This is a genomic window from Haladaptatus cibarius D43 (assembly GCF_000710615.1).
Taxonomy (GTDB): domain Archaea; phylum Halobacteriota; class Halobacteria; order Halobacteriales; family Haladaptataceae; genus Haladaptatus; species Haladaptatus cibarius.
Map to the genome: position 1 here is coordinate 57,672 of NZ_JDTH01000010.1, position 56,179 is coordinate 113,850.

Annotated in this window: 51 protein-coding genes, 3 pseudogenes and 1 CRISPR repeat array (1 of these 55 running past the window's edge); of the genes and pseudogenes, 31 read left to right on the forward strand and 23 right to left on the reverse strand. The window is 48.7% G+C overall.

What is annotated here, in order from left to right:
* Positions 1 to 161: the end of an SDR family oxidoreductase gene (locus HL45_RS17985; protein WP_049972598.1), read on the forward strand. The gene continues 631 nt to the left of window position 1, outside the view; only the last 161 of its 792 coding nucleotides appear in the window; its start codon lies beyond the left edge, outside the window; the stop codon is at positions 159 to 161.
* 120 nt (positions 162 to 281) lie between these two features.
* Positions 282 to 629: a cupin domain-containing protein gene (locus HL45_RS21845; protein ID WP_049972599.1), complete on the forward strand. Its 348-nt coding sequence runs from the start codon at positions 282 to 284 to the stop codon at positions 627 to 629.
* Positions 630 to 666: 37 nt separating this feature from the next.
* On the opposite strand, the gene HL45_RS17995 is transcribed toward HL45_RS21845, so the two are convergent.
* From HL45_RS17995 to HL45_RS18005, 3 genes are all read right to left on the reverse strand, one after another.
* Entirely contained in the window at positions 667 to 1,614 is a 948-nt protein-coding gene (locus HL45_RS17995; RefSeq protein WP_049972600.1) for an electron transfer flavoprotein subunit alpha/FixB family protein, read from the reverse strand.
* Positions 1,614 to 2,399 carry an electron transfer flavoprotein subunit beta/FixA family protein gene (locus HL45_RS18000; protein ID WP_049972601.1) on the reverse strand — a complete coding sequence of 262 codons (786 nt, stop codon included), beginning with the start codon at positions 2,397 to 2,399 and terminating at the stop codon, positions 1,614 to 1,616. Before HL45_RS18000 ends, HL45_RS17995 begins: the two co-directional genes overlap by 1 nt.
* 128 nt (positions 2,400 to 2,527) lie before the next feature.
* Positions 2,528 to 3,745 (reverse strand): M24 family metallopeptidase, encoded by a 1,218-nt coding sequence (locus tag HL45_RS18005; RefSeq protein ID WP_049972602.1) that lies wholly within the window; start codon positions 3,743 to 3,745, stop codon positions 2,528 to 2,530.
* Between the two features lie 108 nt (positions 3,746 to 3,853).
* Here HL45_RS18005 and HL45_RS18010 point away from each other — a divergent pair, with 108 nt between their 5' ends.
* Together HL45_RS18010 and HL45_RS18015 are read left to right on the forward strand one after the other, a co-directional pair.
* A complete protein-coding gene (locus HL45_RS18010) occupies positions 3,854 to 5,527 on the forward strand; it encodes an ABC transporter substrate-binding protein (RefSeq protein WP_049972603.1) in 1,674 nt (557 codons plus the stop codon).
* 11 nt (positions 5,528 to 5,538) lie between these two features.
* Positions 5,539 to 6,480, forward strand: a complete 942-nt coding sequence (locus HL45_RS18015) for an ABC transporter permease (protein ID WP_049972604.1) — start codon at positions 5,539 to 5,541, stop codon at positions 6,478 to 6,480.
* Positions 6,481 to 6,520: 40 nt separating this feature from the next.
* Here HL45_RS18015 and HL45_RS18020 read toward each other — a convergent pair whose 3' ends face one another.
* Positions 6,521 to 7,303, reverse strand: a complete 783-nt coding sequence (locus HL45_RS18020) for a 2-amino-3,7-dideoxy-D-threo-hept-6-ulosonate synthase (RefSeq protein WP_049972643.1) — start codon at positions 7,301 to 7,303, stop codon at positions 6,521 to 6,523.
* A 137-nt stretch (positions 7,304 to 7,440) separates the two neighbouring features.
* Here HL45_RS18020 and HL45_RS18025 point away from each other — a divergent pair, with 137 nt between their 5' ends.
* The 16 genes from HL45_RS18025 (at position 7,441) to gcvPB (ending at position 27,512) form a co-directional block, all read left to right on the forward strand.
* Positions 7,441 to 8,340, forward strand: a complete 900-nt coding sequence (locus HL45_RS18025) for an ABC transporter permease (RefSeq protein ID WP_049972605.1) — start codon at positions 7,441 to 7,443, stop codon at positions 8,338 to 8,340.
* 1 nt (position 8,341) lies between these two features.
* Entirely contained in the window at positions 8,342 to 9,412 is a 1,071-nt protein-coding gene (locus HL45_RS18030) for an ABC transporter ATP-binding protein (protein ID WP_049972606.1), read from the forward strand.
* A complete protein-coding gene (locus HL45_RS18035; RefSeq protein ID WP_084157123.1) occupies positions 9,409 to 10,485 on the forward strand; it encodes an ABC transporter ATP-binding protein in 1,077 nt (358 codons plus the stop codon). The genes HL45_RS18030 and HL45_RS18035 overlap by 4 nt, the downstream gene beginning before the upstream one ends.
* A gap of 75 nt (positions 10,486 to 10,560) precedes the next feature.
* The gene (locus HL45_RS18040; protein WP_049972607.1) at positions 10,561 to 11,397 is read left to right on the forward strand and encodes a proline dehydrogenase family protein; all 837 of its coding nucleotides are present in this window, start codon (positions 10,561 to 10,563) and stop codon (positions 11,395 to 11,397) included.
* A gap of 271 nt (positions 11,398 to 11,668) precedes the next feature.
* Positions 11,669 to 12,823 carry a M24 family metallopeptidase gene (locus HL45_RS20085; RefSeq protein WP_084157125.1) on the forward strand — a complete coding sequence of 385 codons (1,155 nt, stop codon included), beginning with the start codon at positions 11,669 to 11,671 and terminating at the stop codon, positions 12,821 to 12,823.
* A gap of 1,215 nt (positions 12,824 to 14,038) precedes the next feature.
* Positions 14,039 to 15,865 (forward strand): ABC transporter substrate-binding protein, encoded by a 1,827-nt coding sequence (locus HL45_RS18045; protein WP_158413726.1) that lies wholly within the window; start codon positions 14,039 to 14,041, stop codon positions 15,863 to 15,865.
* Between the two features lie 18 nt (positions 15,866 to 15,883).
* Entirely contained in the window at positions 15,884 to 16,891 is a 1,008-nt protein-coding gene (locus HL45_RS18050) for an ABC transporter permease (RefSeq protein WP_049972609.1), read from the forward strand.
* Complete coding sequence (locus tag HL45_RS18055; RefSeq protein ID WP_049972610.1) at positions 16,888 to 18,048, forward strand: ABC transporter permease; 1,161 nt, start codon at positions 16,888 to 16,890, stop codon at positions 18,046 to 18,048. The genes HL45_RS18050 and HL45_RS18055 overlap by 4 nt, the downstream gene beginning before the upstream one ends.
* A 2-nt stretch (positions 18,049 to 18,050) precedes the next feature.
* Positions 18,051 to 19,094: an ABC transporter ATP-binding protein gene (locus HL45_RS18060; protein WP_084157127.1), complete on the forward strand. Its 1,044-nt coding sequence runs from the start codon at positions 18,051 to 18,053 to the stop codon at positions 19,092 to 19,094.
* Positions 19,094 to 20,458 (forward strand): ABC transporter ATP-binding protein, encoded by a 1,365-nt coding sequence (locus HL45_RS18065; RefSeq protein WP_084157129.1) that lies wholly within the window; start codon positions 19,094 to 19,096, stop codon positions 20,456 to 20,458. The genes HL45_RS18060 and HL45_RS18065 overlap by 1 nt, the downstream gene beginning before the upstream one ends.
* A gap of 163 nt (positions 20,459 to 20,621) precedes the next feature.
* Positions 20,622 to 21,749: a S8 family peptidase gene (locus HL45_RS18070; RefSeq protein WP_049972645.1), complete on the forward strand. Its 1,128-nt coding sequence runs from the start codon at positions 20,622 to 20,624 to the stop codon at positions 21,747 to 21,749.
* A gap of 174 nt (positions 21,750 to 21,923) precedes the next feature.
* Positions 21,924 to 23,141: a threonine ammonia-lyase gene (gene ilvA, locus HL45_RS18075; protein ID WP_084157141.1), complete on the forward strand. Its 1,218-nt coding sequence runs from the start codon at positions 21,924 to 21,926 to the stop codon at positions 23,139 to 23,141.
* Positions 23,142 to 23,220: 79 nt separating this feature from the next.
* Positions 23,221 to 24,321, forward strand: coding sequence for a glycine cleavage system aminomethyltransferase GcvT (gene gcvT, locus HL45_RS18080; RefSeq protein ID WP_049972612.1), 1,101 nt, complete (start codon positions 23,221 to 23,223; stop codon positions 24,319 to 24,321).
* A 15-nt stretch (positions 24,322 to 24,336) separates the two neighbouring features.
* The gene (gcvH, locus tag HL45_RS18085; protein ID WP_049972613.1) at positions 24,337 to 24,705 is read left to right on the forward strand and encodes a glycine cleavage system protein GcvH; all 369 of its coding nucleotides are present in this window, start codon (positions 24,337 to 24,339) and stop codon (positions 24,703 to 24,705) included.
* Between the two features lie 12 nt (positions 24,706 to 24,717).
* The gene (gcvPA, locus tag HL45_RS18090; protein ID WP_049972614.1) at positions 24,718 to 26,085 is read left to right on the forward strand and encodes an aminomethyl-transferring glycine dehydrogenase subunit GcvPA; all 1,368 of its coding nucleotides are present in this window, start codon (positions 24,718 to 24,720) and stop codon (positions 26,083 to 26,085) included.
* Positions 26,085 to 27,512: an aminomethyl-transferring glycine dehydrogenase subunit GcvPB gene (gene gcvPB / locus HL45_RS18095; protein ID WP_049972615.1), complete on the forward strand. Its 1,428-nt coding sequence runs from the start codon at positions 26,085 to 26,087 to the stop codon at positions 27,510 to 27,512. The genes gcvPA and gcvPB overlap by 1 nt, the downstream gene beginning before the upstream one ends.
* A gap of 121 nt (positions 27,513 to 27,633) precedes the next feature.
* Here gcvPB and HL45_RS18100 read toward each other — a convergent pair whose 3' ends face one another.
* From HL45_RS18100 to HL45_RS18115, 4 genes and pseudogenes are all read right to left on the reverse strand, one after another.
* On the reverse strand, positions 27,634 to 28,290 hold the full coding sequence (locus HL45_RS18100; RefSeq protein WP_049972616.1) for a trimeric intracellular cation channel family protein: 657 nt from the start codon (positions 28,288 to 28,290) through the stop codon (positions 27,634 to 27,636).
* Positions 28,287 to 28,547 (reverse strand): helix-turn-helix domain-containing protein, encoded by a 261-nt coding sequence (locus HL45_RS18105; protein WP_049972617.1) that lies wholly within the window; start codon positions 28,545 to 28,547, stop codon positions 28,287 to 28,289. Before HL45_RS18105 ends, HL45_RS18100 begins: the two co-directional genes overlap by 4 nt.
* A 599-nt stretch (positions 28,548 to 29,146) precedes the next feature.
* Positions 29,147 to 29,890 (reverse strand): annotated as a pseudogene (locus HL45_RS18110) (archaea-specific SMC-related protein); the annotation flags it as partial.
* Positions 29,891 to 29,944: 54 nt separating this feature from the next.
* On the reverse strand, positions 29,945 to 31,354 hold the full coding sequence (locus HL45_RS18115) for a sodium:solute symporter family protein (RefSeq protein WP_049972618.1): 1,410 nt from the start codon (positions 31,352 to 31,354) through the stop codon (positions 29,945 to 29,947).
* 137 nt (positions 31,355 to 31,491) lie between these two features.
* Between HL45_RS18115 and HL45_RS18120 the strand changes: the two genes are divergently transcribed.
* The 4 genes from HL45_RS18120 to HL45_RS18135 all read left to right on the forward strand — a co-directional run bounded on the left by HL45_RS18120 (position 31,492) and on the right by HL45_RS18135 (position 36,099).
* Entirely contained in the window at positions 31,492 to 32,664 is a 1,173-nt protein-coding gene (locus HL45_RS18120; RefSeq protein ID WP_049972619.1) for a M24 family metallopeptidase, read from the forward strand.
* 232 nt (positions 32,665 to 32,896) lie between these two features.
* Positions 32,897 to 35,044, forward strand: coding sequence for a S9 family peptidase (locus tag HL45_RS18125; protein ID WP_158413727.1), 2,148 nt, complete (start codon positions 32,897 to 32,899; stop codon positions 35,042 to 35,044).
* A 342-nt stretch (positions 35,045 to 35,386) separates the two neighbouring features.
* A complete protein-coding gene (locus HL45_RS20580) occupies positions 35,387 to 35,860 on the forward strand; it encodes a transposase (RefSeq protein WP_144240129.1) in 474 nt (157 codons plus the stop codon).
* Positions 35,861 to 35,865: 5 nt separating this feature from the next.
* Entirely contained in the window at positions 35,866 to 36,099 is a 234-nt protein-coding gene (locus HL45_RS18135) for a hypothetical protein (RefSeq protein ID WP_049972622.1), read from the forward strand.
* A gap of 44 nt (positions 36,100 to 36,143) precedes the next feature.
* Here the strand turns inward: HL45_RS18135 and HL45_RS21710 are convergent.
* A pseudogene (locus HL45_RS21710) lies at positions 36,144 to 36,239 on the reverse strand (PadR family transcriptional regulator); the annotation flags it as partial.
* A 100-nt stretch (positions 36,240 to 36,339) separates the two neighbouring features.
* On the opposite strand from HL45_RS21710, the gene HL45_RS20585 reads away from it, so the two are divergent.
* Positions 36,340 to 37,791 carry a hypothetical protein gene (locus HL45_RS20585; RefSeq protein WP_144240130.1) on the forward strand — a complete coding sequence of 484 codons (1,452 nt, stop codon included), beginning with the start codon at positions 36,340 to 36,342 and terminating at the stop codon, positions 37,789 to 37,791.
* 2 nt (positions 37,792 to 37,793) lie between these two features.
* Here the strand turns inward: HL45_RS20585 and HL45_RS18145 are convergent, their stop codons facing one another.
* Positions 37,794 to 39,041, reverse strand: coding sequence for an outer membrane protein assembly factor BamB family protein (locus tag HL45_RS18145; RefSeq protein WP_084157131.1), 1,248 nt, complete (start codon positions 39,039 to 39,041; stop codon positions 37,794 to 37,796).
* 202 nt (positions 39,042 to 39,243) lie between these two features.
* On the opposite strand from HL45_RS18145, the pseudogene HL45_RS21980 reads away from it, so the two are divergent.
* A pseudogene (locus HL45_RS21980) lies at positions 39,244 to 40,813 on the forward strand (transposase).
* A 759-nt stretch (positions 40,814 to 41,572) separates the two neighbouring features.
* Here the strand turns inward: HL45_RS21980 and HL45_RS20095 are convergent.
* The 4 genes from HL45_RS20095 to HL45_RS18160 form a co-directional block, all read right to left on the reverse strand.
* Positions 41,573 to 42,844, reverse strand: coding sequence for a PQQ-binding-like beta-propeller repeat protein (locus tag HL45_RS20095; protein WP_084157133.1), 1,272 nt, complete (start codon positions 42,842 to 42,844; stop codon positions 41,573 to 41,575).
* Positions 42,845 to 42,901: 57 nt separating this feature from the next.
* Positions 42,902 to 43,360, reverse strand: a complete 459-nt coding sequence (locus HL45_RS20590; protein ID WP_144240131.1) for a hypothetical protein — start codon at positions 43,358 to 43,360, stop codon at positions 42,902 to 42,904.
* A 2-nt stretch (positions 43,361 to 43,362) separates the two neighbouring features.
* Positions 43,363 to 44,121 carry a hypothetical protein gene (locus tag HL45_RS20595; RefSeq protein WP_144240132.1) on the reverse strand — a complete coding sequence of 253 codons (759 nt, stop codon included), beginning with the start codon at positions 44,119 to 44,121 and terminating at the stop codon, positions 43,363 to 43,365.
* A gap of 431 nt (positions 44,122 to 44,552) precedes the next feature.
* Entirely contained in the window at positions 44,553 to 44,744 is a 192-nt protein-coding gene (locus HL45_RS18160) for a hypothetical protein (protein ID WP_049972626.1), read from the reverse strand.
* A 282-nt stretch (positions 44,745 to 45,026) separates the two neighbouring features.
* On the opposite strand from HL45_RS18160, the gene HL45_RS18165 reads away from it, so the two are divergent.
* The gene (locus tag HL45_RS18165; RefSeq protein ID WP_049972627.1) at positions 45,027 to 45,740 is read left to right on the forward strand and encodes a phosphoglycerol geranylgeranyltransferase; all 714 of its coding nucleotides are present in this window, start codon (positions 45,027 to 45,029) and stop codon (positions 45,738 to 45,740) included.
* Between the two features lie 452 nt (positions 45,741 to 46,192).
* On the opposite strand, the gene HL45_RS18175 is transcribed toward HL45_RS18165, so the two are convergent.
* The 8 genes from HL45_RS18175 to HL45_RS18205 form a co-directional block, all read right to left on the reverse strand.
* Positions 46,193 to 46,438, reverse strand: a complete 246-nt coding sequence (locus tag HL45_RS18175; RefSeq protein WP_049972629.1) for a winged helix-turn-helix transcriptional regulator — start codon at positions 46,436 to 46,438, stop codon at positions 46,193 to 46,195.
* 304 nt (positions 46,439 to 46,742) lie between these two features.
* Positions 46,743 to 47,078, reverse strand: a complete 336-nt coding sequence (locus HL45_RS18180) for a hypothetical protein (RefSeq protein ID WP_049972630.1) — start codon at positions 47,076 to 47,078, stop codon at positions 46,743 to 46,745.
* 1,067 nt (positions 47,079 to 48,145) lie between these two features.
* Positions 48,146 to 48,673 (reverse strand): hypothetical protein, encoded by a 528-nt coding sequence (locus HL45_RS18185; RefSeq protein ID WP_049972631.1) that lies wholly within the window; start codon positions 48,671 to 48,673, stop codon positions 48,146 to 48,148.
* Positions 48,670 to 49,203: a DUF7437 domain-containing protein gene (locus HL45_RS18190; protein WP_049972632.1), complete on the reverse strand. Its 534-nt coding sequence runs from the start codon at positions 49,201 to 49,203 to the stop codon at positions 48,670 to 48,672. The genes HL45_RS18185 and HL45_RS18190 overlap by 4 nt, the downstream gene beginning before the upstream one ends.
* 215 nt (positions 49,204 to 49,418) lie before the next feature.
* Entirely contained in the window at positions 49,419 to 49,811 is a 393-nt protein-coding gene (locus HL45_RS21715; RefSeq protein WP_368085953.1) for a SprT-like domain-containing protein, read from the reverse strand.
* Between the two features lie 200 nt (positions 49,812 to 50,011).
* Positions 50,012 to 50,170 (reverse strand): hypothetical protein, encoded by a 159-nt coding sequence (locus tag HL45_RS21320; protein ID WP_162833896.1) that lies wholly within the window; start codon positions 50,168 to 50,170, stop codon positions 50,012 to 50,014.
* Between the two features lie 62 nt (positions 50,171 to 50,232).
* The gene (locus HL45_RS18200) at positions 50,233 to 50,511 is read right to left on the reverse strand and encodes a hypothetical protein (protein WP_211250899.1); all 279 of its coding nucleotides are present in this window, start codon (positions 50,509 to 50,511) and stop codon (positions 50,233 to 50,235) included.
* Entirely contained in the window at positions 50,505 to 50,936 is a 432-nt protein-coding gene (locus tag HL45_RS18205; RefSeq protein WP_049972646.1) for an MOSC domain-containing protein, read from the reverse strand. The genes HL45_RS18200 and HL45_RS18205 overlap by 7 nt, the downstream gene beginning before the upstream one ends.
* Positions 50,937 to 51,354: 418 nt before the next feature.
* On the opposite strand from HL45_RS18205, the gene HL45_RS18210 reads away from it, so the two are divergent.
* Both HL45_RS18210 and HL45_RS18215 read left to right on the forward strand, forming a co-directional pair.
* Complete coding sequence (locus tag HL45_RS18210; RefSeq protein ID WP_049972634.1) at positions 51,355 to 51,606, forward strand: AbrB/MazE/SpoVT family DNA-binding domain-containing protein; 252 nt, start codon at positions 51,355 to 51,357, stop codon at positions 51,604 to 51,606.
* The gene (locus HL45_RS18215; RefSeq protein ID WP_049972635.1) at positions 51,603 to 51,944 is read left to right on the forward strand and encodes a type II toxin-antitoxin system PemK/MazF family toxin; all 342 of its coding nucleotides are present in this window, start codon (positions 51,603 to 51,605) and stop codon (positions 51,942 to 51,944) included. Before HL45_RS18210 ends, HL45_RS18215 begins: the two co-directional genes overlap by 4 nt.
* 64 nt (positions 51,945 to 52,008) lie before the next feature.
* Here HL45_RS18215 and HL45_RS21475 read toward each other — a convergent pair whose 3' ends face one another.
* A complete protein-coding gene (locus HL45_RS21475) occupies positions 52,009 to 52,401 on the reverse strand; it encodes an SWIM zinc finger family protein (protein WP_049972636.1) in 393 nt (130 codons plus the stop codon).
* Positions 52,402 to 52,577: 176 nt separating this feature from the next.
* Here HL45_RS21475 and HL45_RS18225 point away from each other — a divergent pair, with 176 nt between their 5' ends.
* On the forward strand, positions 52,578 to 52,823 hold the full coding sequence (locus HL45_RS18225; protein WP_049972637.1) for a hypothetical protein: 246 nt from the start codon (positions 52,578 to 52,580) through the stop codon (positions 52,821 to 52,823).
* Positions 52,824 to 53,101: 278 nt separating this feature from the next.
* Positions 53,102 to 53,869, forward strand: a complete 768-nt coding sequence (locus tag HL45_RS18230; RefSeq protein ID WP_144240135.1) for a superoxide dismutase — start codon at positions 53,102 to 53,104, stop codon at positions 53,867 to 53,869.
* Positions 53,870 to 54,248: 379 nt separating this feature from the next.
* A CRISPR array of direct repeats spans positions 54,249 to 55,344; the repeat unit is 30 nt; unit sequence GCTTCAACCCTAGTACGGTTCTGCTGTAAC.
* Positions 55,345 to 56,179 lie beyond the last annotated feature (835 nt).

Here is a 56,179-nt window from a genome sequence, read left to right on the forward strand (position 1 = left end):
AAGATGGACTGCAGGCACGTGGTGAAAGTATCCCACTCGGACGGATTGGTGATCCGAACGAACTCGGAGAAGTCGTTGCATTCCTTTCTTCTCCCCGCTCGAGTTATTTAAATGGAGTCGCTATTCCGATTGATGGCGGAGCAGGTGCTGCAAACCTCTAACCTACTTTCCTGCCGTCTGTTGTAATGCGATTAGATGGAAGTAGAGTATACTCCTTAGTGGAAGACACGGCTCCTCCACAATATTAAAATAGCATGTACCCTATCTAATAGACGGAACAGATGAAGTCTGTAAGCTTTAGTAACGCGGATACGTACGAACCTGACGACGGATGGCAGCGTGTGTCACTTGCCGGTAGTGACCAATTCACGTTCGAGTGGTTTGAGAAACCTCCAGGTCATTCGTCCCCAATGCACGACCATGAGAATGAGCAGGTTTGTATCGTTCTCCAGGGTGAACTCACTATTCACACAGAAGATGACAAAACCACCCTCGAGCGGTTCGACTCTGCCTGGCTAGATGCGTGGGAATCTCACCGTGTCGAAAATACCGGGGACGATCGCGCCGTCGCAATTGATGTCTTTGCACCCGGCCGAGGCTTCGAATTCTGGACCGACCGAGAAGACTAGTAGCGCATGATCTACTTAGAAAAATACATCACTGTTATTATTCGAACTGGCTGATTAGCGACGGCACGACTTCGAAAAGGTCGTCAACGATACCATAATCTGCAATATCGAAGATAGGGGCATTTGGATCAGTATTGATTGCAACGATGGTGTCTGAACCCTTCATGCCTGCGACGTGCTGGACTGCTCCGGAAATTCCGATGGCAAGATAAACGTCCGGGGTTACAACCTTGCCCGACTGTCCAACTTGTCTGCTATCTGGCAGCCATCCATTATCAACTATCGGTCGTGATGCTGATAGGGTTGCGTCCATCACTTCTGCAAGTTCCTGAATAAGAGTGAGATTATCTTCTTCCTCAATACCTCGTCCGATGCTAATGAGTATGTCTGCTTGTGAGATGTCGACATCTCCATCCATGACATCAACGAATTTTTCGACAGCTACTGTGGATCTCTCGATATCGACAGGAAACTCACGCACAGTGGCAGAGCCTGACGAATTTGCTTTTACCCACTCAGTACTTCGAATGGTTGCAACCGGGACACCATCTGTAACTACAATATCTGTTTCAACCTTCGATCCATGTCGCTCGCGTGTTAGCACGATTTTATCATTGGTTTCGATGCCAGTGACGTCTGTAACGATCGGTGTATCGAGTGTGCTTGCAACGGCGGGTGCATAGTCTAGGCCATTGACACTGTGCGGCATCACGACGCCAACCAAATTTCGCTCGCTGGCAAGCGAAACAATGCTTTGATGATAGATATCGTGGTTGAACTTCTCCCCTTCAGGAACCCAGTAAACCGTATCTACACCACTACGATTCAATTCACTCGCAAATTTCTTTGAATTCTCTCCAATGACTACGACCGCGAGAGAGGCATCGAGACCGCTGGCAAGCTCCTTACCTGCGGTTATTGCTTCAAAGCTTACATCACGAAGCTCTCCACCACGGTGTTCTGCGACTACCAGAACTTCACTCATTATGCATCCACCCTCCTTTCTCGGAGGAGCTCGGCAAGTTCGGACGCTACTTCGTCTGCTTCTCCCTCAAAACGAACCATGTCGCTTTCACTCTCCGGTTTAACAAGGGATCGTCGCTCTAACTGTTGTGTAAAGTGATCCGAGTCAAGATCTAAATCCGCAAGGTCTATTTCCTCAATTTCCTTCCTCTTTGCCTGTCGAATGCCTCGAAGGCTTGCGTATCGGGGATCGTTTATTCCAGTTTGGATGGTAAGAACAGCTGGAAGCGGGACGGACGCTACCTCCTCAACGCCACCTTCAAGCTCCCGCCGAACACGAGCAGTGTCCTCGGTGAGCTGAAGATGATTAACCACGGCAGCCCAATGGAATCCGATGCGCTCTGCAAGCATAACACCGGTTACGCCGAAACCGTCGTCGTCTGCCTGAACGCCAGTTAGAATCAGATCTGGCTTCTCGCGATCGACGATGGCTTCAAGTACGGTTGCACGTACACGCGCGTCAACGATATCTTGGCTGAAAATATCATCCCAGAACCGAATGGCTCGGTCCACATCTTTTGCTAACGCGAGACGGATTGTTTCCTCACATGTTTCTGGGCCGATGGTGGCGCTAACAATTTCGACTTCTTCTGAACGTTCCTCACTAATTTGGACAGCCGTCTCGATTGCATACTCGTCCCACTCATTCAGCACATGCTCTTTGTACCGCTCCTTGATCACTAAGTCGCTGATTTCGAAATCTTCAGCTAGCTCTGCAACCTCTTTGACCAATACTAACACCTTCATCTGTGGTCTTACTAAAGACAGCACTATAAGCACAAAAATATATTGTTAGCGCCAGAACTGGCTTCAATATCTGGGATCTATTGATGGTGACTAAATGATATGATTAGGGATGAGCTAGTTTATTCTGCTCAATATGAGATGATGTTACTCTCCAAATCTCTTGGGTAGTAGGTTATCGACTCGACACCGGATTCTGTAACAATGATAGTGTCTGAGTGCCGATAGCCGGCGACATCTGGAACGAACAGGGCGGGTTCAATCGTGTAGGCATGTCCGGGTTGGATAACCTCGTCGCTTCCTCTGTCGAGGAACCCGCGTTCGTGGACACCAAGGCCGATATTGTGCCCTGTATGATGCTGAGTGTATTCGAGGAGACCGTGCTCCTCGCAGTAATCATGAACGGCTTGGTCAACGTCGGCGACAGGAACACCGGGATCACACGCCTCGATCGCGAGTGTCTGCATCTCAAGCATATGCTCGAAGTAATGTCGATGTTCGTCACTCACTTCTCCGATGAACATCGTTCGTTCGAGTTCGCTAATGTAGCCATCAACGTTTGCAGTCGCACCTGTGATAATAACGTCTCCATGTTCTAACCGGCGGTTTTCTGTTAACCCGTGGGGAAGGGCAGTGTTTGGCCCAGAGAGAAAACCACATGACGCCGGGAAACCGCCTCGAAGTCGTGATTGGTATCGCTCTCCAAGGGTGTCGAGCATTGCCATTGACGCATCGAGGCTCGCCTTCTTTGCCACCCAGAGTTCATGTTTCCCTGGCTCGGCATAATCCTCAAGTTTTCGGTGAGCGAGATTCCCCCATTTTGCAGATTCCCGCATCAGACTCTGCTCGGTGGGTGACTTAGCTTTCCGATACTCTTTGATCCATTCCACCGTTTCAACAGTGACATCGGCGAACTCGTCAAGTGTTGGGCCAGAGTATCCCCAGTACCCAGGTGCACCGTTCATATCTGCGACAACGTGCTCGACATTGAGGTCAGAAAGCATCTCTGCAATGATTTCTTCCGGGGTTGCAGATGGATGTTCATAGTAAGTCGCATCTGTCCCAGATCCCCCTGGATAATCGTAGTACCAATAGATTTCATCGAGAAGCGGGAATTCATCGCCATCGGTTCGATCTAGCTCCAATCGTGGAACTGTGAGACTTACCTGGTCTTGTGTGACGGCGAGACAAACTGGTCGCTCTGTCTGCAAGTGATGGAACCCACTCAACCAACCGATATCCACTGACGAAAAGAGGCAAAGGGCGTCGGCATTATTAGCCGCGAGATCGTCGCGAACGCGCGAGATGTGACTGTGGTACTCCGCTGTTGGAACTCTCGTTGGAGCCATACAGAAAGGCTATCAGGTAATATAATAAATGTTGGCCACTTTATTTCGACTCTAAATATCTACTATTACACATAAAGGTTATATCTACTGAGTTTGTCATCGCCTATCATGGCTAGTAAGCCACCGCATAACAAGCGGATAGACCGACGGGCATACCTATCAGCTCTTGGGATGGTTGGTGCAGGAGTTGCTACGGCAGGTTGCAGTTCGAACAACGGATCGGAGGATGATACGAACGGATCAAACGGAAACACGCTCATTGTCGGTCAGAATACGAAGATGTCCGGCGATGAACCACTCGACCCGCACCGTGCCACACGCATTGGTACACAGGAAGTGTTGTTTGCTATCAACGAGCCGCTCTTTCGTGTCAATCCGGATCTGAAACCAGTTCCTCACTTGGCAAAGAAATACTCGATGAACGACGATGCGACCGAATATACTCTTATCCTCGAGGAAGGTATCAAGTTCCATAATGGTGAAAAACTAACTGCAGAGGTCGCAAAATGGAATCTCGATAGGTTCGTCAGTGAATCTCCGATGGGATATCTCGCAGGAAACGTCTCCAAAACAGAGGTCACGGGGGATTACGAAATCACCGTCAAGTACGATAGCCCATTCCCCTTGCTCCCGAGAGGCCTTTCAGCATGGAATTCTGCTCTCGTCTCAAAGAAGGCAGTTGAGAAAGCGGGCAAAAAATATGGCCAGAATGTTATCGTGGGAACCGGCCCCTATAAGTTCAAAAACTGGTCTCGTGGTGCTTTCATCGAGACGGAACGGTTTGATGAATATGACTGGGGACCAGATTGGGTTCAGAATACGGGTCCCGGAAAGGTGAAGAAATTCCGATTCGAATCCCATCCCGAACCGACGACCCTTCTCAATGAACTTACTGATGGCGATGTCCATCTTTCGAAGTCCGTGCTTCTTTCTGACGCTAAAAAAGTGGAGCAGGATTCTAATACGGGGCTCAAGCGCAAAAAATTCACCCGGCAGGCATATCTCTGTCCGAATACTCAGAAGGAGCCAATGAATGACGTGCGCGTTCGGAAAGCAGTTACACACGCGATAAAGAAAGATGCAGTTACTGAAGCAGCACTTGGTGGTGAAGGATACGATATTTGGGCGCTCATGCCACCAATGGCGAAAAATGCGTTGGATAAAGATCGTGCAAAGAGGACTGGACAACAGTTCAACCCTGGGAAAGCCCGCAGCCTTCTTGAACAAGCCGGATGGACGAACTCGAAACAGGGTCAAGTCAGATCGAAAGGTGGGAAGAAACTTCAAATTGACTTTCTCACATTTACGATCTCTCGGGAGAAGAAAATCGGAACAACGATACAGCCGATGTTAGAGAAGGTAGGTTTCAAAACGAATCTAAAGATTCTCGAAGCGGGGACACTCTACAAGAAACTTGAAGCTGGTGAACATGATTTGGTCGTGATGGGGTATGGCGGTCAGTATGCTCTTGAGACGCTTTCAGCGACTCTCACAAGCGCTCAAAGTGCTAAGAAGGGCGGAACGAACTACTCACTCTGGGAAAACAAGGAGTTCGACAATCTGCTTCAAAAAGCGCAGACGTCCACGAGCGATGAGAAGCGTAATCAAGCAATCGTTGATGCTCAACTCGTCGTACAAGAACAGGCCCCTGTCGTACCAGTTTTGGCTTATAACAAGATTCTCGGCTACAAAAATTCGGTTAGCGGTATCGATACGATGACGAACGATCATCCATGGTGGCCGGTCAAAGAGTACCTTCGCCATCTCGAACTCGGACTCTGAAAAATTCGACAATGTATAAGTACATCGTTAGACGACTCCTCGTGACTATCCCCGTCATCATCGGCGTCACGATCGTTATTTCATCGATTGTGTACATGGCACCAGGCAATCCGGCGCGAATTGCACTCGGTACGAACGCAGACGCGGAGGCAGTTGCAGATCTCGAACAAGAAATGGGATTGAATGAACCTCCTCACATTCGCTATCTTGACTGGATGTGGGGTGTCGTGCAAGGTGACTTTGGCGAGTCAATCCGTGGCGGTCGTGAAGTAACCGATATGATATCTGAGCGATTAGTTCCGACATTAGAGTTAGCCCTCGTTGCAATGGTGATCACCTTCATTATCGCACTTCCGCTTGGCGTCATCAGTGCAGTCAAACAGTACAGTTGGGCCGATAATTTGTCGATGCTCTTCGCCATCTTCTGGATATCAATGCCGTCATTCTGGCTTGGGTTACTACTTATCTTGGTCTTCTCAGTCAGACTGGATCTGTTCCCAATTTCCGGTCGAACCGGAGCGATATTCACACTAACTTGGTTGTCTTCCCTCGCACTGCCCGCTATCGCGACGGGAACCCGTCGTGCTGGCCTCCTCACACGAATGACCCGGTCGTCAATGTTGGAGGTTCTCAATGAGGATTACATCAGAACTGCTCGTGGGAAAGGAATCGGTGAAAAAAGCGTCATTTATACGCATGCTATGAAAAACGCGATGATTCCGATTATCACCCTTATTGGGCTCCAAATTCCACTAATTTTCTCCGGTACCGTCATTATCGAGACGGTTTTTTCGTGGCCTGGAATGGGCCGACTACTCGTTGATGCTGTCCTTTCGAGGAATTATCCTGTAATTCAGGGAACCGTCCTCATATATTCGATTATCGTCATCCTCTCGAATCTCTTCGTCGATATAACTTATAGTTATTTCGACCCTCGAATTTCCTACGACTAACTATCATCTATTCTAAGAGAAGTTTGGACAACGTCTAAACTTATAGCTTTGCGCGTTCGAGAGATTCGTCGACGCCGTTGTCTGAGTGGACGATACTAGAGACGGCACGCGTCATTGCCTCTGGGTCTTCGTGTTGGAAAATACTCCTTCCCATGGAAACGCCTGCTGCACCAGCATCCATTGCCCCGCGAACGTTCTCGAGCATGTCACGGTCGCTTTGTGGATTTCCTCCGGCCATGATGACTGGAAGTTCTGTTGAATTTACTACCTCCTTGAAACTTTGTGCACTACCTGTGTATCCGGTTTTTGCGACATCTGCTCCAACCTCCTCTGCTAACCGAACCGCGTGGCCAGCCTGGTCAGCATTGTCCTCATCGACACCAGGGCCACGAGCGTACGTCATTGCGAGCACTGGCATCCCGTATTCTGCAGCATCACGTGTAATCCCAGCGAGTTGCTCTATCTGTTTTGGCTCAGAGTCACTCCCAACATTCATATGGAGCGAAACAGCGTCAGCACCGAGTCGTACGGCTTCTGCGACAGTACCAGTAACCCGCTTATCGTTCGTATCCGGGCCAAGTGTAGTTGATGCATTCAGATGAATAATGTAGCCTTTTCCGTTCTTGTTCGGGTGGACACGACGTGCAAGTCCTTTCTGGGTGAGAACGCTGTCGGCTCCTCCGCGTGTGACCGCATCAATTGTGTCTTCAATCCGTTTCAGTCCCGGAGTTGCACCGATAGTAATCCCGTGATCCATCGGGACGTTAAGGATTCGTCCGTCAGTTCCAATGCGTGCGAGTCGTGCGTCGATTCCGGTTGACATCATTATACACACAGTGGCTTTCCCTATAAGAAGTTCCGACTTGGGTAGGAGTTGCCAATCACACTCGAAATTTCTCATGAGCGACTCCACAAACCTATGCGGAAGCTTAACAAGGGGAAACTGTGATAGTAAATGTGATGGCACAGAAGCAGGGAACGCAGAGCGATATAGCCCAGCAGCGGGTGGATACGAGTTTCCGTTCACGGTCGAAGGTTGTCGTTCGACGACTCAGGCGAAGTAACTTCGCTCTATTCGGACTCGGCATCGTGATGGTGCTTCTGCTTACAGCAGCATTCGCACCATTTATCGCACCATTCGAACCAACGAACCAGCATTATAATGCCCTCAAACAACCACCGTCTCTCGAACATCCATTCGGGACAGACACCTATGGGCGTGATATTTTCTCGCGTGTCGTCTTTGGGGCCCGATATACGGTCTTTCTTGGCATCGTTATCGTCGGAATTCAAATGATAATCGGCGTCTCATTCGGATTGATTGCAGGGTATTACGGTGGTTGGACGGAATCAGCAATCATGCGACTAGTGGATATCAGTCTCTCAATCCCCGCAATCGTGCTTGCTCTTGCGATTGCAGGGATGCTCGGTGGAGGCTTAATTCCGCTTGTTGTCGCTGTGAGCCTTGTCGGTTGGCGAGGATTTGCTCGCCTAGTACGAGGTGATGTCAAGTCAGTAATGGAAGAAGAGTATATCGAGTCAGCACGAGCGGCCGGTGCGACAGATCTCCGAATCACCGCGCGCCATATCTTGCCAAACGCCGCATCCAGTATCATTGTCTACGCAACGCTCACCATTCCAACCGTGATTCTTTGGAGCGCAGCACTGTCGTTCCTTGGAATGGGTGTCCAACCACCAAAGCCCGAATGGGGCGCGCTCATCGCTGCCGGACGTGGTGAAATCGCTGATGCTTGGTGGATCGCAACATTTCCCGGTCTTGCGATTATGTTGGTCGTCATCGGATTCAACGCGCTCGGGGATGGCCTTAGAGATGCATTAGACCCAAAACAATCACAATAACATGACACAACCACTCCTCAAAATCGACGATTTGCACGTTCACTTTCACACTGAAGAAGGAACAGTTGAAGCGCTTGATGGTGTCAACCTGGAAATCTATGAAGATGAAGTGCTCGGTATTATCGGTGAGAGCGGTTGCGGAAAGAGCGTTACTGCGTTATCTACAATAGGCCTCCTTCAGTCCCCTCCCGCTGAGATTGTAAGCGGGAGCATAGAATACGCTGGACGGGATATTCTCAGTCATTCCCAACGGGAACTTAACAACATTCGTGGGAACGATGTTACAATGGTCTACCAAGATCCGATGACCTCACTCAATCCAGTGCTTACTATTGGAAAGCAAGTGACCGAACCATTACGTACACATAGTGACGTTTCTGCGTCGGCAGCCCGCCAACAAGCGATCGAAATGCTCGAGGCCTGCGGACTTGCTGATGCTGATCGGATTATGGATCAGTATCCGAATGAGCTCAGTGGCGGCATGCGACAACGAGTTGTTATTGCGATGGCACTGATAACCGAACCCAAGCTATTGCTCGCAGATGAACCGACAACTGCACTCGATGTTACTATCCAAGCACAGATCATGGATTTGCTGAAAGAACTGCAGGAAGAATTTGGGATGAGTATTCTCTTTATTTCCCACGATCTTGGGGTGATAAGCGAGATAGCAGACCGGATTGCCGTTATGTATGCAGGCAATATCGTAGAGAACTGTACGATGAGGGAGCTCTTCGATGCGCCGCTACATCCATACACACGCGCGCTTTCGAAGAGTATCCCATCACTTTCCGACGACCCAGATCGCCTTCCGGTAATTGAGGGTGTGGTACCAGATCTCCGTAATCCACCGTCTGGTTGCCGGTTTGCGTCCCGTTGTCCACAGTATATCGGCGACGTCTGTGATGCCGTCGACCCTGCTCTTACCACGGCTAATGGCTTTGAGAAGCATGAGGTTGCCTGCCATCTTTACACGGATATTGCCGCTGAGACACCGCCAGCTGATTGGGAGTATCCTTCAGCACCGAGCACCGGTGCATCCTCTCATACTGAACCAGGTGAGTCACAATGAGTTCACAGTCACAACAACACAAAGACAGTGCCGATGAACAGCAGAGTAGTAGCTTCACATCACACGACGGTGAGGAACCGATACTCACACTCGAACAACTGAAAAAGTACTATCCGGTGAAGGGCGGCATCCTAAATCGAACCGTCAGTCAGGTCAAAGCAGTTGATGGAGTAACCCTTGATATAGAACGTGGTGAAACGTTGGGTCTCGTTGGTGAATCCGGTTGCGGTAAGTCGACGCTTGGTAAGACAGTACTGCGTCTTATCGAGCCGACAGCTGGAAAAATCTGGTTTGATGGCTCCGACATTACCGGTGCATCACGATCTGAACTCCGGGATATTCGGCAAGATCTCCAGTTTATTTTCCAGGATCCTGCATCCTCTCTTAACCCTCGGATGAGCGTCGCAGAGCTCATCCAGGAGCCAATGAAATGTCTAACCGACTGGCCCGCTGAGAAACGCGAAAATCGAACTATAGAATTAATTCGAGAGGTTGGACTCAATGAGAGTCACCTATCTAGAGCACCACATGCCTTCAGTGGTGGTCAGCAGCAACGGATCGCCATTGCTCGGGCACTCGCTGTCAATCCGAAGCTGATAATTGCCGATGAGCCTACTAGTGCACTCGATGTAAGTGTCCAAGCAAAGATCCTCAACTTGCTCGATGATCTCCAGGACGAATATGACCTCACCTATCTATTCATCAGTCACGATTTGAGTGTCGTAAAGCACATTTGTGACCGAGTCGCGGTCATGTACTTAGGTGAGCTCGCTGAGCTTGCATCGACAAGCGATCTCTTCGAGGATCCAAAACACCCATACACTAAAGCACTGCTCTCAGCAGTCCCTGAGGCATCTGAGCAATCAAAATCTGATCGAATCCTTCTCGAAGGCGATGTTCCGAGTCCCCAGAATCCACCAACTGGGTGTCGATATCACACTCGATGCCAGGAGTACATTGGATCTGTCTGTGAGGAAATTGACCCGAAACTTAAAGAGATAGATGGAGCCAATCAATGCGCATGTCACCATTACACTGATAACCCCGAACCGAACGACGAGTTTGTCGGGTGAACAATAGTACGCCTTGCAAACCTCTCCGGTCGAATTGTTCAATTTTATAAAGGCAACAGCGCCTCTATCAAAGTAATGATTCCACCAATAGCAGATCGATTTGTAGCTGGTGAGTCAGCGGAATCTGCACTTGAACATTCTCGGAGAGTCAATAACCAGGGCATCTCTTGCATACTCAACCAACTCGGTGAACACTACGGCGATTCAACGAATGCAGAGGCTGATACGCACGCCTATCTCGACTTATTAGGAGCACTCGATAGCTCAGATGTGACCGCTTGTGTCTCGATAAAGCCGTCACAGATCGGGTTAGACATCGCGGAGACCGAATTTCGAGAGAATTTGGCAAGAATCGTTCAACGTGCTCACAACTGTAACAACTTCGTTTGGGTTGACATGGAAGATCACCAGACAACGGATGCTACCCTTCATGCATTCGAGTCACTCTCTACGAAATACGATGGGACAGTCGGTGTCTGTATCCAATCCAATCTCGAACGCACAAGAAATGATTTGAAACATTTGGCGGATCTCCCTGGAAAGGTTCGACTTGTAAAAGGTGCGTACGACGAACCGTCCGCCGTTGCACTGCAGGAGAAATCCGCTGTGGATGAAGCTTACCGTGCTCATTTGGAGTTTATGTTCAAAGAATTCGATAACGGAATCGCAGTGGGGAGCCATGATCCTGCAATGATTTCGCATGCTAAATCGCTCTATGAGGAATATAGAACGCCATTCGAAATTCAAATGCTCATGGGGGTTCGAGAGGATGCCCAGAGAGAACTCGCGGCAGAGTATGAGGTTTGGCAGTATGTTCCCTACGGTTCGAAATGGCCCTCGTATTTCTACCGTCGTGTGCGAGAGCGGAAAGAGAACCTGCTATTCGCGCTGCGCGCCATCTTGACTAAGTAAATTCACCTGTGACCGCATTTTATTCGAATTAGTCTGACCCATGTGGCGGTACGTATCCACACTCTTTGCATGACCAAGTCCCATAGCTCTGAACAACACTGTTCGAGCCACAGTGGGTGCACTTGTAACACATCGATCCTACCTACAGTATCGTCAATCATAAAATTATCTTTCGACAATTGTCGATACAGTTTTGACGAGTATCTTAAATCGGATCTCGTGTAATCCATTCACCAATACATTCATTTCCCCTGATTACCTCTATGTGAGCATGCCTCGAGACGGTCAGCCAATACCAAACTATCAGTATATTTCATCTGAACTTGAGAAACAAAATGCCGACGCATACGTCCATATCGGCGACGAATCTGATCAAATGCTTTGGTATCTCACGCGTTTTTACGGACCGGACCGAGACTACGCTTTCGTATATACGGACGAGAAGGCAACATTGTGTGCTCCTGCGTTATTCTATGAACAAGCAAAACGTGAGTTCCCAGGTACCGAAGTAACGAAAACACAGAATAGTAACCGATCATCGGCAGCCATGCGTGCAATTGACGTTCTTCAAGATTCATCGTCGGTATCGCGAATACTGGTTCCAGCATCGATACCACACTGTGCTCATTTCGAATTAGAGCAAGCAGGTTACGAAGTCGTAACGACAGATGTCATCGGAATTGCCCGGATGTATAAATCATCCCATGAGATCGAATGCATTCGGGAAACAATGGCAATTGCACAAGAAGCGATGCGACATGCCGAGTCGATACTTGCAGCATCAACGACGGCCGGTAATGAACTGGTTTGGAACTCGGCACCACTTACAACAGAACGCCTACGTCGGGAAATCAATGCAGTGGTTGCAAAAGCAGGTGGTAACGATTTCGGAAACACAGTTGTTGGTGCAGGGGTAAGCTGCGCAGATCTCCATTACAATGGGAATGATGATATTGTACCTGGAGAAACAGTTCTTATCGATTTAGGGCCACGTGGGCCAAGCGGATACTTTGGTGATATCACGCGGACATTTGTCCCTGGAACGGTTCACTCTTGGGAAGAAAACGTATACGAGGTCGTCTCTGAAGCACTGGAGGCTGGTTTACAGCAATTAAACGACGCACCTGGTATCTATGGTGAAGATGTCCATGAGACAATCGTGAGTGTCATCGAAACAAATGGATTCGAGACCGGCGATGTGGATGTTGGACTGTATCACGGTACGGGGCATGGTGTTGGGACTTCACTCCATGAACCACCATTCTTCTCTGAACGAACAGAACTAAAACCAGGACAAGTGATTACGGTTGAACCAGGAATATATGATCCCGATCGTGGAGGAATAAGATTGGAAGATCTCGTGTTGATAACTGACGATGGTATCGAAAATTTTGTCACCCTTCCGTATTCGATTGATCCTCGATAGAGTAAAATGAACTAAATATCGTTCGATAAACGATACTAACAGCTTTGTACTGAAAAAATACTTTGGACGTTTGCCCAATAATATGGAAAATATTTCCGTAGAATGTTTCTTATAGTGGTGTATGGCGATATAAAACAATAGATTTAAATACTACACGTCATGAGGTAGAATCGTCCTTGGGTAACAGGGACGCAATGTACAGTCCGGCACAAGCAGACGTGACTCGTAGCTCAGTGTCTGTCCCCACCAAAACCTCAATTGACCTCGCCTGACTGTCATCGCCATACGGACTTCCACGCCATTTTTGTAATCCTCTGTGCATATTATGCAGTAGCCGTTCTCATCTAATATCACATGATGAAAATGGAATATTTGACTCTTCGCGACTGGATACTGCCATCCCCCAACAGTGATAATTTGGTTATAACCGTTCCGTAGGGGCGAACACTTTCTCGGACATCTGTAACCGAGTCTTGCACGCCATTCTTTCCATGTTACTATGATTGACTTGTACGGTAGAATCGAGATCGTCCCTGCAGTTGGGTCTCAGCATTGGTGGTGATCTACGATCATGCTGAGCGAATTACCTCCGCAACTCTGGAACCTCTGTTCCCTGTGACGGAACAATAACACTGACAACCCCGAAGTTCGATTCTGAAAGCTAAACCCCCGTTTCTACTACCTTTTTCCTCATTTCCCATACTCTGGCTACCAAAGCTACCCCCAATATCGTAAGTAACGAGTAGCCATTACACATCTACCTCTGTAATAGAGTGCCTTTACATTACTATCTCTGTAATGATTGGCATCTCGGCAATATCGATGCAGCGATGACTAGTGGTGAACGGTTCTACTCTGTTCCTTGTGGAGGAACGGAGCTTTCATCAGACGAAATAACTTCTGTGTCATTAACTATGCTATCACTTGTCTTGCTAAACGTATGCGTTATTCTGGCCAAAAAATAGTATTTAATGCAATCCCTCTGAGTTGGGTGTAGAATGTGTGTTCGGAGATGCGGAACATAATTTTCGCTAGAACAATCTGATGGCCCGATCTACACCAATGGGGGTTGGGTAAATACTTCTGCAAGATGCCGGAATACGGCAAACGTGGGAACATCAAACGAGATATGGCGACTCATTAACCTCCCTTGTAAAGTAGTTATTTATGATTGGTTAGAAAGATATAAATACGCTGATTCTACATTGTAAAATGATGCCATTGGACAAGAGTAACGTCAGAAGGCGTTCAATTATGCGCACGTTTGCGGCAGCAGGTACTCTCGGTCTTGCTGGCTGTAGTTTTCAGCAGGATTCTCAAGACGGCACTGGTTCACAAACCAAGGGAACACAGAAACAAGCCGCCTCTAAACCCATTGGCGGAACCTGGGTTGAAGGTACAACTGCAGATGCTAGTCACCTGGTGCCATACCTTGCTAGTGACCAATCGACACAGGATGCAATCGGTCTTCTGATGGACTGGGGCGGAGTTATCAACGACGATCTTGAAATTGAACCGATGCTTTTCGAGAGTTGGGAATTGAGTGATAGCAATGACGTCCTCACAATTAAACTCCGTGAGAATCTTCGGTACAGCGAACCCTATGGAAAGCTGACCGCGGAGGACTACATATACCAGTTAAATACAATCAATCAGAATGATAAGGACTCATGGCATGGCTATCCCTATGTTAACTCCTTTTTCATCGATGGTGAACCAATCAAATATGAAAAAACCGGGAAATATACTCTCCGTGCGGAGCTACCGGAGAAACGCCCGTACTGGCTATTTACGGATCCCACTAAGTGGATGAAACCACTGCCGAAGAAACTCTTGAAACCCTATGTGAAAAACAAGGATATGGAAGGATTAAAAAAGGCAGATGAGATTGTCAATGCAACTTGGACTGGAAATTTAGGTCCGTTCAACCTCAAAAAGTGGCAACGGCAGTCGAAAATGGAATACACGAAAAACGACGACTACTATCTCGCAGAAACGAAGGAGTATAAGAACGCGCCCTACGTCAAAAAATATATCAGGCAGATATTCAACGAATCAAGCACCACACTATCTGCTCTCAAGAGCGGTGATGTGACGCATGCCGGATTGAGCGTGTTCAAGGCAAGTCAGTTCAAACAGAATCCAAATGTTAACGTACTCAGTAGCAAATTTGGTTCGTCTATCGACTTTATTGCCATGAACCAGCGGGAAAACGGATGGAAGCCGTTTCGGAAGAAGGCAGTTCGCCAAGCTTTTGCAATGGCGATTGATAAGAACGTGATTATCGAAAAAGTTCAACGAGGCTACGGAACAAAAGTCCACACATGGTCGCCAAAATGGGGGCCGTTCTACGACCAAGAAGGTGTTTGGGTTCCAAACGGCCCGAAGATCAAAAAAGCTAAACGAAAGATCAATGCCGCCCTTCCAAACCACTCCTATCGAAATGGTCGGCTTACCGACTCAGGTGGTAATCAAGTCGAACTAAAATTAGTGTATGTCACTGGCTGGAAGAGTACTCGAATTCTTAAAGACTACCTTGCCCAACAGTACGACAAGCTCGGAGTCAAGATCAATGCGCAGGGAACGTCGCTTACGAATCTCTATGGAAACTACGCTCAAAATTCCGGGAAAAATCCTAAATGGAGCGCTGGTTCGTGGAATGGTGGCCCGCGGAGCAATTCGACGAGCAAGAAGTCTTGGGATCTAATACCAAGTGGTTTCGACCACGCTGCGTACACTCCGTGGGATGTGATGTCTATGCTGTTCCCGAAAAAAGGTAGTTTCAACTGGTGGGGATACGTCCCATCTCGGAACGATTTGATGCAGCAAGTCAACTCCGCTGCGAAAGCGTCGACGAAGAAAGAAACGCAGAAAATCGTTTCTGAGCTTCTATCCTTTATCAGTAAAGAACAACCAGTCGTGTTTACCGACTGTGGTGCCGTTGTAGAAGGATATCGTAAAAAGGTTGCAGGCCTCGAACAGCCGAAAAATCAGTACACCAGCAACGACGCTGCGCGTGAACTCTACTTCAATGATCGGTAGCCTAGGTGAGTATACAAGATGAAAAGATATATCGCTAAACGTCTAGCCTGGACCTTGGTTGCGACCTTTTTCGCCTTATCCATCGTATTTGGCATTCTCACGTTATCACCGAATACCGGGCAAATGGAAGCCTCATTTCATGCGGCGCAGGAAGGTGGAAATCCCGACGAAGCAATGGAAGCATATCGCGAACGCAAAGGTCTGAACGAGCCAGTTAGTGAACGATACACCGACTACATGACTAATATTGCGACGCTCAACTGGGGATGGTCGACGACGCGCAATCAACCCGTAACGACAGCGCTCGCAACCGCATGGCCCTACTCTGCTCAGATTATGATCCCTGCGATACTACTTGCGGTTACCATTGGTTTCGGTCTCGGCTTGTATTCGGCAATGCATCAGTACACCTCGATCGATTATTTCGCAACATTCATCGCATTCTTTGGAATTAGTATTCCGAATTTCTGGTTTGCAATTGTTCTCATACTGGTCGTTTCGGTATGGATGAAAGATTTGGTCGTTTTCGGTGTCCCACTGGAACCTTACGTTCCACCAGTCTACTATCATACTGGGGTTGAATTTGTCAGCTTGAAAAATCTTCAACAGATAACCCTTCCCGTAATCGTTACATCGACAGCGGCTGTTGCCGGGCAAATGCGTTATTCGCGAAGTCAGGCGCTCGAATATGCCGAATCACAGTTCGTCAAAGCGGCACGAGCAAAAGGTGCAGGTGAATGGCATCTTCTCATCAAGCATATTTTACGAGTCGCACTAATTCCGCTCTCAACCATCCTTGTGAGCGACGCCTTGGCACTGCTCTGGGCTGGTGCAACCTTAGTAGAGATAGTCTTCCAAATTCCCGGGATTGGGTTACTTGGCTACAAAGCGATCATCAATCAAGATACCGCTCTCATCATGGGTGTTACCCTCATTCCCGTTTTTCTCGCACTGATCGGTAACCTACTCCAAGACTTAGCATACGTTTGGCTGGATCCGCGGATCGACTACGGTGATCGAACATGAGCTCAGACAAGAAATCAGTGAACTCGCCAATGGATCTTACATTTGATCAGGTTGATTGGTCCGAATATCAACAGAGTCGATTCGATCTTTCGCTCACTGTTCGGACGCAGCTTGCAGTGTTGGGAATCTATGCCTTTGCATTGCTGTACGACTCATTCGTCATTCCCTCGAAACAGCCAACGGTAACGACGCCGTTCATTTGGGATATAAGTGGAATCGATTGGTTATTCATACTAACGTTAATTCTCTTATTTTTCAATGTGGTCGTACCACTATACGAAAATAAACGAATGTCAAAGTATTACTGGTCACAATTTCGGAAGAACAAGCTAGCGGTATACTCGTTAGCTTACCTCTGTGGATTGGTCGTCGTGGGAATTGTCGGCCCCCTCGTAGTCTCAGAGCCAAAACTGACGTTCTCAGATTCGCTGTTGCCACCGGTTGGTATGACCGCTGCGCCACAGGGGCAAGTCGTCACCGGAACGTGGGAACACCCTCTCGGAACGAATCAGCGAGGAATGGATATTCTCAAACTCATGGTGTACGGTGCACGAGTGAGTCTCGAAGTTGGGTTAATCGGTATGCTCGTTATGATTACTATCGGTACAACTGTTGGTACTGTGGCCGCGTATTTCGGCGGAACTGTTGATGAAATTTTGATGCGTTATGTCGACCTTCAGATGACGTTCCCCGCGTTCATGCTGCTCTTATTAACCGTTTATCTATTCGGAAATAGTTTATTTATTGTTATTTTATTGTATGGATTCTTGAGCTGGGAGGGAACCGCTCGACTCGTTCGAAGCGAAGCGCTCCAGCGGCGAGAAGAACCATATATCGAAGCAGCAGAGAGCTTTGGAGCAAGTGAGAGACGAATAATAACGCACCATCTTGTTCCGAACGTTTCAAGTACGGTTATCACTGCAGCAACACTAACGATTCCAGGATTTATTCTCGGCGAAGCAGCGCTATCATTTATCGGGCTAGGTGACCCCGATGTGTTCTCGTGGGGTCAGGTTATTGCCAGTGGCAGATCTCAACTGGCATCTGCTCCATGGATCGCCACCATCCCCGGATTTTTCCTCTTCTTCACTGTGCTTGCATTTAATTTCGTTGGAGATGCCGCTCGCGACGCAATTGACCCCCGCTCAGGTGAGTAACAATGGATGATTCATTACTTTCTGTGAACGACCTTCACACACGGTTCAACACAGACAGTGGTACCGTTTTCGCTGTTGATGGCATCGACTTTAATGTCAACCGAGGAGAGACAGTCTGCATCGTTGGCGAATCCGGATCCGGAAAGTCGGTAACGGGAGAGTCGATTACACGGCTGTTCCCGACACCACCTGGTGAAATCACCGACGGAGAAATTTTATTTGATGGTCGAGATGTGACTGAAATGTCCGACAGCGAACTCCGCGATATTCGCGGCGGTCGAATCGGGTATGTTTTTCAGAACCCCCAAGGGGCTCTGAATCCAGTCTATACGGTTGGTGCTCAGATAGTAGAGGCAGTTATGCTTCACCGTGATGTGGACAAATCTGTCGCCCGTAGTCATGCCATCGATTTACTCGACCAGGTTGGAATTCCAGAAGCAACGAAGCGTGTTGATGACTATCCTCACGAATTCTCTGGCGGAATGAAACAACGTGTTGTAATCGCAATGGCGCTCGCCTGTCAACCGAATTTATTGATTGCAGATGAGCCGACGACGGCACTCGATGTTACCATCCAATCGCAAATTTTGACCCTTCTTCAAGATCTACAGGCTAAATTCGATATGAGTATCCTGCTTGTCACACACGATCTCGGAGTCGTCGCACAGGTCGCAGACCGAGTTGTGGTTATGTATGCTGGAAAAGTCATGGAGAAAGGAGATGTTCGTGATGTTCTACAATCGCCAGCACATCCGTACACACGTGCAATGTTACGATGTCTCCCTGGCCAAGGTGAGAAAATGCAAGCAATAGAGGGGTCGCTTCCAAGTCCCTATGATCCGCCAGCGGGGTGCCGGTTCCACGACCGTTGCCCGAAAGCCGTCGATGACTGTGCATCCGGATCGCAACCGCCACTCGTTACAGTCTCTGAGAACCACGTTGCCTCTTGCATCTATTATCAGAATAACGAACTAGAGCTGGACGATTCTACCGCTCCGAGTTGTACAGGCAATTCCGAACACTCCTGTAGTGGAGGTAATACCTAATGAGTGACCAACCACTCCTCGAAGTAAGTGGACTGAAACAGCACTACCCGATCACACAAGGTCTGTTGAATCGACAAGTAGGAACTGTCAAAGCTGTTGATGGAATCGACATCCAGGTCAGGGCAGGTGAAACGGTCGGTATTGTCGGAGAATCCGGATGCGGAAAATCTACGGCAGTGCGAAGTATCTTACAGCTTGAAGAGCCAACTGACGGCACGGTACTTTTCAAGGGTAAACCGGTGAGCTCATTTGAGCAAGAAAAGTTGAAGAAGTTCCGACGGAGCGTGCAGTTGATATTCCAAGACCCGGACTCGTCGTTTGATCCACGGATGACTATCGGTGAGTCCATCGCAGAACCGCTCGTAATCCACGGAATGAGAAATACTGACAAACGTCGTTCAATCGCGATGAATCTCCTTGAGCGAGTTGGGTTGAGCGCTAATGATGTCGACCGCTATCCACACGAGTTTTCCGGTGGGCAAAAACAACGAATTGCACTTGCACGGGCACTCGCAACGAATCCAAGTCTTATCGTTGCGGACGAACCGGTTTCTGCACTCGACGTATCTATCCAAGCGAATGTTCTTTCGTTATTGGAGGATTTGCAAGCAGAGTTCGGTATTGGTGTACTCATGATTAGTCACAATATGGGTGTAATTCGGGAAGTTTGCGATCGTGTGAATGTGATGTATCTCGGAGAAATCGTCGAATCTGGCCCTGTCGAACGTATATTTGAATCTCCGGCCCATCCATATACAATCGCTCTTCTCGATTCCGTTCCGAGTCCAGATCCGGATACGAATACAGGTTCGGTGCAACTTAGTGGCGAAGTTCCAGATCCATCTGATCCACCAACTGGATGTCGATTCCACACACGCTGTCCTGCCGCCATACAACCAGATGATTACGATTTCGAACAATCTGCATGGCGGGCAGTACTGGATTTGCGGATACATCTTCGCGAACACGGAATCGATCGTGAAGCGGTATTAGAGTTCGTCGGTGAAAGCGGAAAATCATTGGATGGGATGGATATCACCAAAATAAAGAACGCAATTCGGGATGAGTTTGGCATCCCCAAACGGGTCGGTGATTCGGCGGCTGAACAGATCCTTGATCAAGCACTCAAGTCGATTATAACTGGAGATCAAGAGAGTGCACAAAAGCAACTTCGCAATGAGTTTTCGACCGTCTGTGAGCAGAAGCATCCCTCGCTTTCTGCAGTAGGAATGGATAGGAATGTTGCCTGTTTGCTTCACGACGGTCAGCAGGCTACAAAGTTAGCGCAAAAATCAGGATCGATTGCTCGTCGAGTTGTCCGAAACGCCGGCAGAGTCCAGGGTGAAGATAGCCGCTCACAGTGAGAAGAATGGTAGAGTATGGTGTGGGTCACAACCAATCCGGCTATCTCACCAGAATATATATGTAATCTTGTACAAATTTTATATTTGAGCTATATTTATAGAAATTAAATTATATATGCTAGAAATAAGATTTAATATCTCTTACTTACGTATTATAATTGCGATGCAAAGAGATAAAATTACCCCTGCACGACGAGACGTATTAAAATCGGCTGGAGCGGCAACTGGTGGCTTAGCCGTCACCGGAATCGCGACGGCAAAACAAAATGACCTCGTTCGAGTAAATATCGGCTACAAGAGCTCTGAAGGCCGAAAGTTTGCACTCAACGCATCGAAGTCAGTTCATCGGGACTTCTCCTTCGACGCACTTTCGGTTGAACTCCCAAAACAGGCTCTAGACCGCCTTCGAAGTCGTAGCGAACTCCGCTACGTCGAAGAGGATGGAGAAATGCACGCACTCGCGGAAAGTCTACCGTGGGGCGTTGACCGAGTCGATGCTGAACAAGCACAACTCAGCGGATACAACGGAAGCGGTGCGGATATCGCCATCCTCGACACGGGTATCGATCCCAACCATCCAGACCTCTACTCTAACCTTGGTAGTGGTGCCTACTTCACCGGCTCCAGTTGGTACGATTACAACGGCCACGGCACTCACTGCGCTGGCATTGCAGCAGGCGTGAATAATTCCCAAGGTGTCGTTGGAGTCGCTCCGGGGGCAACGTTGCACTCCGTGAAGGTTCTTAGCGATAGTGGGAGTGGCTATAATTCCGATATCGCTGGTGGCATCGAGTATGTTGCCGATCAAGGTTGGGACGTCGGTAGTATGAGCCTTGGTGGACCATACTCATCCGTTGTAAAGGATGCTTGTACCTACGCCTACAATCGAGGCGTCTACCTCCCCGCGGCTACTGGCAATGACGGTTGCTATGACTGTGTTGGATATCCCGCCGCGAACTCCGAGTGTGTTGCAGTGGGATCGACAGACAGCTACGACAACCTCTCTGGTTTCTCGAATACGGGGCCTGAGGTCGAGCTCGTAGCCCCCGGCAGCAGCGTCTACTCGACGTACTACAACGACACATACACCACTATGTCGGGTACATCGATGGCCACACCGCATGTCGCTGGTGCAGCCGGTGTTCTTATGGGTGAACTCGGCTATTCGAACGTGGATGCTCGTAGTACGCTCAATAGTACTGCTGAGGATCTTGGCATGCCAAACTACCAACAGGGGCATGGCTTGCTTGACGCTGCTGCTGCGGTTGGTGTCAATTCGGGAAATAATTGAGAAAGTATTCGTAGCGGTAGAAGCGAGAGCAGTCCCTATCTCAAAGTCATTTTTATAATTGTGGGTTATCCCCCAGAATCACGTATACCACCACCAAATATAAGGTGGCCCATCTGAAGCATCTACTGACGAGAGGTTCGTTGACAATCCCATTAATGGGAGCAAATGAGAACTATGAGTGTATCATTATCTGACATTCAAGAAGCCCGTGATCGAATTAGTGACAAAGCCGTCGTTCGGGAAACTCCAATCGAGACGAGTCGCTCATTAGAAGAAGAGACCGGTGCTGAAATTCGGTTCAAGATGGAACACCTACAAAAAACTGGCTCATTCAAGACGAGGGGTGCATACAACAAGCTCAAACGAATTACCGACTCCGGCTGTGAAGCGACGGAAACAATAGCGGCAAGTGCTGGCAATCACGCCCAAGGTGTTGCATTCGCAGCAACGAAGACGGGGCTTAGTTCGACGATTGTGATGCCAAAGAATGCACCACAAGCTAAAATAGATGCAACTGCAGATTATGGTGCTGATGTCAAACTCCATGGACACGACTTTCAGGAGGCGATGGATCATGCACAATCGATTGCGGACGATGACGCCATCTTCGTACATGCCTACGATGATGAAGACATTGTCGCAGGACAGGGTACTGTTGGCTTGGAAATCCTAGAACAAGTCCCCGAGGTAGACACGGTAATCGTCCCAGTAGGTGGGGGCGGACTGATCGGTGGTATCGCCACAGCAGTTGGTGAACTTTCCCCCAAAACGCGAATTGTCGGTGTGCAAGCGCACGGTGCAGCCACAGTACCAGAAAGCCTGCAGAAGGGGGAACCGTGTGCTATTGATGAAGTTCGAACGATAGCTGACGGAATCGCTACCGGCGGCATTTCACGTCTTACTTACGAACTCATCGATGAATATGTCGATGAGATCGTTACTGTTTCCGAGACAGAGATAGCTGGAAGTCTTCTCTTCTTACTCGAAAGAACGAAGCAGATGGTTGAGGGGGCGGGTGCGACGACTGTTGCAGCAGTTCGTAGTGAAAAACTTGATGTACGTGGTGAAACCGTGGTTCCACTACTTTCTGGCGGCAATTTGAGTATGACTGACCTTCAAACAGTTCTGACCCACGGACTCACCTATCGAGGTCAGCTCATTCGCCTGAGAGTGCATATTGTCGATGAACCTGGAAAAATGAATCAAATATCGGAGATGATCGCCAATCACGGTGCGAACATCCGGGATGTTCGCCATGAGCGCTCGGTTAATGACCTCAATGTTGGAGAAGCGTATCTGCACTTTCGAATAACAACAAGTGGGACTGCCCACTCTGATCGGATTGTAGATTCAATACGTAGTTTGGGCTATTCGGTCACTCGTGTTAGCTAAATCGGACACAAGAGCTTTCAAAGTAGAGTCACATTTTCACAGAGAAAATTATTTATTCAGCCATCAGAATGAATGAGATGTGTCATCACACAAGCCACCCCTTTATCAGGTACACCAAACTTCGGGAGCGGATTTCACCAACTTTGGTGGTTGGGAAATGCCTGTTAAATTTGATAGTATTCGAACAGAACATTCGGCAGTAAGAGACTCTGTCGGGATATTTGATGTCAGTCATATGAGTGAGGTGACGGTAAGTGGCCCAGACGCTACTGAACTGATGAACCGCTTGACCACAAACGATATCCGGGAGTTGAATCCTGGAGATGCCCACTACTCGTGTATTCTTAACGACGATGGTGTGATTTTGGATGATACTGTGGTATACCAGTACCCAGATCGAGATGGCTACGTGTTCGTTCCTAACGCTGGCCACGGAGAGAAAATGGTCAACCGGTGGTCGAAGTTTGCATGGAAACATGGGTTAACAGTGAGCGTTGAAAACAAAACCAGCGAGACCGGATTAGTGGCAGTGCAAGGCCCGGATGCTGAAGCAAAGGTCGATTCAGTCACAGCAGATCCTGTTATAAATGTATCTGTATTTTCATGTTTCCGAAATGAGATAGCCGGTGTAGAATGTCTGGTTGCGAGAACGGGCTATACTGGCGAAGATGGGTTCGAAATATTCTTCCCCGCCAATGATTCAGCAGGGGTTTGGAATGCATTCGAAGACATCCAACCATGTGGTCTTGGTGCACGGGACACACTCCGCCTTGAGGCGGGTTTGTTGCTCTCGGGACAAGATTTTGATCCAGAAGATGAACCACGAACACCGCTCGAAGCGGGTCTTAGCTTTGTCGTCGACTTCTCGAAACCAGACTTTGTTGGTCAGCGGGCTTTGCAAGATCTCAAAGAAGGGGGTGTTGATGAGCAAATGGTCGGACTCAAAATCAAAGACCGTGCAATTGCTCGCCATGGATATTCCATTGTCGATGATGGAATCGAGATTGGGAGGGTAACGAGTGGTACTCTAAGTCCGACATTCGATGTGCCGCTAGCACTAGGCTATATCCAGCCAGAGTATGCCGAGAGAGGGCTGGAAGTTGCAGTCGAGATTCGAGATCGAACCGTTGATGCAACGATAGTTAACCAGCGATTCCTAACCTCGCTTAATGCTAACTAACCGGAGCTAGAACCAATGTCATTCAAAGTTCCAAATAACCTCCATTACACTGTATCGCACGAGTGGGTAGAGAGACGAGATGAAGTCATTCGAGTTGGTATTACTGACTTCGCTCAAGACGAATTAGGAGATATTGTTTTTGTAGAGTTACCCGAACAAGGAGCGGCGTTCAAAGAAGGTGAAGAAATTGGCGTGATAGAAAGTATCAAGGCTGTTTCGGATATATACGCCCCTGTATCCGGGGAAATCGTTACTGTGAATGAAACTGTCCTCAATGAGCCAGAGTACATCAATGATGAACCATACCAACGTGGATGGATGATCGAAATGGTGGCTGATGACGACCTAGAGCACCTCCTCACTCCAACAGAATATCGTGGATGAAATTTAACCAACATGACTAACCAATTTGACCAAACCAACACTGAAAAGATAAATAACTGCACCGGAAGTCCATTTACTCCACACACCAAAGCGGATGTTCGGGAGATGCTAGACACAATCGGCTCCGAAAATGTTGAAGAGCTATTTGACATCCCCGAGTCGATTCGCTTCGACGATCGACTAAATATCACCGTCGCGTCGGAACAGCAGGTCACAGCGCAGTTAGCACAAACGCTAACGCAGAATTCCGCTCAAACTGAGTTCCTTGGCCGGGGACATTACTCTCATTATGTTCCTTCAATTGTTGACCACATCTCACTCCGCTCTGAATTCCTCACCTCATACACTCAGTACCAACCAGAAATCACACAGGGGTTTCTTCAGGCCCTTTTTGAATACCAATCGTTGCTTGTCGAACTCACTGGCTTGAACGTCGCAAACTGCTCTATGTACGATGCTGCAACGGCACTTGGAGAAGCAGCTACTCTCGCTGCCCGCGTTCGTCAAGTTAGTGGGTCTCGGATTCTCGTTCCGGATTATTTACGCACTGAACGGCGTGCTGTGCTCGAGAACTACGTAATCGGAACTAATCTCACTGTTGAAGCGTTCGCAACCAAAAATGGGCAAACTACCCCGGAGGTACTTGACCGTGCTCTTGATGACGACGTTGTGATGGTCTACCTTGAAAATCCGACAACTGAAGGCGTTATCGAGGAGCATCTTGATGAACTTGGGTCACTAATCGAAAAGCAGGATTCACTGTTTTGCCTTGGTTCGGACTTAGTGGCACTGTCGTTATTACAAACTCCCGCTTCCGTTGGTGCTGACGTAGTTGTTGGTGATGCGAGCGTTCTCGGACTTCCAACCGCGTATGGTATGGGACTTGGGATATTCGCTTGTCGTGACGACTACATTCGTCAAGTTCCGGGACGGTTAGTTGGTGCGTCGGAAGATGCTCATGGGGAGCGAACATTTACGCTAACACTCCAAACACGTGAACAGCATATTCGTCGGGAGCGAGCAACGAGTAATATCTGCACAAACCAAGCCTGGGTCGCCCTTCGGACAGCAATTCACGCTGCATACCTTGGCCCGTCTGGCCTCATTTCGTTGGCGAAGAAATGTCACCAACTCCCTGAGAAAGTCGCTACAGTGCTTGATGAAATCGACGGCATTTCTGCGCCGATTCGTGACTGCCATCATTTTCGGGAGTTTAAGGCATCCGTTGAGTCCGATGCACATCTACTAGCGGATGAATTGATGGCGGACGGTTTTGCGATTCATGCACTTAATGCCGATGTGATTCAAATTTGCGTGACCGAAGCAAATGAACGTCATGTAGATGATTTGGCGCAATCAATCACGGAGGTGCTCGAATAATGCAACTGTTTAATCAGACGATATGGAACGATTCTGAGTCCGACGGATATGAGCCACTACTCTCGGAAAAAGGACTGATAGATGTCGAAGTTGGTGAAACTGACCTTCCCGATGATCTCACGCGAGATACGCTTCAACTGCCTAAACTCTCTGAACCAGAACTCGCGCGGCACTATACCCGACTCTCACAGATGAACTATGGCATCGATAATGGCCCGTACCCACTCGGTTCTTGTACTATGAAGTACAATCCAAAATTCACCGAGGACATCGCTGCACTTCCTGCAACTGCAGTCCATCCAGATCGTGATTCTGTGAGTGTTCAGGGAACTCTCGAAGTGTATTCAACATTGCAAGAATATCTCGGACAGATCGGCGGTATGGATGCAGTAACACTGCAGCCGCCCGCAGGTGCCGCAGGTGAGTTCACAGGGATTCTTATCGCAGAATCACTTCACGAATCGAATGATGAATCAAAGCAACGAAACGAGGTCATCGTCCCCTCCAGTGCACACGGCACTAATTTTGCGAGTGCGGCGATGGCTGGATATGAAGTTGTTGAATTGCCAGCTGATTCTGACGGACGAGTCGATCTTGATGCACTCTCGGCTGCTGTGGGTGACTCAACTGCCGCACTCATGCTTACGAATCCGAACACTCTCGGACTATTTGAACGAAATATCGAGGAAATTGCGGATATCGTCCATGAGGCTGGCGGGCTACTCTACTACGACGGTGCAAATTTGAATGCACTTCTTGGACGTGCCCGCCCAGGAGATATGGGATTCGATATTATGCACTATAACGTGCATAAGACGTTTGCTACGCCACACGGCGGCGGTGGTCCCGGCGCGGGACCAATCGGTGTGAAGCAGGAGTTGAAACAGTTCCTCCCCACGCCGCAGGTTCGTGAAACGGATGACGGATATGAACTGTTTGAACCTGACCAGACCATTGGCAAAGTTCATGGGGCGATGGGGAACTGGTTAGTACTGCTCAAAGCCTACGCTTATATTAGCAGGTTGGGTAATGAAGGACTACGAGATACAAGCGCAAAAGCAGTACTCAACGCCAATTATCTCGCCTCACAGCTTGATCTTGAAATTCCGTTTCGGCCTTTCCATCATGAATTCGTTGCAAGCGCAGGCGAGCAGGACGCTGCCGACTTTGCGAAGCGAATGTTAGATTACGGTGTTCATCCACCGACGACAAAGTGGCCAGAAACCGTCCCGGAAGCACTTATGACCGAACCGACTGAAGCAGAGAGTAAGAAAACCCTTGAACAGTTGGCAACTGCATTTAACGCAGTCAGCAACGAGGAATTCGAGGCGCTGGAACAAGCACCAAATAGAACCTCTGCCCAGCGAATTGATCAGACTAGCGCCGCGCGAAATCCTCAACTTTCCTGGCAGCACTTGGACGAGTGACTACCTGAACGATGGAATAATATGGAAAATTGACCGGCACTTCATGTACATCGAGTTGACTGAGCATTGCTATCGTAATTTCATCCACCAAGGGTGCAATTCCTTTATGGGCGAGAGACATCTAGCTACGTTTAGAGAGTTGTTCCGAATCGCCTCGAGAGATACCGGTAATCGTTGGAAGTTGCCAATCTCGGTAAATCGCAGTCACCCGAATCGAGAGAACAGTCGCAGTGCAAATCAGTGCGCTGAAACTGCTGAGTGGTTCGGTTACAGAAACGATCCAATATACCGCTCCTCCGATAAGCGCGCATGTTGCATAGATATCTTCAACAAGAACAAACGGAGTTTGGTCGAGAAGAATATCTGCGAGTACACCTCCCCCAACGGCATTCACAAGTGCGAGTCCTGCGACACCGAACACAGAAAGTCCGGTTTCAGTCGCTACAATCGCACCCGTCGTAGCAAACGCAGCGAGACCGAGCGCATCAGCAAGCAGAACGATTGGATGGCGATCAGCTTTGTTAACGAAATTAGCAGCATAAATTGCGAGTCCAACACCTAACAAGGAGACGGTAACGTCTCCTGCAGACTGAAGTGAAATTGGAACCCGGTTCACAAGGACGTCACGAGTTGTCCCACCACCTAACGCGGTCATTATTCCAACGACTGCAACACCGAACGGGTCGAATCCCTTTCGAATGGCCTTCATCCCACCAACAAAGGCAAATGCGATCAATCCAAGAATATTCACGACAACGAATGGATCAACCGGTATCATACTATAGTAGTCTCCTGCTCTCTTTTTTCGTCTGCTAATCTGTATTTCCGTCTACGAGCGTCCCCAAGGACATAGACTTGTTCGACGACACCAAGTGAACGAAGACCTTGGGTCGCATATCGAACTGTGCGCTCACTTAATAACGTCTTTTCTGCTAACTCCGTCGTATCTGCTTCTTCCTCCTGAATAATGGTCAGATAAACTAGCTTCTCGCTGGGTGAGCAATCAATAACTAGTTCTTTTTTCGGCCATTCCATCTCTATACTCCTCTATCCTTAATAACTATTCTTTCTAACATTGGGTTATTAATTTCAATTAGAATATTATTCTGAATGGATCGAACCAGTCGATAGAAGACTGTTCCATAGAGAAGCGATGACTTCCAATTACCAGCGCTGACGCCAGTGAGCCCTGTCAAGAGACTATCGCACGTGGATATGCCATCTAATACGATATTCGTCACATCGCCACTTTGTACGCATTGTTCTCCACAATCAATAGGTTTGGTCTTTCTAGTAGTTTGCTTACTCTTACGACTGTGTACTCCCTTTGGTTTCGATAGTTTGATTGTAGGTTCTGTTCTTTTCCTGTTTCTGTCTGACCCGACGGTATCGACTATGGAAGTTACCGTGGAAATATCGATGCTTTGTACTCTTCTCATTTGTGTGTGGCCTGTTATCAGAGGTGAGTATCTTCGGGCATTTATATCTTAATGTAGCGATTATGGCCATATTTTGAATTTTACTCCAAAATATTGCGAGAGGTGGCGATATAGAGCTGACGAATGTGACGCTCTTTGATTGCGAATGATTGCAACGCATCTCAGCTGATAAAATAAATGCAATAATTATTGGTTTTAAATCTCAGTCACGCGCTCATACTGTTCACTGAGGGCCGCGGCGTCCTCCGGTAATAGAGCAGCGACAAGAAACCCAGCATACTCGCTGAAATATTCGACAAGTACCGCAATCCGGTCTGAATCGATCGCTTCGAGCGAGTCTAACAAAATAAATGGAACAAAGTCATACACATTGTGCACAAGGTAGCCAGACAATGCAAAAATGAGGCCCGTGACTTCTCGTTCACTCTCGCTGAGATGATCAATTGTATCCTCGTAGGTGGTTCCCGAATCAGTACTTCGGATCACATGTAGATTGAATACGCTTTTCGTGACTTTCCGCCGTCCTTCACGAACGTCCTGTTCAGTACGATCGATCCAGATGCGATCTAGGTTGTCGTAATCGAAGATGTTGAAGACTGTCTCCATATGTTCGTTAAATTGCTCGACCGCATTTGCTTCGATTTGATCGATACGCGTCCGGAGGTTCGCAAGTTCTTCTTGAATCGCTTTTCGTCGCGCTTCGAGTTGCTCCTGTTCGGCAACTTGTGACTCGATGGACGCGATTTCTTCTTCTACGCTTCCCAGGTTTGATTCTACTTGCCCAAGCTCAAACTCTATTTTGTTTGCTTCTTTGTGGAGATCCAATACGTCGCTATACTCCTCCTGTTCGAGAGCTTCGACCTCGTCTTCGAGATCTTCGATTTTATCTGTGAGGCCTCCTCGGGTTTCTCGAAGGTCTTTGATTCGATTTTTTCGTTCTCTGTATGAAGTAGATAGGAAGTTACGAATCACAGACGAGTAAGTTAAGATTGGTTACTCAGAGACAGATGCCGCCTCGGGTCGTTGGTTGGTGAACACACTGACAACAACAATTATTACTACTGCAATCGGTGCTGAAACGATAACAGCGTTCAATTCAAATGGTTGTCCAAGAACGGTGTCCCAAAGGATTGTAATGACAAACCCCACGATCATACCAGATACCCCGCCTATCTTCGTCAGCCGATCTCGTATAAGAAAGATTGCAAATAATGCTGGTGTAATCGTTGCACCATACGCTGTATAGGCGAGAATTTGAATGGAAAGGATTGTCGGGAAATATTGGCCGAGTATAAACGCAAAAAGACCAAGCACTACGATGATAACGCGAGTAAGCCAAAACACTCGCTTGTCTGATGCCTCCGGATTGATAAATCCTCGATAGAGATCTTGAGATATGTTTGTACTCGCGGAGAGCAGATAGGAGTTTCCAGTTGTAATGATAAATGCAGATGCAGCAGCCAAAAGAATCCCGCCAACCCACCGCGGAATCACGGTCGTCATCGAGATCATTGCCATTCCTGGATCAATATTTGGAAACCGTACTCGAGCAGCAAACGCGATTATTGGGATTATGATACCACCAGCAGCAACGCCGATAAACCAGCCAACCATTCCTCGATTCGTTCCCTTATCCGTACGCCCGGCGACGATCCGCTGATACATATTCTGATCAGCAAGAATTAACAGAAGCACCGGCGCCCAATAGCCGAGAAATTGTATTCCAGTCAACGTTCCAAACGGCTGCAGTGCCGATTGTGGAACTTGAGTTGTTACCGAATTCCATCCACCAACACTCGAAAGGATGAAGGGCAAACCAATGAGGAGGCCAATTAACATTAAGAATGCACTGATAGCGTCCGTGTATGCAACAGACATCAATCCACCAAGCATTGCGAGTCCGATGATCATAACGGCAGCAATGAGCGTCCCAGTCTCGACGGAAATTCCGGTGGTGACGTTTAGTACAAAGCCGAGTCCGATGAACTGGTACGAGACGATACCCACGTACGCGACTGCAATAACGACTAATCCGATAGCTTTGGCTTCTTTGCCGATTCCCTCCTCCAATATCTCCGGGATTGTGTATTTGTTATAACCTCGAATCCACGGTGCTAACATTCGGAGAGCCCCGACGCCGATGAGCGCAGCGGTTCCAAGCAAGAATGCCGGCCAAATCCCAAACTGATATGCGACCGAATTCCCGCCACCTGTGATACTCCCCGAACCCATCCATGTCGCGAGTAGCGTTCCAGCAACGATTACTGAACCTAAGCTTCTACCGGCAAGAAGGAAATCCTCCGCTGTTTCCGCTTTGTTATAGGCCCAAATCCCGATTCCAATCATTACGATCAAATAGCCTGCGACAGGATACAACAGTACGATATCTGACTGTACGGCCATCGATTATCCCTCCTCGACCATTTCTTGCTGTATACATTGGATATACATGTTATAGTTTATCGCAGTTGTTTTTTCCATGGTTAACCCTATCACGGGGTTAGAAATAAATTTACGGTGTACCGTGTTTTGTCTCTCTTATGGATCGACTACGCATCCCAAATGAAGAGTATCGAGAACGAGCGAAGACCCTGTTTTCACGTGCTCACGAAGACGGGTATGACGGCGTAGTGCTGTTTGGTGCGCTAAATGTATACTATGTAACTGGTATGTATCATCTTCCGACCGAGCGTCCGTGCGCCGTTGGATTGACCGATGAGCGTATCGATATCGTCGTTCCACGACTAGAACGGGAACACGCCGAGCGTTCGGACTTCAACATCGATGATGTCCACGTCTACTTCGATTTTCCACAGGGTAATCCAATGACACTGGTCGCTGAGATGTGCGAAAATCTTGGTATTGCAGAGAGTTCAGTTGCTGTTGATAGCGATGGCAGTCCACGTCGAAATGGCTATACCGGGCCATCACTTTCCAGTCTTATTCCCGGTACTGTTGGTGTTGAGGACTACGTGACGACGATGCGTGAACGGAAAAGTGAGGCTGAAATCGATCTTATTCGTGAGGCGAGTACGTGGGCACACCTTGGACATCGACTACTCCAAGAAAAACTAGCGGTAGGGAGACGACCTATTTCGATTAGTGCCGAGGTCGAAGTTGAAGGAACCGATGCAATACTTGATACTCTTGGTGAACGATATGAGATGACGAGTTGGTCGCGTCCAATGCAATGTAACTTCACGACTGGCTCAGTTACTTCGCTACCTCACAGCGTTGACCAGACGACACGTATTCGAGAGGGAGACAACATCGTTACAATCGTTAAGCCCACCATCGGTGGGTATACGACTGAACTTGAGCGGACTTTGATTGTTGGTGAGCCATCGGACGAGCAGCGAGATTACTTTGAGATAATGTGTGAGTCACAAAAAGTCGCGATCGACACAATTGAACCTGGTATCGAATACGCGGCCGTCGAAGAAGCAGTTATGAGCTATTATAAAGAACAGGGTGTGCATGAATACGTGCAACACCATATCGGACACAATATCGGAATGGAAGGACACGAGCGTCCATTTCTCGATCGAGGATATGACGGCACGATATCACCGGGAGAACTGTATACCGTTGAACCAGGGTTCTATGTTCCTGAAGTCGGCGGATTTCGCCATTCTGATACGATACTCGTCACTGAGACAGGAACGGACACTCTGACATACTATCCTCGAGATATCGACCAACTCATAGTTTAACTAGCGGCTCTCATTGGAGAAAGCAGTGAGTGCGAACGCGGACGGATCATTTTCCGCTGGTTCGGGAAACACGAGAAATATTCATATTGATTTCTAAATGATATTTTTCTGTTGATAGATAGAGAGATGGATAACTACTTTATCAGTATAACCAAAGGACTCAACGATGGTGTCACATAAAGCGTACGAGCGCGCTGAGAAATTTCTCCCAAAGAACATTGAACCACTTATCTTGAACGACGATATCGACATTCACTGGATCGGTGACAGCGATCGATTCTGGTATCGTCGAGAGTGCCGTAACGGAAAAGAATTCGTTCGAATCAATCCGGACAAGGACACCCGCACACCGGCATTTGATCACGAGCAACTTGCGGAAGCGATTGCAAGAGAGACAGAGGTTCTCTACGATCAATGGAGTCTCCCGTTTGATGAGTTTGAATACACCGATGACGAGTCGGCTATCCTATTTTCTGTACAAGAAACACAATATAAGTGTGACCTCTCGACCTATACTTGCGAAACAGTACCGCAAAAGGAAGAACATCCCGGTGAGTCACCTGATGGACGTTGGGTCGCATTCGTTGAGAATCATAATCTGTACGTGCGCGATACGGTGAATCGAGAAGTTATCCAGTTAACAGCAGACGGTGAGGAACAGTATGGCTATGCAACGCCCTTCTCCTCGCCGGTGGATATGGTTGAACAAAGTACGCAAGATATTGACCACTCGATCGAAGTAAAGTGGTCACCCGATTCAAATCGTTTAGTGACATATCGATTAGATCAACGCTCAGCTAGACGGTTCGCGCTTGTCCAATCATCACCTGATGACCAAATGCGTCCAAGACACTACACATACACGTATCCACTTCCTGGTGAAAATGGATTACCTCTCGCAGAGCCAGTCGTTTTTGATGTCAAACGGCGTTCTAGAGTCGAATTGAACGTCGATCCAATTCCTGTTCTGTACTTTGGCGGTGAACCACTGTTTGACTGGTATGGGGATGGCGAACGCTTGCACTACGTTCGTCGGTCTCGTGGTTTCGGGTCGGCGAAGTTCTTTAAAGTTGATGCGACCACTGGGTCGTCTCGAATGCTAATCGAAGAGGAATCGGACACCTTAGTTGACCCACGGATGTCTCATGCACGGATAGTCAACGATGGAGAGGAAATACTCTGGACATCAGAACAAAGCGGATGGCACCATATCTACCTCATCGACGGCAAAACGGGTGATGAGAAGCGCCAGATTACGGATGGTGAGTGGGTCGTGCGTGACATCAAGCACGTCGACGAGACCAACAGACAAATTTACTTTACTGCCAGTGGTCGGGAAGCGAATCGTGATCCATATCTTCGTCATCTCTATCGGGTCAACTTCGACGGATCAAATTTTACACTCCTTACGCCCGAGTTGGCTGACCATACCGTCACGATTTCACCGTCGGGAGATTTTGTCATCGATACCCACTCTCGAGTTGACACACCGCCCAGTACGGTGCTTCGACGAAGTGCGAGTGGAGATATAATACGAGAGTTAGAGAAAGCAGAGGTTGGACAGTTGCGCAGCACTGGTTGGATGCCCCCAGAATCCTTTGAAGTCGCTGCAGCAGACGGTGAAACCGATATCTATGGAGTTATGTGGCGCCCTTCGGACTTTGATCCTACAAAACAGTATCCTGTAATTGAACACATATACACGGGACCACACAACTATTTCGTGCCGAAGGGATTCGACGCATATCGATCCAACGCACAATCGATCGCTGAACTCGGATTCGTCGTTGTTATGGTTGACGGTCGTGGAACTGGACGGCGTTCAAAGGCGTTCCGAGACTGTTCTTACAAGAACCTGAGCCGAGATGGAATTGAGGATCACAAAGCGACTCTTCGCCAGTTAGCAGCAGAGCACTCGTACATGGATCTCTCACGAGTAGGGATATACGGCCACTCTGCCGGCGGATATGATTCAGCTCGCGCACTCCTCCAGCATCCGAATTTTTACGATGTTGCGGTCTCGTCAAGCGGAAATCACGACCATCGCCTGGACAAAGCTTCGTGGAACGAAATGTGGATGGATTACCCAGTAGACGACCAGTATCGCGAACAATCGAATGTCACAATTGCTGATCAATTGGAAGGTGAACTATTGCTAATACATGGTGAATTGGATCAAAATGTCCATCCGGCTGCTACGCTCAGGTTCGCAAATGCCCTTATGGAAGCCAACAAGGACTTCGATATGCTCATCATTCCCAATCAGCACCATGGTCTCGACGACCACCCATATTTCATCCGCGCTCGATGGGATTACTTCGTCAAACACCTCTACAACACCGATCCGCCGAAGGAGTTCGATATTAGTACCTATCGGTAAATCCCGTACCGCTACAATCCAATCACGGTTGTCCACCAGATATTCTTATGCAACCGATGAATTTTGAATATCGGTTCTTGATGGAGACGATTTCGGCGCGCTATCAAGATCTGTGCAGGTAGTAAACGTCGAGGTACAATTGACAATCAAATCCGAAAGCAAACAGTGAGGACAGAAACCACGACACAAATTGATTCAGCTGTTGAAGTGTACAAACTGAGAGACAAATTTCGTTCAAGGCGGATTCTCTGAGGAGTTCATTGACGTCGTGGAAGTCGGTCATTCTGGTAATGATGTCGCGTTAGCAGCGTTTTTGAGCTTGGACTAACCGATTGATGAGTAGTGGCACTCTCACCTTACTCCCGGCATGCTGTTTTCCAAACTATTGCGGCGAAATCATACTACAACTGGCCTGTTTATGACGCAACCCAGCTATATGACTGCAGTTCACTCGATGCGCTTGAAGAAGATATTCGGACTGTTGCAACGGTGTGGTTCGCTCATGAAGATCACGACTCTGTTGATGATTTCATAGTTGACCTTCCGCTGGAGTATGTCGATTTCGAAACACACGACCGTTATCATGGCTCAACTACGTACAAAATGACGACGTTGGTGCGTGCATTTCTCCTGAAGGAGGTGTACGGATGGGAGCATGAAACGGCACTTATCGAGTATCTAAAGCAGAACCCATCCATTCGGCAGCGACTTGGGTTTTCGGTTGTGCTGGATCAGTCGACGCTCTGGCGAACATGGCATCAACGGTTTCCGACCGATTTGCAGGAGACAATTCTCGAGGGTGCCCGAATCATCTGATAGGCATGTCCTCTCCTCGTGACCGGTCTTCCTCGCTTAGTCCACTCGCCCGCGACACCCGTGACGCACTCGACTCCGCTATTTCCTCGGATGTGGGTTTCAGCTACGAATACGCATATTCGCTACTTGCGGAGGAAGAAAATCTTGACAAGCAGACGGCCGGCGACATCATCGACCAGCTCTTGTCACGTGGCCATCTCTACGAAGTCGACGGTGAACTCCGTCTCACGGATCATTAGAAGCACTTTCCTCATCTGGAATGATTCACTGCATTCCAGAACCGCTACTTGTCGGGACGGGGTGCATTCTCGTACTTGAGCATCTTGTCGAGTTTGTCGCTGATCGTCTCGTAGATTCGTTGGAGCGTCTCCTCGGTAGACGGTGATATTTCTGACTGAGTGAGAGTATATTAGAATATAAGTATACATTATTATTTTTAATTCGTTAATTATAAATAGTGAATAGTATGTGTTGAAAATATGGGTCGTAAAGAAACTCATAAAGAAGTGGAAAGCAGCGTGAGTAGACGGACTGTACTTACATCAGCAGGTGCCCTAGCCGGCACAGGAATGGTTGGGACTAACATGGTTAGTGCCAAGCCGAAAGGTAAACGTGAATTTGTGGGTGTTTCCTACGAAGCGGTTTCTGAAACATCACAAGGTACGGCTTCCGCACGCCTGAAAACACATACTGATGGAACTCTCAGTGGAGAACTCCAATTTGCTGGATTCACCGTGCCGATTGGTAAGAAAGAATCTCTTAAACCAGACCTAGAGAGGAACGGGGTTCGGAAATATAAAATCGTATCTAGAGATAATAAACATAAAAAAGACGACCTACCTCTCATCATCAGGTTTGAAGTTGAAAATAATGAGCTGGTAGCTGGGTTTGCAACGAGACCGCGTTCCGATTATGAAAATCTCGGATTTGCCTTAGCAGCTATAGATCGACCTCGAAAAAATTCGCTAAGCACAGATGGAATTGAACGAACAATTGAAAGTGGGTTACTACCGGATCAAAATAATAATGTTACTGTTAACGAAACCGGACTCCCTCGAAAAAGTGACTCATCTGGCGACATGACTCTCACAGATCCAAGTAGCTTGTCTAATGAATCATCCAGCGACGTCAGCATACAAGGATCGACAACAACTGGACTCCTTTCTGAATGGACTAGATCTGGAAAGAAAAAATGGACGCCTGCAGACCATTGTTCTGATCAACGTACTATGGCTTCTAGTTGGGATTATAACCTTGCATTTATGGGATCAAATACGTATCAGCATGAAGCTGATGAGATCGAAACTAACGACCTCTCAGTTTGGTACTGTCATAGTCACTTTGAAGAAAAACCAGAAAGTATACTGGCCAGGTATGACGGAGTAAATACTGAGCCGTATCCGACTAATGTAGAGTACCAAGTCTATCTTGGCAGTGGAGAAAATCGGAATAATATTGATTTCAGGAGTCCAGGCCCTACTGACGACCCCAATGATGGTGGAAAAGATAATGGCTTAGGAGGACTTGTACTGGACTTCGCTGCCGCTGCGAGCGGGCCATACGGGGCAGCAGGCAAAGCGGTTATTGACTATCTATTTGGAGGCTCAAATGATCCAGTAAACTACCATAAAGAGAACTACACTGATGACGACGGTGATCCTGTGACCAAAATGGTTTGGGATATTGATCACGTTGGGTTTAGCCGAAGCAAGATTCCAGGAAGCCCAAACCAAGGTCCAGGTGTCCAGTTTTCGGTTTATAATAGTCACTCTGCAGGTAGGACGGGTTATGTTCAGGGTAAATCCCGATTCTCCTTTACCCATCACCGATATCCAGAGAACACCTGTCGGGGTGGGCTTAGTCATCGTTATGCAGTTACAACGTCCTACACTTATGCTGGAGCAAGTTACGAATCTATACCCACACAGTAGGTTTAGGCGAATCGGTAGAGATTTTTTCCTTTAATTGCATATACGCTCTCTTCATCTGACGACAGATATTCTACATATCCCGAGTTGTGGAATGAAAAGTCGGTAACTAATTCACCTGTTTGTTGGCTTCTCATTTGGAGTATGTTCTTTTTTGAGTTTAGAGAGGCTACAAGACTGTTTAGAATAGCGGGATACACTGTGGCTGATTTTTCACGCCATAATTCTTTTCCCGTCTTTGCATTAAGACTTCGAACACCATCATCAAAGAAGTAGACTACCTGATTTGAGACACCAAGCTCGTACACGTTTTCGGTTGTCTTTGTAGTCCACTGGAGTCGTTCTTTTTCGGGGTTGACAGCGTACACACCATTCTCGTTAGCCGCACCTGGGCCCGAGGAATGTGAAGTACCGTACAAGAGTCCATTTGAGGCAGCCAAGCTAAATTCAACTGAAACAGGAATCGAAAACTCTTTCTCTACTTTTCCAGATATTATATCGGCCACTTTTATTTTAGTTTTTCCACCATCTGTGACCGGAATATAGATCTGGTCATCAACAATAGCTGTCGCTGGTATCGATCGGTCTTGATAGCCATTTTTCTTATTACTACCGAGGAATGGCAACGATGAACCGGTACTGGGGAACCGCCACAATGTCTCGCCGCTAGCTGCGTCTAGAGCTTGGACTAAATTCGTTTTCGACCCCTGTTGAGTAACGATTGCGATACCGGACGAATGGAGGCGGACTAAAGCATTTGCTGTAATCTTTGTTTGCCATTTTGGTGCTCCGCTTTGTCGGTTAAGAGCATAGATAACACTCTTTGATTGGCTATCTTGTCCAAACTGGACGTTCACATAGACCGTTTTCGTATCTATTGTTGGAGCACCGATGCTCACATTTTTATTTTCCTTATCCCTTGGGTTGAATGTCCAACTCTTTTTACCAGTATCGGCATCAAGTTCACATAACACTTCGCTAGACTGCTCTTGGAAAGTGACGTATAGCTTTCCACTGTCCGATGCGATTGCGGACGATGAAATATTTTTCATACTCCATTGTTCATTCAATGTAAAAATTGAGGGCGCACTCTTAGCTGGAGAATAGTTTGTATTCGCTGGATCATGATAAGGATGTGTCCAGTTTTGGCCAGTTAATTCTATTTTTTGGGTTGGTTTCTTATTCTTAGACTGAGAAGCGCATCCGGCGAGTAATACAGACCCGCCCAGTTGTAGCAGATGACGACGTTTCATACTTTCACTCCTTTGATTCTAAAAGCCACATACGGATATAATTATGCCCATTCAGGCACTGTCTAGTTTAAGTCTACTTGTGTGTGCCGGGAAAGGAGCCGCCGATCAATTTTACTCTTGAGTATGGTGTTCCAAATCAAAGCCGAATCCAAGAAAAATACACAGAAAGAGCCATCATCAAGGTCGAGTACAAGACGAACCAATGGTACAACGTGGCCGCCGATTGACCGACGCATTCGTCGCTGCTCTTGAACTCTGTAAAAACCTCCGTGAAGGAACGGATTTTTGTACTGCACTTACCGATCTCACGTATCAGATTGAAACACTTGAGGACGGCTATCCAAAGTGGCATCCTTCACCATATTCGTTTCATGGAATGCTCGAACTCTTTGTTTATCTGGAAGTCACTGGAGACAGCTATCGGTCTTTCACACATCACCCGGAACTCGCCAACGTGTTTGGTCTCAAGTAAATCCCGGACGAGTCAGTTCTCTCACGACATGGCGCAACCGGTTCGACGACGATGTTCGAGGGTATATTACAGCCAGCGCGCACCTCTTAGTCAGGGAAGTCCACAACGAGGACCTCGCTGTTCCAGAAGTCCAGCCACTGGAGGAAGTCAGAAGATCGCCCGAGAGTGGTTCTGAAGCGACTAGCGAGTTCTCTGACGAAGAGATTTACCGAACCACGCGCCTCGCTCGTAAGCATGGATTCGGCCCGTTCGACTCTGGGAGAGCCCAGAACGCGACGTACGCTGATACGCGATTCTTCGAGCTTCAGACGTTCATCGGGATGGTCGGTTGTGGTACACCGCAGGGCGCAGCACGGTTCAAATTCCGTCGAGGAAAAGAATGGTCCCCACGGAGACACGCACCTCCGCGCAGTCAAACAATTTGACTTGGGGAGATTACTTGAAGGATTTCAGCAGGCGACAGAACGACTCCTCTCGGTGATTCAATCGGAGTCCTCGTTTCGCCGTCCAGTCACCGTAGCGATTGACATCACGACTATTCGCTACTTCGGTAACGTGGAGGGGGATGCCGATGGTCAGTGGGATGAAAGACGGCGATGGGCGGGCGTTCAAATTCGCCACACTCTCAATTGTCGGATGGAATATCCCCCTTATCCTCGCTGTCGAACCTGTCCGTGAAAGTTCGTCGTGGGACGAGAACCCACCGAATCAGGTTCATCATGTAGTCCGACGACTCGTTCGACGCGCACAGGAACATGTCTCCATCGAGATGGTGCTGTGTGATCGAGAGTTTGACTCGAAAGCGGTGTACCAGACGCTCTCGAACCTCGACGTGAACTATCTCATCCCGAAACGCATCCACAGTGACGAGCGGGAAGCTATCGAGACGATGGACGAAAATGGGCAGGAGATAGCCGTTGAATCGGTGTCTGTCCACGTTGAGCAGGGCTCGCACGCGATGCAGTTTCTGTACATTCCCTCGACGAAGGGAGAAGGAACAGCGGTCTTTGCGACGAACCTCTCAGTCGGGACTAAGACGTTCTGCCGTCGCTACAGCCGTCGCTGGCAGATCGAAAATGAGTACAAGAGTATCAAGAACGAGTTCTTAGCGAAGACCTCCTCCAAGGATTACCACGTGCGACTGTTCTACTTCGTGTTTGCGGTGCTACTGCACAACATCTGGCGGCTCACTGACTTCCTATTGAAGGCGGGTGTCGGCGGAGAGATGGACTACGCCCCGGTTCTGACTGCTGGTGAGTGTGTCGAGTTGGTTTGCTCGGCACTAATCCCGCCTGATTAGCGCTCTACGCCAGCACGGACTGCCTGTTGTGAGTGGCGACACTCTGCGAGAGGTCAAATTTTGGGCTACTTTCGCATATTCGATGACTTTTCTCTGAAAAGTTAGTTAATGTGTCATCAATGTGGCCTGTTCGAGCCACGGAAAGCCCCAGAAACACGCGAAAATAGCTTATCCTCCGAAACTGTGAACTTCACGGGCCGTCATTTTGTATAGCGACATGGGATTTACAAATGTGTATTTAACTGTTTTAGACTGTTTCACGGTGGAAATCGGGCGTTCTGCTGTTTTCTTTTCTACTGCTGCTTAAATCCATAAGCAGAAGTGGATTGCGGCGGGTCGCCGCCCTCGGCCACGCGCGAAACCTGTGTTCGAACAAATCATCTGTTCCCGTCAGCTCGACAGCCACAAGCGACTATATTCGCACTTCTTCGGCTAATGCCTGTCCAGTGCCGCGAGCGTGCGATTTCTTTTGCCGAATATCGCACTCACCTCCCTAGTAATCGTCCTGCCCCCAGTTTCCGCGGTGATACGGCGGGTAGGTGTAGCCCCTGAGGGCGTTCTCGGAGTAGAGTTTGAGCATCCGCGCGGTAGCCTCGTGGCTGGCTCTTTTATAATTTATTTAATTCTATTATAAAATATCGCCATTTCCTATCGCCTCGATGTCTGTGGCAGGTCATCATTCCTTTCGGCAACCAATGCGTCAAGAAGCCCAAGGTCGAGATACTCGTATAGTAGTGTCTAGGTAGTGATTTCGACTTGCTATTGTCCGAATGCGTAGAGACCATCGACTGCCTGAACCAGAATCCCATCATCAATTATTGTTGGTGGTGAGCGAGTGCCGCTCGCTAGTACGTCGCCCTCAATGACAACATCTGGGAATTCATACGACCAATGTTTCTCCCCAGTTGAGCGATTTAGCGCAAACAATTGGGAGTCGGCGTCAACATACACTGTTTCAGCATCCACACTTGGTATCATCGCTGTACCAATGTTCGCACGCCAAATTTGTTGTCCGTCTACAAGATCGGTAGCGGAAATCCCGCCATTATCTGATATAAAGGCGACATTATCACTAACTGCAATTCCATTACACGATTCGATCTGCTGTGACCATACTTTTTGCCCGTTACTAGCATGGAGGCACGTGATTGAATCTTGATTTCCATACAGCACAAACTGACCTGCAGCTACGGGATATGTATCGATAGAAGAACTTTGCGTGTATTTCCACTTCATATCTCCGTTTTTGGGTTCAACTGCAATTAAATTACCACTATCTATGTAATATAACGCCTGTCCACGTTGAAGTGCGACTTCCTTCGTTTCTGAAACAGTGTTTTTCCAGTACGTCTTTCCTGTATTTGCATCGATTGCTTTTACGACACCTTTCGTATCGTCAAATCCTAACGGTTCGGCTGAGATGTATATGACTGAATGATCAATAGCTGGCGCATATATATTTCTCACTGACAAATCAAATTTCCAGTTTTCTGTCCAGTCCCTCGTATTAACGGAAACGAGACTACTGGATGAAGAATACAGAACATTGTTGTTCGACAGTGCTGTCCAAGTACCATTTGAAATTCTGTATTTGTGTGCTATTTCGCCGGTTTGAATTTTTCTTGTGAGTAAAAATAACTGTCCCTCGTGTCGTTCGATGGTGTAGATTCGATTACCATTGATAATTGGCTCGCCTCCTTTTGCTCGTTTCCAGTATACTGAACCATCGCTTGAAACGCCGTTAACATCATCACTGTGTCCTGTCTTTGTTGCATCAAATTGGAATTGTGGCCAGTGGCCGGTCGTTTTGAGATGCTTGTTAAACTCTGATTTTGGCGTGTTCGAGACTTCCGTTGTTCGTTGAGTTTCGTTCTGTTCCGATGGTTTAGTTGTTCTAACCGTTGATGTGGCGGTTGGTGGTTGCTGGCTCGTTGATGTATCTGGCGAATCGCTTGACGAGTTTGTACATCCGGCCACAAATAGAGAACTTCCAAGAACAGCAAGTATTTTACGTCTGTTTTTACTGACCATATTGCTGTAATATAGCGCTCTGTTTTATATGTTTTCTGCAAAGAATAGGGGAAGAGACTATTTACAAGAGAAGTAGGTATCTACCTTTACCGTGCTATCGGGGTATGCAGAAACCGTCACATATTGATCATTCATAACACTGCCATTCACCATTCTAACTTCTGAACTATCAGTAGACCCACCAGGGATTGACGCTTCAATTCTATAGATGCCTTCTGTATTGAAAGCATCAAATTTTCCCTTGAATTTTACTTCTTCGAGTGGTGGATTCTCAGGCGAGTTAAGACCCTTAAGCGGATATGTTGATGTTAATACGGGGGATTCTGAACCCGTATTATATATTCTCACTATAATGTTCTTGACTGACTCTGTGTTGTTTGTAACCGAGATATCGAACGGTACAGGATGTCCACGGTACGTATCTGGCTCGTCACTTTCTCCACTGACTGATAGAGGAACAATTGCGAAGCTACCAGCGAGCATTCCGCTTCGAAGTATGTTTCTTCTTGTTGTCATTATTATATATTGTCCGGATCGTTATCGTTGTCGTAATCCCAGTGATTAACTGCACACTCACTCCAGCATAGTTCTATCTGAGATCGATTTCCATTTGGATCACCACATTCATTTATAGAACCATTGATACCCATTGGCGTTAAGCTATCTTTGGAACTATCATAGAATCCGACATCGTGATGCATTCCATCGCCTTCACCATCCTTTTCTCCATTAAATGATTGAAGTGAGTGACCTATCTCATGCATGACGGTACCCATGGCATCGTAGGAATCGATTGATTTGGATCTGTATCTATTATACGTTGATGGAAGATCTCCGAGGAATTTACCCGCGGAAATTCCGGCATGAAGATAATCTTTATCTCCAGATGTCTGACCGATGCCGCCACCCGGTGTACTACCATACGTTAAGAGAACCGTGCAGTTATTTGCCCGAACTCTATCAGTACTACAACTTGTCCAATCACTAAACCATTGAACTAGGTTATCGTATGATATTTCTTGATCAATACCATGACATGGATAGTTCGCTGTGAAACTATCCCGTATCGCAGATTGTGGTGCAGGAACAGTTTCTGTCGGTTCTAATATATCTACGTAGTAATCGGAACCATTTGAATACTCATTTCGAATTACTTCGAATGCTCCTTCAATGTACGTTTTTGCTCGACTCTGTGCACGGTAACCGTCTCCGTAATTATTGATACCCTCGTAGTGTACTCTATCAGATATGTACAATGCAATTTCCCATGTTACCATTTGTATTCCTCTTTACCAATATTCAATATTGGCAATTTAGTATTCAAATTTAAGAATTTATATATCTATTCATATATTCCAAGATTTAATATTTTGTATTATGTTCTAATATAGTGACAAACTGCAGTTAACTGTTTATCTTCGTTATCGGTCAGTACACCTATCGAAAACTTGGGAGAGGAAATCACCTGTTAGACAGTTGTTTCACCACACGCTGTCTTTGTTCATCTCTTCTACGACATCGGCGACTGCTGCATCTACTAAACCTATCCAAATCTCGTTGATCCGGTTGTAAAATGCTTCGATGCTAGCGATGCATGCCAGTCGTCCTCGATATCTTCGAGCTGTATAATCGCGCTTCTAATCTAATCAGTGCGAGGTTCTATCCGCCCTGTATTCCAGTTTCTGTTTGGATTTTGTGTGTTTATCAGTCAGAGTGCCGCAGGCATTTCGTCTCGATAGCGCTCTACGAGGGCACCCGGTAACCCGTCCAGCGCTGCGAGCGTGTAATTCTCTGTGCCGAACATCGCTTCGAGATTCGAGCGTTGAATGTTCCCGAAGCCAACACCGACCACGCCATGGCCGACTGTCCGTACCTCCTCGACCGCCGTCGTCGCGTCCATGAGCTTCACGGGCCGCCGTCGGTCACCATAAACAGTACCGACTCCTCGGTCGGAACTTGTTCCAGTTCCGCGGCTGTCTCGCGGACACCATCGCGGTGGGCGTCCCGCCGCCGGGCCCGCACTCGTCGAGGTCACTCCATGTCCACATCTCGTCTGATCCGGTCAGCACGGTCGTTCGTCGATGGATAGTAAGTATACAATACTAACCTTTCGAACTGATTGCACTCTATCCAATTCGCCCGAGAGAGAAAACGGTTTGTCCACAATTGCACTACTTGACCTATGCCATGTTGGCAGGCGAACTGGACTCACGTCACCAAAATCGACCCCGATAAATCTCTTCCAGACAGAGATACCTACGTCGAAGTCGCCGAGACCGGTACGGATGCGATCATTATCGGTGGCACGACGAGCGTTACCGAAGAACGTGTTCAGCCACTCCTCGACGCACTTGCCTCCACAGAGATCCCGGTGTATATCGAACCTACCTATCGGCCAACGATATTCGATCACGTCACCGTCGCTGGTTATCTTATTCCGGTCGTCCTGAACGCTGGTGACACGACATGGATAACAGGGGTGCACACGGAATGGGTGCGTTCAACAAAGATTATCGATTGGGAACACACCTTCCCCGAAGCGTACATCGTTCTGAACCCAGACTCGGCCGTCGCAACGTACAACCAAGCCAACTGCGACCTCAATGCAGCAGATGTCGCTGCTTACGCTGAAATCGCTGAACATCTCCTTGGCCAGGATACCGTCTATCTCGAATCCTCTGGTACTCTGAGTGAATCTGCCATCGTCGCGGCAGCACGGGATGCCCTGTCCTCAGCAACGCTATTCTACGGCGGTGGCATCTACGATTACGACTCAGCATACGAGATGGCGGCAGTCGCGGACACGGTTGTTGTCGGTGATCTCCTCCACGACGCTGGTGTCGAGGCAGTCGAGGCAACCGTTCGTGGAGCAAAAGATGCGCCGCATGAATCATAATCGTACCCTCTGATCTCAAGGAACGAGTGAAGTGATCGAGGGTGTGATTTTGCAGTCAGTCGCTCGGGGGTTAGTATAATATACTAATATTGGCAACCTGCTGGCGTATCAGCGTTCAACACTCCTGCTTCAATGGTAGAAAAACCGCATGAGCTAGATTTTAGACCCGAGTGAATTGGTCGGCGTTTACCGGGAAAATACTGCGACCGTAGAGTTTGATCAGATACGCGGCGAGAAACCACGAGAAGATTACCATCCAGCCACCGACATAGTTCGAAACGTCGAGGACATATAGGGCAATACCACCAGTTGTCCCGAGAACTAGTATCTGAATGAGACTCCCGACGAGAATGAGCTTGCCAATCCCAACGAGTACCGCGACGTGTCGGCAAAGCGTGTCTCGTGCGGTTTCGTTCGGTGCTTCAATCGATAATGGCGGGATTCGCATGGACTCATCCTCCATTTTCCTCGCCAGCAAGTGGATCACCAACTAACTCGTACAATGCTGTTTTCGCATGGATGTTTTCCAGGTACCCAGCAGCGGTGAGTATTCCGAGTCGGTTGTGGACGTATTGGCGCGAACGACCGATTTCGTCGACGATGTATGATTGTGTTGCCCGTCCCTCGCGGAGGAGTTCGAGAATTTCCTTATCGACGTTCGTGAGAGTGACTCTGCTGCTGGATTTGTCTGGGAGCATGTAGAACAGCCCTAGACCATGTCATAAATTGATTACGCACACACCGACTGAGCCCGGCCAGACACCGCAAACCAGTGTGTGCGTAAGGTATTTATCTAGCCCTCTAGATGTGGGAGTGAGTACAATGGATGAACAACAGCCGAAATCGCCCCAGAGACACATCTCTGCCCGATTTCACCGATTGACAGACGATTCGACCCAGCAATATCACGCACTGAAGCGCGTGATGGTCGGGGAATGTAGAGCGATCCCCACCCGCTCCATTCGTAGCACTGTCGGTATTGTCACTGCAACGTCAGCGTTTTCAGTGCCAGTGGCAGCCCAAGCCACCCAGGAGGCAAGCGACGTGATGTGCTCCTCCGGACTCGGCCCTGTCATTACGCTCGCGTTTGGGATGATCACGATGTCTTGCTAAGTCCTCGACGATTTCGGCCATCAGGTTGAACTCAGCTCGAAGCGCATTGAGTTCATCCACTTCTTCTCGAAGCATCTCCACTTCGTCGTGGAGCGTATCAAGTTGCTCCTGTTGCTGGTTGACCTTCTGTTTCAAACTCTCGACAGTTTCAGCGGTGGTCGTACTCTCTGCAATCTCCTCAGCAGCAGCGGAACCAGCGTCAGTGAGATGATATAGATTGGCCACTTCACCGTTATCAAGCCGTTCCTTCCTGCACAATGAGCTCCCACTCTTCTAATACAGAGAGGTGGTGCCGGATACTTCCCGGTGGAACGTCCCCGTAGGAACGAAGCTCACTGGTATTGGCTGACCCACCGTGATAGCGAAGGCCATCAAGCAACGTCCGACGATGGCCTCGAATCATCTCGTCTTCTTCTCTAGATTCTGGTTCTTCCATACGCCCATAAACGCTGATAACGCTAATAATTCTATTGCCGTTTAAGAGCATAAACGCGGATAATCGACCCCTCCCGACACATATAGCTGAAACACACCCCAAACAACAGCAGACAGACCAACCACCGAGTGACGAAGTACGAGATACAACGGCTGTGAGACAGCACAGGACAGTCACCAAGAACGACGAGTTCTGACAGTCCCTCTACCCAGACAGGACGACAAAACCCGATGAGCGACGATAGTGAGATGCTAGTGGATGCATTGGTTGGGTGCCCACTATCATCACGCAGATCTGGGTGCCAACACGGGTGCTATAGTGGGGGTGCCGTAGGAGAGACATCGAGGTTTCAATGAACGTACTGCCAGACTGTCCCCAAGAGGTGAGGGAAACCAACCCAAAGTTGGACAAAGCAACTCTGGACTGTCCGTTACCGACCAGCAGAACAGACGTTGGAAGAGTTACTGCCCGTGGGACTGTCATCAAAGTACCAGCGGGAGTTGGCTGTATCTGACGATGACTGAGGGGACTGTCCAGCGTGCTGCGACGAGGTGTAAAGTGGACTGGTTGAGGCCACCGGACTATCTTCCGTGAATCAACAGTAGGACTGTCAGTGGGGGTGAGTCAGTGAGACTGTCTATGAAGGCAAGAGTGATTGTGAGAGGAGAAGGCGTCTTCCGGTATAGTGTATAGCTGAGTTACTCTGGAAGTCTGGTGTGTCAATAGTGGACTATCAGGCTGGCTGGTGCTGGTTGTCTGTGATGGTGGGATTCACTTGAAAGACGGGGTGTTTCACGCTGGGGTGGGCACCCTGTGTCTGCCCGGCTGACTGTCCACTTGGTAGGTGGTCTATTCTTTAGCCGCCGAACTCGACTGCGGTAATCGTCTCAAGGCATTCGACACTGACATACCGATATTCAACGTCGTTTGTGAACCCATGGCTGGGCAGCAGTGATTCTGCAGCCCGTCCCGCTGGTTTGTCTGTAGTCAGCAAGACAACGGAGCCTGCTTGTCCGGTGTCGAAAAGCTGTGCTGCGAGGCCGATAAGCGCAGTATCCGTCTTTTCGATTGTATCCTCAGGTCGGTCCGTGTCGTTCGCGATAAACCGTCGAGCCGCATCCATCACCCGCGAAACTCGAGAATTGGTGTAATCGAGTTCATCGGCAATTTGGATCCATCCTTCGTCAACTCCCTCTTGCCAACGACTGTTGCTCGATGGATAGGCTTCGTCGTCAGGATCGCCACCGAGTTCTTCATACACGCGACGAGGGACGAGCAGCGAGATGCCAGCTTGTCGGACAGCGCGGCGAAGGCGTTGATACTTCTCGTTGTCCGGCCCGCCACACCGGACGAAGACACCCGTGTCTGCGATGTACGCTGTCATTCGTCGTCGGAGTGGGCACGGATGACTGGTTCGAGGGCCTGTAAGATGATCTCGGCTTCGAGTGGCGAGAGATCCTGTTCGCGAGCCATGATTCGATGATTGACGGTACCCTCCACGAACTCACGAGCGTACTCTAGGGCAGTTGCGAGGCCATCAATACCATGCCGGTCAATGTAGACGTCGATATCCTCGTTTTCTGTACGGCGCGCTGCAGCATCCACGAGTTCGTCCGTGATAGTTCGCGTCTCGCCGTCTGTCGTCAGCGTGAGCGAGAGCGGTTCGGCTTCGAATTCGTAGGGACGGTCATCTTCTTGCTTCGTCAGTAGTCCTGCAGCCTCGAGTTTTCGGACGTAGTCATAGGCGGTGCCCTGCGGAATGTCGAGTTCGGTGACGAAGTCCGCGACAGTAGCACCGTCAGAACGGAGCGCGTAAGTGTAGATTCGCGCCAGTGTTGGGTTCTCCAGTAGTTCGACCACTGTTTGGAGTTGCGCAATTGGTATCGAATTGGTGGAGGCAGCAGACTGTGCCATCGTAGTTATGAATTATGCATAACTCGTAATAGCTCTTCTGCTTGGGGTGCGTTACAGTGGAAATGGTGTTACAGAGAGTTAGTATAAGCTACTAACCCACGCAGGCTCTTGCGTGATGTAGGAGCGATAGAAATGACTTACGCAGAAGGCAGTGGGCCGCGAAAATCTTCCTCGTATCTATCCCTTATCGCGAGAACCACTTAAACGAGAATTGCTTAGTGACCGTTGCCCTCCTCAACACGGAGCGGCCCACCACACTCACCACAACTGTATTGCTCTGGGTTTCGCACCGTCTCCGACCGACGATACCGGGCAATCCGACCGCCACAGTCCTCGCAGACGAGCCACCACTTGGGTGTAGTGAAGCGTTCGCAGTGTTGCGAAGTATCGAGGTGGTCTGTCCAGCGGGCGAACGTTCGCCCGTGGTTCGCGTCACCGAACTCGTGATATTGCCAGGCGTGGATGAGTTCGTGCCGGACTGTGGAACTGAATTGCTCCCATCCGTGGTTTTCGTAGGCCGTCCAGGTCAGTGCAATCGTGATATCCTCTGTTGTCGGGTCGTACTTCGTATGCCCGCCTGTCGTTGGGCTCGATGTGAGACCTCCCAGTCGATCGTTTCGACCGGCAGCTCTGGGAAGTGCTCGGTGGCGACGTTCCTTGCGTGTTGCTGTGCTCGGTCGAGGAGGGCTGTCGGTGTTTCGGGCGTATCGTCAGTTGGTGCATCCGCGCTTTCGGTGAGCGTTCGCTGGTCGGTGATATCCGAGAACGTTAGTTGGCGTGCCATGGATAAAAAAGACTGAAGCGGTGGTTAGTTCGGCAGTTCTTTTCGTCCCGTTCGCACGCACGGCCAGCACGGGAAGTCACCGAGACCGTCACAGTCACAGTCTGCGGGTTCGACATCGTTGTCGTCATCCGACGGGAATGCGTCGAGCGTTCCCTCTCCGGTTGCGGTTTCGACGGCGGCCATGTGTTTGCAGAAGGCGTTGCAGAGAACGTAGTACGGTAATAAATCGAGTAAATGTATAAAGGTTATTTCGGTCCAAATTCGTTGGCTACTGCCTCAACGTGCTCTGAGATTTCCGTTGAGAGCTGCTCATTAACCATCACCTTGTCATAATCTGCCATGTGTCTGCAGATGATATTTCGAAGACCGACACGCCCACCAGCCGTTCGCGGATCCGCACTCGTTTCATACTGGACAACTTCCTCTCCCTCATAGATGACCGTATAACGGCATGGCTTCGAGACACCTATTGTCATTTCAACGGATAAGGATTCATCCAAATCAATAACGACCACTGTTACCACCGCACCTCATCGCCGACACTAAACTGTCCGGATTCAATTACGGACGCGTTGAGTCCGCCACGATGAACAAGGGCTTCAGAAAGTCCTTTCTCGCCGACGAGTGACTGCATATAACCACATGGTTCACAGAGTTGAATACCCTCGCAGAGAACATCGCCGACAGTGAATGTTTGGCCCACGAGGTGGTTGAGTGGGACATTTCGTGTCGTTACGTTTCGACGATGCGCACCTGACGGGATTTCGATACTTGCCTCCCGTTCAACCGATGCCAGTGCCTCGGCTTCAATGAAAGTAACGTCACTTGCCTCCTTCACCTCTCGATTCGGATCCTCGTCAAGGAAGTTCCAGAGCCCACGTTCCTCGAAGTACCGGTCGCCACGGAGTCCTCGTCCCGCAACTGCTTCCACGTCCGTTCGTGCCTGCATCGGATCACCACTGTCGGGAGCAATGTGAATCCCCTCAACTTGGCCGAGTTTCATACAGTTTCTTCGTGGAAGTGTCTATTGTAGATTTCGAGGACGGTGAAAATGTACATATTGGATGGACGGACGAGCCAGCGCTGCGCCCTGGCTCACTGTCTTCGTCTATTAGTATACCACGCAACGGCCCCAAGGAAGCATACTTCCCTACTTTCAGCCACTAGGACTCAAAAAATGCTATCGAATGATTTGCTGAGTCAGAGGACGTCGTGTTATTGAAACGGTGGTTCGTTCGGCAGTTCCATCCGTCCCGTTCGCACGCATGGCCAGCACGGGAAGTCACCTAGGCCATCGCAACCCTTCGTTGTTTCTCCATAACTCACCCGGTGCACTTATAGATATGAAAAACATATGAATTTGTGTAATGTCACAGGATACACGGCGCGTCGGTGACCGGGGACAAGTCACGATCCCAAAGTGGATTCGAGAGCAAGAAGATATCCACGGGGGAGACGAGGTCATCGTTGAGCGTGAGGACGGCAAAATCGTGATCCGGAAGCCGAATGGCGTTGACCATGAGGAACTCGCGAAAGCATACAAGGACAACGCCGAACAAGCACGAGAAATAAATGAGGAATGGGAAGGGGCATCGAGAGAGGCAAACGGCTACCTATGAGCGTCTCTCGCGGTGATATTGTTCTCGTAAATCTTGATCCCACAAAAGGCTCCGAAATCAAAAAGACTCGTCCAGCAGTTGTTATCCAAAACGATACTGGCAATCAGTATTCGCCTACAACAATCGTTGCCCCGATGACAACGACACTCTCACAATATCCGTTTGTGGTTATTCTTCGTGCAAGCGACGAAGATATCGACAAGGATTCTGCTGTCCAACTCGATCAAATACGGACGGTTGATATTGAAAAGCGTATTGAGCGAACCTTTGGGCAGGTCAGTGACGAAAAAATGGCTGAAATCGATGCGGCGATCAAAGTGAGTCTCGGGTTAGACTGAAATCGTCGCTATTTACCGGGTATCGGCTTTTTCAAGATATGCGGTTCAGGGACAGAATCGGTGGTTAGTTCGACAGTTCTTTTCGTCCCGTTTGCACGCATGGCCAGCACGGGAAGTCACCGAGGCCGTCACAGTCGCAGTCTTCGGGTTCGGCATCGCCTTCGTTCTCCTCCGACGGGAAGGCGTCGAGCGTCCCATCGTCAGTTGCGTTTTCGACGGCGGCCATGTGTTTGCAGTAGGCGTTCCGGTGGACGTGATGCGGGCACGTGCAGGCCATCAGGTCGTCGGTCACGTCATCGATAGAGACGGTGTACTGGTGGTCTGCAGGGTTCTCGTGGCTCTCGTTAGTGACTCCAACGAGTCCGGGGGCATCGACGTCGAAGGAAAATTGTTCCCACTGTGCGCGTTTCTGTGCTGTCTCGTCAGCTTCAAGTTCACTAGGCGATTTCGTTGACATGGTCTTTCCACGTAGGTTTTGGAAGACCAGTGCCGGGTGTTGCAAGCACCCGGCGCGTTTCTACACGCCCGAGGATACCGTTCTTCCCACCATATCCTATGTGGGATGAGGTATTAAAGATTACAGTATCCTACGTAGGATCTAGTATTAAGTAGATGGCTGCAATACTATGGGCTATGACTGAGAACGAGAGTGGGCGCGACGAACAGGGGCGATTTGCGGAGCAGACGAGTGATGAGGATATTCTTCGGGTGATTCGTGAGTCGGAGTTTCCGGCAGTGACCGCTCGGTGGGTTGCAGACACGGTCGAGATGGAACGCCGACCAGTGCATCAGCGGCTCAAGGATTTGCATGAAATGGATGAGTTAGAACGCGGGAAATTGAGTCCGCGGGTGGTTATCTGGTGGATTTCCAGAGAATAGCCACGAGGTTGGAAAACAGATCGTGATCATTACAGCACCGCCAACGGATCACGCAAAATTACGTTTCCTAACGGGAACGGTCGGGTGCTTGCTGGGCGGGTCGAACAAAGCTGTCTAATGGAGCATACACAGATGTTTCGCTCCAAATCGTTGTAGACAATCACCAGCCAAATCTAAAGTGAATACTCTACACAGATATACTAGCATACTAATTAGTGTCACGATGGCCAGTTCATTTTTGTAATTGAGGTGTGATCTAATCATGGAGGCGTACAGTAATGCCTAACCCGAATGATAAATCCCCCCTCAACCATCCCGCAGCAGATCGGCGCTCATTCCTCCAAGCAATGGGAATCACCGCTGGAGTGGGAGCGCTCGGTACGTCAAACGTCATCGCGAGCTCTCAAAACTCACAATCCATGCAATACGAACTTCCGCCCCTCCCGTACGATTACGATGCACTCGAACCGCATATTGATCAACGCATTATGAAGCTCCATCACGATAAGCATCACCAGGGCTACGTCGATGGTGCAAACAAAGCGTTGAAAACGCTTTCTCAGATGAGACAAGCAGGTGATTTCGAGGAAGTCAAAGCAGTCAAACGTGACCTCTCATTCAACCTCTCCGGGCACGTCAACCACTCTGTGTTCTGGGAAAATATGTCACCTAATGGTGGTGGCAAACCAGACGGCGATCTTGCTAGTGCAATCCAATCCGATTTTGGTTCGTTCAACGCCTTCAAAGACGAGTTCGCAGCCGCTGCCGAAAACGTCGAAGGCTCCGGGTGGGGGATGCTCGTATACGATCACCTCGCCGAGAAACTACTCACGATTCAAGCGGAAAATCATAACAATCGTGCTATCCAAGGAGCGACACCATTACTCGTGCTTGACGTCTGGGAGCATGCATACTACCTCCAATATGAGAACGATCGGGGGAGCTACATCGATGCGTTCTGGCAGGTAGTCAATTGGGATGACGTCGCAACACGATATCAACACGCTCACAATGCCGAACTCTTCGATGGGAGTGAGTGTCAATAATAGTTGATTGATCTGACCACCAGTGGTTGCCATCTCACGCAGTTAAGATTGTTTTTATGTCTGCGGGATTCGGTAACCGGGTACTTTAGCGGAGTACGCAAATCAGAATCTCTAGTGGCGACTACCTGCAGAGTTGCTAATATACTTGGGATAGAATGGCTGTCTGCACATCGACAGCTTGAGGTGCTGTAGGAGAACGCTGCGGATTATTTGTACCATGTCTTTCTGGACACTCTTGTTTTCCCCGATAACGTTCGCCAGGTGGTTGTCAACGCGGAAATTAGAGTATTCGTCGTCACCGCCAACTGGGGTGTTTGGTCGTGACGTGACCTCTTATGTAACCACTTCTACCCTGTGCTTCACCGTCGTTCTGCTTGTTGCTTCAACCCTAGTACGGTTCTGCTGTAACCGATATTTGTGGTTGTCATAGTTTCCTCGCAAGGGTGCTTCAACCCTAGTACGGTTCTGCTGTAACATGTACCTGCCGGACGAGCAAGCAGATCGGATTCAGCAGCTTCAACCCTAGTACGGTTCTGCTGTAACCTGGGTCGGTACTGTCTTGCCCGCGTTCGTACAGGACGCTTCAACCCTAGTACGGTTCTGCTGTAACTGTATCCTGCCTCGTGGTTCGGGTAGACGTGTTCTAGCTTCAACCCTAGTACGGTTCTGCTGTAACGCACGCCGACATGGACGCGGTTCTGGCCGAGCAGGTGGCTTCAACCCTAGTACGGTTCTGCTGTAACCTTTATCTCGGCAATGATGTGGACGTATATTCCAAGCTTCAACCCTAGTACGGTTCTGCTGTAACGCGCAAGACACGGAGGACACCGAACGCGGACTTCACGCTTCAACCCTAGTACGGTTCTGCTGTAACGAGCTTCCGGATGTCCCATCCATGTCGAAACATCTCGCTTCAACCCTAGTACGGTTCTGCTGTAACCCGGTAGAGCGCGAGCCCGGCCATAATCCCCAGGATCGCTTCAACCCTAGTACGGTTCTGCTGTAACCTTTATATCCTTCCTCACGGGCCTCACGAGATTCTTGCTTCAACCCTAGTACGGTTCTGCTGTAACGACGCTGTCGAACGGTCTGTGGCAAAAAGCGACGGAGGCTTCAACCCTAGTACGGTTCTGCTGTAACGCTGGGCGTGGCAAGTGTCCTGCGAGGCTACGACATATGCTTCAACCCTAGTACGGTTCTGCTGTAACGACTGTCGACGGGTGTGGCACTCGATTACTACATGGTCGCTTCAACCCTAGTACGGTTCTGCTGTAACGCAGACTATCCAAACGCTAACGACAGAGCTTCAGAGCGCTTCAACCCTAGTACGGTTCTGCTGTAACAACCACAAACACGTTCTCCTCGCCGAACGACTCGTGGCTTCAACCCTAGTACGGTTCTGCTGTAACCATGGGTGATAACTCGATTGAAATCGAGGTAGAATCGCTTCAACCCTAGTACGGTTCTGCTGTAACCATGCCCAATTCGTGGCACTCAGCCTCTCTTCGTACCGTGCACACTTGGGTGTTTCCGTCGACCGCCAGTAACCCCGAAACCCCCCGGGGGTCGACGGAAACGCACAAGGAAATTAGCCAACTCACGTCGAAGCAATTTACAAAATCCAATAGTTACTCTTCCTTGCCCATGTCCGGATGTGTCAGATCGAACGGTTCATCGCTTTAGATCGTATTCTCTCCTTTGAACGGTATGGGTATCCACGAGCCAGTGTCGGAATGGGATTTTTCTACCTGTAGCAAACGACCCACATTCTACCACTAGTAGATCAAAAAGTTATGTTCCCACCGATTATTGACACTGATAGGTCACAAAAATCCCGTACACGTTCGCTTCACCAAAAGACAACGTGTACGGTTATAACCACCTCGGAAGGTGGTTAAGTAGCTGCAGGGATAGCTACTGCTTCCATCGTCTTAGAGGTTTGGCCTGTGACCTACAGAAAAATCTATGAAACGAAACCAAGCAAATCTTGCGAACCAGAAGCAGAAAAATCGAAGTAGTTGCCTAGGAAGCGACTATGAAGAACCACTACTCGGCATCTCAAGTGACCCGACACGGTCATGGTGTCGTTTTGGACACATCAAAGCGGCATATTTCGAAGAACTAGCAATCGACAACCAGCCACGGGGATAGAAATGCTGAATCATAGTTCCCAAACAAAGACACAGATGACTCAAAGACGGAACTTTTTGGTAGACTGTCGAAGTAGTAGAAACCACCCTACCGAACCTGCAAGTTGTTCAGTAGAACTGACTAGGGTTAAAGTTACCTGTAGGAGACCAATAGTAGGGT

Coding starts and splice junctions, on each gene's coding strand:
- HL45_RS18040 (WP_049972607.1), top strand. CDS start 10,561: ATGATTCCACCAATAGCAGATCGATTTGTAGCTGGTGAGTCAGCGGAA.
- HL45_RS20085 (WP_084157125.1), top strand. CDS start 11,669: ATGCCTCGAGACGGTCAGCCAATACCAAACTATCAGTATATTTCATCT.
- HL45_RS18210 (WP_049972634.1), top strand. CDS start 51,355: ATGTCACAGGATACACGGCGCGTCGGTGACCGGGGACAAGTCACGATC.
- HL45_RS18165 (WP_049972627.1), top strand. CDS start 45,027: ATGCCATGTTGGCAGGCGAACTGGACTCACGTCACCAAAATCGACCCC.
- HL45_RS18035 (WP_084157123.1), top strand. CDS start 9,409: ATGAGTTCACAGTCACAACAACACAAAGACAGTGCCGATGAACAGCAG.
- HL45_RS21475 (WP_049972636.1), bottom strand. CDS start 52,401: ATGTCAACGAAATCGCCTAGTGAACTTGAAGCTGACGAGACAGCACAG.
- gcvH (WP_049972613.1), top strand. CDS start 24,337: ATGTCATTCAAAGTTCCAAATAACCTCCATTACACTGTATCGCACGAG.
- HL45_RS18010 (WP_049972603.1), top strand. CDS start 3,854: ATGGCTAGTAAGCCACCGCATAACAAGCGGATAGACCGACGGGCATAC.
- HL45_RS20095 (WP_084157133.1), bottom strand. CDS start 42,844: ATGGTCAGTAAAAACAGACGTAAAATACTTGCTGTTCTTGGAAGTTCT.
- HL45_RS18100 (WP_049972616.1), bottom strand. CDS start 28,290: ATGATACCGGTTGATCCATTCGTTGTCGTGAATATTCTTGGATTGATC.
- HL45_RS18055 (WP_049972610.1), top strand. CDS start 16,888: ATGAGCTCAGACAAGAAATCAGTGAACTCGCCAATGGATCTTACATTT.
- HL45_RS18115 (WP_049972618.1), bottom strand. CDS start 31,354: ATGGCCGTACAGTCAGATATCGTACTGTTGTATCCTGTCGCAGGCTAT.
- HL45_RS18145 (WP_084157131.1), bottom strand. CDS start 39,041: ATGAAACGTCGTCATCTGCTACAACTGGGCGGGTCTGTATTACTCGCC.
- HL45_RS17995 (WP_049972600.1), bottom strand. CDS start 1,614: ATGAGTGAAGTTCTGGTAGTCGCAGAACACCGTGGTGGAGAGCTTCGT.
- HL45_RS21320 (WP_162833896.1), bottom strand. CDS start 50,170: ATGGCCGCCGTCGAAACCGCAACCGGAGAGGGAACGCTCGACGCATTC.
- HL45_RS18015 (WP_049972604.1), top strand. CDS start 5,539: ATGTATAAGTACATCGTTAGACGACTCCTCGTGACTATCCCCGTCATC.
- HL45_RS18225 (WP_049972637.1), top strand. CDS start 52,578: ATGACTGAGAACGAGAGTGGGCGCGACGAACAGGGGCGATTTGCGGAG.
- gcvPA (WP_049972614.1), top strand. CDS start 24,718: ATGACTAACCAATTTGACCAAACCAACACTGAAAAGATAAATAACTGC.
- HL45_RS18230 (WP_144240135.1), top strand. CDS start 53,102: ATGCCTAACCCGAATGATAAATCCCCCCTCAACCATCCCGCAGCAGAT.
- HL45_RS20595 (WP_144240132.1), bottom strand. CDS start 44,121: ATGGTAACATGGGAAATTGCATTGTACATATCTGATAGAGTACACTAC.
- HL45_RS18205 (WP_049972646.1), bottom strand. CDS start 50,936: ATGCAGGCACGAACGGACGTGGAAGCAGTTGCGGGACGAGGACTCCGT.
- ilvA (WP_084157141.1), top strand. CDS start 21,924: ATGAGTGTATCATTATCTGACATTCAAGAAGCCCGTGATCGAATTAGT.
- HL45_RS18050 (WP_049972609.1), top strand. CDS start 15,884: ATGAAAAGATATATCGCTAAACGTCTAGCCTGGACCTTGGTTGCGACC.
- HL45_RS18030 (WP_049972606.1), top strand. CDS start 8,342: ATGACACAACCACTCCTCAAAATCGACGATTTGCACGTTCACTTTCAC.
- HL45_RS18215 (WP_049972635.1), top strand. CDS start 51,603: ATGAGCGTCTCTCGCGGTGATATTGTTCTCGTAAATCTTGATCCCACA.
- HL45_RS18120 (WP_049972619.1), top strand. CDS start 31,492: ATGGATCGACTACGCATCCCAAATGAAGAGTATCGAGAACGAGCGAAG.
- HL45_RS18060 (WP_084157127.1), top strand. CDS start 18,051: ATGGATGATTCATTACTTTCTGTGAACGACCTTCACACACGGTTCAAC.
- HL45_RS18135 (WP_049972622.1), top strand. CDS start 35,866: ATGTCCTCTCCTCGTGACCGGTCTTCCTCGCTTAGTCCACTCGCCCGC.
- HL45_RS18065 (WP_084157129.1), top strand. CDS start 19,094: ATGAGTGACCAACCACTCCTCGAAGTAAGTGGACTGAAACAGCACTAC.
- HL45_RS20590 (WP_144240131.1), bottom strand. CDS start 43,360: ATGACAACAAGAAGAAACATACTTCGAAGCGGAATGCTCGCTGGTAGC.
- HL45_RS18160 (WP_049972626.1), bottom strand. CDS start 44,744: ATGGACGCGACGACGGCGGTCGAGGAGGTACGGACAGTCGGCCATGGC.
- HL45_RS18020 (WP_049972643.1), bottom strand. CDS start 7,303: ATGTCAACCGGAATCGACGCACGACTCGCACGCATTGGAACTGACGGA.
- HL45_RS18185 (WP_049972631.1), bottom strand. CDS start 48,673: ATGACAGCGTACATCGCAGACACGGGTGTCTTCGTCCGGTGTGGCGGG.
- HL45_RS18070 (WP_049972645.1), top strand. CDS start 20,622: ATGCAAAGAGATAAAATTACCCCTGCACGACGAGACGTATTAAAATCG.
- HL45_RS18025 (WP_049972605.1), top strand. CDS start 7,441: ATGGCACAGAAGCAGGGAACGCAGAGCGATATAGCCCAGCAGCGGGTG.
- HL45_RS20585 (WP_144240130.1), top strand. CDS start 36,340: ATGGGTCGTAAAGAAACTCATAAAGAAGTGGAAAGCAGCGTGAGTAGA.
- HL45_RS18005 (WP_049972602.1), bottom strand. CDS start 3,745: ATGGCTCCAACGAGAGTTCCAACAGCGGAGTACCACAGTCACATCTCG.
- HL45_RS18175 (WP_049972629.1), bottom strand. CDS start 46,438: ATGCTCCCAGACAAATCCAGCAGCAGAGTCACTCTCACGAACGTCGAT.
- HL45_RS18000 (WP_049972601.1), bottom strand. CDS start 2,399: ATGAAGGTGTTAGTATTGGTCAAAGAGGTTGCAGAGCTAGCTGAAGAT.
- gcvPB (WP_049972615.1), top strand. CDS start 26,085: ATGCAACTGTTTAATCAGACGATATGGAACGATTCTGAGTCCGACGGA.
- HL45_RS18105 (WP_049972617.1), bottom strand. CDS start 28,547: ATGGAATGGCCGAAAAAAGAACTAGTTATTGATTGCTCACCCAGCGAG.
- HL45_RS18190 (WP_049972632.1), bottom strand. CDS start 49,203: ATGGCACAGTCTGCTGCCTCCACCAATTCGATACCAATTGCGCAACTC.
- HL45_RS21845 (WP_049972599.1), top strand. CDS start 282: ATGAAGTCTGTAAGCTTTAGTAACGCGGATACGTACGAACCTGACGAC.
- HL45_RS18045 (WP_158413726.1), top strand. CDS start 14,039: ATGCCATTGGACAAGAGTAACGTCAGAAGGCGTTCAATTATGCGCACG.